The 54,939-nt window shown below is 66.1% G+C and carries 57 protein-coding genes and 2 tRNA genes; 15 read left to right on the top strand and 44 right to left on the bottom strand.

Annotated features, from left to right (window positions below):
• Window positions 1–75: 75 nt before the first annotated feature.
• On the top strand, window positions 76–1,581 hold the full coding sequence (locus RH857_RS03155; RefSeq protein WP_310536520.1) for an FAD-dependent oxidoreductase: 1,506 nt from the start codon (window positions 76–78) through the stop codon (window positions 1,579–1,581).
• Between the two features lie 120 nt (window positions 1,582–1,701).
• Here the strand turns inward: RH857_RS03155 and RH857_RS03150 are convergent, their stop codons facing one another.
• From RH857_RS03150 to dxr, 19 genes are all read right to left on the bottom strand, one after another.
• A complete protein-coding gene (locus RH857_RS03150) occupies window positions 1,702–3,933 on the bottom strand; it encodes a polyribonucleotide nucleotidyltransferase (protein ID WP_310536519.1) in 2,232 nt (743 codons plus the stop codon).
• 253 nt (window positions 3,934–4,186) lie between these two features.
• Entirely contained in the window at window positions 4,187–4,456 is a 270-nt protein-coding gene (rpsO, locus tag RH857_RS03145) for a 30S ribosomal protein S15 (RefSeq protein WP_310536518.1), read from the bottom strand.
• Between the two features lie 111 nt (window positions 4,457–4,567).
• On the bottom strand, window positions 4,568–5,464 hold the full coding sequence (locus tag RH857_RS03140; protein ID WP_310536517.1) for a class I SAM-dependent methyltransferase: 897 nt from the start codon (window positions 5,462–5,464) through the stop codon (window positions 4,568–4,570).
• Complete coding sequence (locus RH857_RS03135) at window positions 5,424–6,401, bottom strand: bifunctional riboflavin kinase/FAD synthetase (RefSeq protein ID WP_310536516.1); 978 nt, start codon at window positions 6,399–6,401, stop codon at window positions 5,424–5,426. Before RH857_RS03135 ends, RH857_RS03140 begins: the two co-directional genes overlap by 41 nt.
• Window positions 6,402–6,419: 18 nt before the next feature.
• Window positions 6,420–6,875, bottom strand: a complete 456-nt coding sequence (locus RH857_RS03130; protein ID WP_374761112.1) for a hypothetical protein — start codon at window positions 6,873–6,875, stop codon at window positions 6,420–6,422.
• Entirely contained in the window at window positions 6,857–7,222 is a 366-nt protein-coding gene (locus RH857_RS03125) for a hypothetical protein (protein ID WP_310536515.1), read from the bottom strand. Before RH857_RS03125 ends, RH857_RS03130 begins: the two co-directional genes overlap by 19 nt.
• A gap of 77 nt (window positions 7,223–7,299) precedes the next feature.
• Window positions 7,300–8,364, bottom strand: a complete 1,065-nt coding sequence (gene truB, locus RH857_RS03120; RefSeq protein ID WP_310536514.1) for a tRNA pseudouridine(55) synthase TruB — start codon at window positions 8,362–8,364, stop codon at window positions 7,300–7,302.
• Window positions 8,365–8,491: 127 nt separating this feature from the next.
• Window positions 8,492–8,923: a 30S ribosome-binding factor RbfA gene (gene rbfA / locus RH857_RS03115; RefSeq protein WP_310536513.1), complete on the bottom strand. Its 432-nt coding sequence runs from the start codon at window positions 8,921–8,923 to the stop codon at window positions 8,492–8,494.
• A gap of 141 nt (window positions 8,924–9,064) precedes the next feature.
• Complete coding sequence (infB, locus tag RH857_RS03110) at window positions 9,065–11,785, bottom strand: translation initiation factor IF-2 (protein ID WP_310536512.1); 2,721 nt, start codon at window positions 11,783–11,785, stop codon at window positions 9,065–9,067.
• 132 nt (window positions 11,786–11,917) lie between these two features.
• Complete coding sequence (locus RH857_RS03105; RefSeq protein ID WP_310536511.1) at window positions 11,918–12,220, bottom strand: YlxR family protein; 303 nt, start codon at window positions 12,218–12,220, stop codon at window positions 11,918–11,920.
• Window positions 12,221–12,265: 45 nt separating this feature from the next.
• A complete protein-coding gene (gene nusA, locus RH857_RS03100; RefSeq protein WP_310536510.1) occupies window positions 12,266–13,234 on the bottom strand; it encodes a transcription termination factor NusA in 969 nt (322 codons plus the stop codon).
• Between the two features lie 56 nt (window positions 13,235–13,290).
• Window positions 13,291–13,848, bottom strand: coding sequence for a ribosome maturation factor RimP (gene rimP / locus RH857_RS03095; RefSeq protein ID WP_310536509.1), 558 nt, complete (start codon window positions 13,846–13,848; stop codon window positions 13,291–13,293).
• Window positions 13,827–14,642, bottom strand: coding sequence for a TSUP family transporter (locus RH857_RS03090; RefSeq protein WP_310536508.1), 816 nt, complete (start codon window positions 14,640–14,642; stop codon window positions 13,827–13,829). Before RH857_RS03090 ends, rimP begins: the two co-directional genes overlap by 22 nt.
• Window positions 14,643–14,680: 38 nt before the next feature.
• Window positions 14,681–16,534 carry a proline--tRNA ligase gene (locus RH857_RS03085; RefSeq protein WP_310536507.1) on the bottom strand — a complete coding sequence of 618 codons (1,854 nt, stop codon included), beginning with the start codon at window positions 16,532–16,534 and terminating at the stop codon, window positions 14,681–14,683.
• 10 nt (window positions 16,535–16,544) lie between these two features.
• Window positions 16,545–17,534: a hypothetical protein gene (locus tag RH857_RS03080; RefSeq protein WP_310536506.1), complete on the bottom strand. Its 990-nt coding sequence runs from the start codon at window positions 17,532–17,534 to the stop codon at window positions 16,545–16,547.
• Between the two features lie 98 nt (window positions 17,535–17,632).
• Window positions 17,633–18,526, bottom strand: a complete 894-nt coding sequence (locus tag RH857_RS03075) for a GNAT family N-acetyltransferase (protein WP_310536505.1) — start codon at window positions 18,524–18,526, stop codon at window positions 17,633–17,635.
• Window positions 18,501–19,667, bottom strand: coding sequence for a flavodoxin-dependent (E)-4-hydroxy-3-methylbut-2-enyl-diphosphate synthase (ispG, locus tag RH857_RS03070; protein WP_310536504.1), 1,167 nt, complete (start codon window positions 19,665–19,667; stop codon window positions 18,501–18,503). The genes RH857_RS03075 and ispG overlap by 26 nt, the downstream gene beginning before the upstream one ends.
• A gap of 21 nt (window positions 19,668–19,688) precedes the next feature.
• Entirely contained in the window at window positions 19,689–21,230 is a 1,542-nt protein-coding gene (locus tag RH857_RS03065; RefSeq protein WP_310536503.1) for a M50 family metallopeptidase, read from the bottom strand.
• Window positions 21,227–22,429, bottom strand: a complete 1,203-nt coding sequence (gene dxr / locus RH857_RS03060; protein ID WP_310536502.1) for a 1-deoxy-D-xylulose-5-phosphate reductoisomerase — start codon at window positions 22,427–22,429, stop codon at window positions 21,227–21,229. The genes RH857_RS03065 and dxr overlap by 4 nt, the downstream gene beginning before the upstream one ends.
• 152 nt (window positions 22,430–22,581) lie before the next feature.
• Between dxr and RH857_RS03055 the strand changes: the two genes are divergently transcribed.
• The gene (locus tag RH857_RS03055) at window positions 22,582–23,052 is read left to right on the top strand and encodes a GNAT family N-acetyltransferase (protein ID WP_310536501.1); all 471 of its coding nucleotides are present in this window, start codon (window positions 22,582–22,584) and stop codon (window positions 23,050–23,052) included.
• A 94-nt stretch (window positions 23,053–23,146) separates the two neighbouring features.
• Here the strand turns inward: RH857_RS03055 and RH857_RS03050 are convergent, their stop codons facing one another.
• From RH857_RS03050 to RH857_RS03030, 5 genes are all read right to left on the bottom strand, one after another.
• Window positions 23,147–24,130 (bottom strand): hypothetical protein, encoded by a 984-nt coding sequence (locus RH857_RS03050; protein WP_310536500.1) that lies wholly within the window; start codon window positions 24,128–24,130, stop codon window positions 23,147–23,149.
• 427 nt (window positions 24,131–24,557) lie between these two features.
• Entirely contained in the window at window positions 24,558–26,054 is a 1,497-nt protein-coding gene (locus tag RH857_RS03045) for a sodium/solute symporter (protein ID WP_310536499.1), read from the bottom strand.
• A complete protein-coding gene (locus RH857_RS03040) occupies window positions 26,051–26,434 on the bottom strand; it encodes a hypothetical protein (protein ID WP_310536498.1) in 384 nt (127 codons plus the stop codon). The genes RH857_RS03045 and RH857_RS03040 overlap by 4 nt, the downstream gene beginning before the upstream one ends.
• Entirely contained in the window at window positions 26,431–27,159 is a 729-nt protein-coding gene (locus tag RH857_RS03035) for a LytR/AlgR family response regulator transcription factor (protein WP_310536497.1), read from the bottom strand. Before RH857_RS03035 ends, RH857_RS03040 begins: the two co-directional genes overlap by 4 nt.
• On the bottom strand, window positions 27,156–27,983 hold the full coding sequence (locus tag RH857_RS03030; protein ID WP_374761111.1) for a sensor histidine kinase: 828 nt from the start codon (window positions 27,981–27,983) through the stop codon (window positions 27,156–27,158). Before RH857_RS03030 ends, RH857_RS03035 begins: the two co-directional genes overlap by 4 nt.
• Window positions 27,984–28,176: 193 nt before the next feature.
• On the opposite strand from RH857_RS03030, the gene RH857_RS03025 reads away from it, so the two are divergent.
• Complete coding sequence (locus RH857_RS03025) at window positions 28,177–29,865, top strand: OFA family MFS transporter (RefSeq protein WP_374761110.1); 1,689 nt, start codon at window positions 28,177–28,179, stop codon at window positions 29,863–29,865.
• A 98-nt stretch (window positions 29,866–29,963) separates the two neighbouring features.
• On the opposite strand, the gene RH857_RS03020 is transcribed toward RH857_RS03025, so the two are convergent.
• From RH857_RS03020 to rpsB, 6 genes are all read right to left on the bottom strand, one after another.
• Window positions 29,964–30,524: a DivIVA domain-containing protein gene (locus tag RH857_RS03020; RefSeq protein WP_310536496.1), complete on the bottom strand. Its 561-nt coding sequence runs from the start codon at window positions 30,522–30,524 to the stop codon at window positions 29,964–29,966.
• A gap of 4 nt (window positions 30,525–30,528) precedes the next feature.
• The gene (locus RH857_RS03015) at window positions 30,529–31,437 is read right to left on the bottom strand and encodes a phosphatidate cytidylyltransferase (protein ID WP_310536495.1); all 909 of its coding nucleotides are present in this window, start codon (window positions 31,435–31,437) and stop codon (window positions 30,529–30,531) included.
• Between the two features lie 11 nt (window positions 31,438–31,448).
• Complete coding sequence (frr, locus tag RH857_RS03010) at window positions 31,449–32,006, bottom strand: ribosome recycling factor (RefSeq protein WP_310536494.1); 558 nt, start codon at window positions 32,004–32,006, stop codon at window positions 31,449–31,451.
• 106 nt (window positions 32,007–32,112) lie between these two features.
• Complete coding sequence (gene pyrH / locus RH857_RS03005) at window positions 32,113–32,832, bottom strand: UMP kinase (RefSeq protein ID WP_310536493.1); 720 nt, start codon at window positions 32,830–32,832, stop codon at window positions 32,113–32,115.
• Between the two features lie 141 nt (window positions 32,833–32,973).
• The gene (tsf, locus tag RH857_RS03000; RefSeq protein WP_310536492.1) at window positions 32,974–33,813 is read right to left on the bottom strand and encodes a translation elongation factor Ts; all 840 of its coding nucleotides are present in this window, start codon (window positions 33,811–33,813) and stop codon (window positions 32,974–32,976) included.
• 30 nt (window positions 33,814–33,843) lie between these two features.
• Window positions 33,844–34,677: a 30S ribosomal protein S2 gene (rpsB, locus tag RH857_RS02995; RefSeq protein ID WP_310536491.1), complete on the bottom strand. Its 834-nt coding sequence runs from the start codon at window positions 34,675–34,677 to the stop codon at window positions 33,844–33,846.
• A 492-nt stretch (window positions 34,678–35,169) separates the two neighbouring features.
• On the opposite strand from rpsB, the gene RH857_RS02990 reads away from it, so the two are divergent.
• From RH857_RS02990 to RH857_RS02980, 3 genes are all read left to right on the top strand, one after another.
• A complete protein-coding gene (locus tag RH857_RS02990; RefSeq protein ID WP_310536490.1) occupies window positions 35,170–35,805 on the top strand; it encodes a M23 family metallopeptidase in 636 nt (211 codons plus the stop codon).
• On the top strand, window positions 35,783–36,382 hold the full coding sequence (locus RH857_RS02985) for a maleylpyruvate isomerase family mycothiol-dependent enzyme (protein ID WP_310536533.1): 600 nt from the start codon (window positions 35,783–35,785) through the stop codon (window positions 36,380–36,382). Before RH857_RS02990 ends, RH857_RS02985 begins: the two co-directional genes overlap by 23 nt.
• A gap of 115 nt (window positions 36,383–36,497) precedes the next feature.
• On the top strand, window positions 36,498–36,677 hold the full coding sequence (locus tag RH857_RS02980) for a hypothetical protein (protein WP_310536489.1): 180 nt from the start codon (window positions 36,498–36,500) through the stop codon (window positions 36,675–36,677).
• Between the two features lie 131 nt (window positions 36,678–36,808).
• Here RH857_RS02980 and RH857_RS02975 read toward each other — a convergent pair whose 3' ends face one another.
• Window positions 36,809–37,288 carry an SRPBCC family protein gene (locus RH857_RS02975; RefSeq protein WP_374761109.1) on the bottom strand — a complete coding sequence of 160 codons (480 nt, stop codon included), beginning with the start codon at window positions 37,286–37,288 and terminating at the stop codon, window positions 36,809–36,811.
• A gap of 137 nt (window positions 37,289–37,425) precedes the next feature.
• Window positions 37,426–38,505, bottom strand: a complete 1,080-nt coding sequence (locus tag RH857_RS02970; RefSeq protein ID WP_310536488.1) for a glycosyltransferase family 4 protein — start codon at window positions 38,503–38,505, stop codon at window positions 37,426–37,428.
• A 56-nt stretch (window positions 38,506–38,561) separates the two neighbouring features.
• Between RH857_RS02970 and RH857_RS02965 the strand changes: the two genes are divergently transcribed.
• The 4 genes from RH857_RS02965 to RH857_RS02950 are packed head-to-tail and all read left to right on the top strand — an operon-like array spanning window position 38,562 to window position 41,727.
• Complete coding sequence (locus RH857_RS02965) at window positions 38,562–39,551, top strand: zinc-dependent alcohol dehydrogenase (protein WP_310536487.1); 990 nt, start codon at window positions 38,562–38,564, stop codon at window positions 39,549–39,551.
• A 21-nt stretch (window positions 39,552–39,572) separates the two neighbouring features.
• Window positions 39,573–39,992, top strand: a complete 420-nt coding sequence (locus RH857_RS02960) for a 6-pyruvoyl trahydropterin synthase family protein (protein WP_310536486.1) — start codon at window positions 39,573–39,575, stop codon at window positions 39,990–39,992.
• Window positions 39,992–41,110 (top strand): glycosyltransferase family 4 protein, encoded by a 1,119-nt coding sequence (locus RH857_RS02955; RefSeq protein WP_310536485.1) that lies wholly within the window; start codon window positions 39,992–39,994, stop codon window positions 41,108–41,110. Before RH857_RS02960 ends, RH857_RS02955 begins: the two co-directional genes overlap by 1 nt.
• Entirely contained in the window at window positions 41,110–41,727 is a 618-nt protein-coding gene (locus RH857_RS02950; protein ID WP_310536484.1) for a class I SAM-dependent methyltransferase, read from the top strand. The genes RH857_RS02955 and RH857_RS02950 overlap by 1 nt, the downstream gene beginning before the upstream one ends.
• Here RH857_RS02950 and RH857_RS02945 read toward each other — a convergent pair.
• The 4 genes from RH857_RS02945 to RH857_RS02930 all read right to left on the bottom strand — a co-directional run bounded on the left by RH857_RS02945 (window position 41,725) and on the right by RH857_RS02930 (window position 44,579).
• Window positions 41,725–41,798 (bottom strand) — tRNA-Met (locus tag RH857_RS02945). The genes RH857_RS02950 and RH857_RS02945 overlap by 3 nt on opposite strands.
• A 60-nt stretch (window positions 41,799–41,858) precedes the next feature.
• Complete coding sequence (locus tag RH857_RS02940) at window positions 41,859–43,058, bottom strand: glycosyltransferase (RefSeq protein WP_310536483.1); 1,200 nt, start codon at window positions 43,056–43,058, stop codon at window positions 41,859–41,861.
• A 12-nt stretch (window positions 43,059–43,070) separates the two neighbouring features.
• Window positions 43,071–43,739, bottom strand: a complete 669-nt coding sequence (locus RH857_RS02935; protein ID WP_310536482.1) for a CDP-alcohol phosphatidyltransferase family protein — start codon at window positions 43,737–43,739, stop codon at window positions 43,071–43,073.
• Between the two features lie 12 nt (window positions 43,740–43,751).
• Window positions 43,752–44,579 carry a phage holin family protein gene (locus RH857_RS02930; RefSeq protein WP_310536481.1) on the bottom strand — a complete coding sequence of 276 codons (828 nt, stop codon included), beginning with the start codon at window positions 44,577–44,579 and terminating at the stop codon, window positions 43,752–43,754.
• A 117-nt stretch (window positions 44,580–44,696) separates the two neighbouring features.
• Between RH857_RS02930 and RH857_RS02925 the strand changes: the two genes are divergently transcribed.
• The gene (locus RH857_RS02925; RefSeq protein WP_310536480.1) at window positions 44,697–45,146 is read left to right on the top strand and encodes a TM2 domain-containing protein; all 450 of its coding nucleotides are present in this window, start codon (window positions 44,697–44,699) and stop codon (window positions 45,144–45,146) included.
• A 26-nt stretch (window positions 45,147–45,172) separates the two neighbouring features.
• Here RH857_RS02925 and RH857_RS02920 read toward each other — a convergent pair whose 3' ends face one another.
• Window positions 45,173–46,039: a siderophore-interacting protein gene (locus tag RH857_RS02920; RefSeq protein ID WP_310536479.1), complete on the bottom strand. Its 867-nt coding sequence runs from the start codon at window positions 46,037–46,039 to the stop codon at window positions 45,173–45,175.
• 211 nt (window positions 46,040–46,250) lie between these two features.
• Here RH857_RS02920 and RH857_RS02915 point away from each other — a divergent pair, with 211 nt between their 5' ends.
• Window positions 46,251–46,766 (top strand): Hsp20/alpha crystallin family protein, encoded by a 516-nt coding sequence (locus RH857_RS02915; protein WP_310536478.1) that lies wholly within the window; start codon window positions 46,251–46,253, stop codon window positions 46,764–46,766.
• A 94-nt stretch (window positions 46,767–46,860) separates the two neighbouring features.
• Here the strand turns inward: RH857_RS02915 and purU are convergent, their stop codons facing one another.
• Both purU and RH857_RS02905 read right to left on the bottom strand, forming a co-directional pair.
• Window positions 46,861–47,736: a formyltetrahydrofolate deformylase gene (purU, locus tag RH857_RS02910; RefSeq protein ID WP_310536477.1), complete on the bottom strand. Its 876-nt coding sequence runs from the start codon at window positions 47,734–47,736 to the stop codon at window positions 46,861–46,863.
• Between the two features lie 69 nt (window positions 47,737–47,805).
• Window positions 47,806–47,877: transfer RNA gene (locus tag RH857_RS02905), tRNA-Asn, on the bottom strand.
• A gap of 124 nt (window positions 47,878–48,001) precedes the next feature.
• On the opposite strand from RH857_RS02905, the gene RH857_RS02900 reads away from it, so the two are divergent.
• Window positions 48,002–48,571 (top strand): LOG family protein, encoded by a 570-nt coding sequence (locus RH857_RS02900; RefSeq protein ID WP_310536476.1) that lies wholly within the window; start codon window positions 48,002–48,004, stop codon window positions 48,569–48,571.
• Window positions 48,572–48,711: 140 nt separating this feature from the next.
• On the opposite strand, the gene RH857_RS02895 is transcribed toward RH857_RS02900, so the two are convergent.
• The gene (locus RH857_RS02895) at window positions 48,712–49,422 is read right to left on the bottom strand and encodes an SDR family oxidoreductase (protein ID WP_310536475.1); all 711 of its coding nucleotides are present in this window, start codon (window positions 49,420–49,422) and stop codon (window positions 48,712–48,714) included.
• Window positions 49,423–49,463: 41 nt separating this feature from the next.
• Here RH857_RS02895 and RH857_RS02890 point away from each other — a divergent pair, with 41 nt between their 5' ends.
• Together RH857_RS02890 and menC are read left to right on the top strand one after the other, a co-directional pair.
• Window positions 49,464–50,237 carry a hypothetical protein gene (locus RH857_RS02890; RefSeq protein ID WP_310536474.1) on the top strand — a complete coding sequence of 258 codons (774 nt, stop codon included), beginning with the start codon at window positions 49,464–49,466 and terminating at the stop codon, window positions 50,235–50,237.
• Between the two features lie 11 nt (window positions 50,238–50,248).
• Complete coding sequence (gene menC, locus RH857_RS02885; protein WP_310536473.1) at window positions 50,249–51,382, top strand: o-succinylbenzoate synthase; 1,134 nt, start codon at window positions 50,249–50,251, stop codon at window positions 51,380–51,382.
• A gap of 23 nt (window positions 51,383–51,405) precedes the next feature.
• Here menC and RH857_RS02880 read toward each other — a convergent pair whose 3' ends face one another.
• The 4 genes from RH857_RS02880 to RH857_RS02865 all read right to left on the bottom strand — a co-directional run bounded on the left by RH857_RS02880 (window position 51,406) and on the right by RH857_RS02865 (window position 54,824).
• Complete coding sequence (locus RH857_RS02880) at window positions 51,406–52,287, bottom strand: amino acid ABC transporter permease (protein WP_310536472.1); 882 nt, start codon at window positions 52,285–52,287, stop codon at window positions 51,406–51,408.
• Window positions 52,284–52,958, bottom strand: coding sequence for an amino acid ABC transporter permease (locus RH857_RS02875; RefSeq protein WP_310536471.1), 675 nt, complete (start codon window positions 52,956–52,958; stop codon window positions 52,284–52,286). Before RH857_RS02875 ends, RH857_RS02880 begins: the two co-directional genes overlap by 4 nt.
• A gap of 112 nt (window positions 52,959–53,070) precedes the next feature.
• Window positions 53,071–53,952: a glutamate ABC transporter substrate-binding protein gene (locus tag RH857_RS02870; RefSeq protein WP_310536470.1), complete on the bottom strand. Its 882-nt coding sequence runs from the start codon at window positions 53,950–53,952 to the stop codon at window positions 53,071–53,073.
• 86 nt (window positions 53,953–54,038) lie between these two features.
• Window positions 54,039–54,824, bottom strand: coding sequence for an amino acid ABC transporter ATP-binding protein (locus RH857_RS02865; RefSeq protein ID WP_310536532.1), 786 nt, complete (start codon window positions 54,822–54,824; stop codon window positions 54,039–54,041).
• Window positions 54,825–54,939 lie beyond the last annotated feature (115 nt).

Below are 54,939 nucleotides of genomic sequence, written 5' to 3'. Positions count from 1 at the left end.
CGATTCGGGAACCGTTCAGGTCACCACCAGAGGATAAGGCAGGTCAGCACCTTGCACCCTAGGTAAGGACACACAGTGCGCTCCCTCTGGCTCGACACTCACCCCGTCAGACTCCCCGACCCCGATCCTTTTGTTCCTGGCGCCCACTACGACTCCGTAGTGGTGGGCGCGGGACTGACAGGACTGACCACCGCAGTTCTGCTCTCACGAGCAGGACACCGGGTGGCCGTGATGGAGGCCCTCAGCATCGGCGTAGTGGCCACGGGAAACACCACCGCCAAAGTCTCTCTGCTGCAGGGCACCACGCTCTCCAGCATCCGTTCTCACCAGGGCGATGATGTCCTGCGCGCCTATGTCGAGGGCAACCGGGAGGGCCAGGCATGGCTTCTCGGGTACATGGACGAACGCGGAATAGCGTACCAACGCCGGGCCTCCTACACCTATGCCGTCACGGAGAAGGGCCAGCAGTCTCTGCAAGAGGAGCTTGACGCGTGCCGCGCCGCCGGTCTCGACGTGTCATGGACCGATGAGACCGAGCTTCCCTTTGAGGTATCCGGCGCCCTGAGGCTGGCCGACCAGGCGCAGATTCATCCCATGCCGGTACTGGAGGCGCTGGCCACCGAACTCCGTGAACGCGGCGGAGTCATTGTCGAGGGCGTGCGGGTCACGGACGCCAGTTCCACTCAGCCCGTCTCGGTGGAGACCACCGCTGGGACGGTGGAAGCCGAGCACCTCATTCTTGCCACCGGAGCACCCATTCTCGACCGCGGCGGTTACTTCGCCAAGATGAAGGGCAACCGCTCCTACGCCATGACCTACCGCCTGCCCTCGGGCACCCGGGCCGGCGATGTGCTGCAGGGCATGTACCTCAGCGCAAACTCCCCGGGGCGGACCCTACGGACCGTACCCCTGGAGAACGAGGAACTCCTGCTGGTCGGAGGCAACGACCACGTCGTCGGTCGGGCCGAGTCCCACCAGGGCGCCATTGATGACCTGGAGGCATGGACTCAGAAGCACTTCCCCGGAGCCACCCGCACCCACGCCTGGGCGGCACAGGACTACCGCACGGCCCACTGCGCGCCGTTCATCGGTGCGCTCCCTCGCGGCGGCGGGAACATCTTCGTGGCCACCGGCTACAACAAATGGGGCATGACCAACGGCGTCGCCGCGGGACTGGCCCTCTCCAGCCAGATCCTCGGCGGCAACATGCCGTGGGCCCAGACGTTGGCTGAACGCTCCACGGGACTCACCGATGTGCTCACCGGGGTCAAGGACAATCTCGAAGTCGGTGCACATCTGGTCTCTGACTGGGTCAAGACCGAGCTGAAGGCACTGCCCGACACCGCTCCTGCCGAGGGCGAGGGCGTCGTCGGGCGCAGGAACGGTAAACCCGTCGCGGTCTCCACCGTGGAGGGCACCACCTGCGAGCTGTCTGCAGTGTGCCCGCATATGGGTGGAATCCTGACATGGAACGACGCCGAACGCTCCTGGGACTGCCCGCTCCACGCCTCGCGCTTCGCCTCCGACGGCACACTGCTCGAAGGACCGGCAGTGAACAATCTCCAGCCGGCGGATCAGTAGCCCCGGAACCCGCTCAGCCCGCCGGCCACTCACCGCCGGACACGAGAAAACCCCCGTCCCGAGGTGAACTCGGCGGCGGGGGTTTTCTCAGCGGCGCCCGGAATCAGGCGTCGCCCTGGATCAGGCGTCCTCGGAGGTGCTCTCCTCAGACTCCTCGACCACCGGGGCCAGGCTCAGCTTGCCGCGGTCATCGATCTTGGTGATCTCCACCTGGACCTTCTGGCCCACGCCCAGAACATCCTCGACGTCGTCGACCCGCTTGCCCTCATTGAGCTTGCGCAGCTCGGAGATGTGCAGCAGACCGTCCTTGCCAGGGGTCAGGGACACGAAGGCGCCGAAGGTGGTCAGCTTCACCACGGTGCCGAGGTAGCGCTCACCGACCTCGGGGACCTGCGGGTTGGCGATGGCGTTGATGGCCGAGCGCGCAGCCTCAGCGGACTCCCCGTCGGTGGCGCCGATCAGCACGGTGCCGTCATCCTCGATCGAAATGTCGGTGCCGGTGTCCTCCTGGATCTGGTTGATCATCTTGCCCTTGGGGCCGATGACCTCACCGATCTTGTCCACGGGCACCTTCACAGCGATGATGCGCGGCGCGGTGGGGGCCATCTCATCGGGCGCATCGATGGCGGCGTTGAGCACGCTCAGGATGTGCAGACGAGCCTCGCGAGCCTGCTTCAGCGCTGCGGTGAGCACCGAAGCGGGGATGCCGTCCAGCTTGGTGTCCAGCTGGATCGCGGTGACGAACTCGGAGGTGCCGGCGACCTTGAAGTCCATGTCGCCGAAGGCATCCTCAGCGCCCAGGATGTCGGTCAGCGCGGCGTAGCGGGTCTCGCCGTCGACCTCGTCAGAGACCAGGCCCATGGCGATGCCGGCCACGGGAGCCTTCAGCGGCACACCTGCGTTGAGCAGGGACAGCGTGGAGGCGCAGACCGAGCCCATGGAGGTGGAGCCGTTGGAGCCCAGGGCCTCAGAGACCTGGCGGATCGCGTAGGGGAACTCCTCACGGCTGGGCAGCACCGGTACCAGGGCGCGCTCGGCGAGTGCGCCGTGGCCGATCTCGCGGCGCTTCGGGGAGCCCACGCGGCCGGTCTCACCGGTGGAGTAGGGCGGGAAGTTGTAGTTGTGCATGTAGCGCTTGGTGGTCTCCGGCGACAGGCTGTCGATGGTCTGCTCCATCTTCAGCATGTTGAGCGTGGTGACACCCATGATCTGGGTCTCGCCGCGCTCGAAGATCGCGGAGCCGTGCACGCGCGGCAGGACCTCGACCTCAGCGGTCAGCTGACGGATGTCGGTCAGACCGCGGCCGTCGATGCGGACCTGGTCGCGCAGGATGCGCTGGCGGATGACCTGCTTGGTGACCGAGCCCAGAGCCTTGGAGACTTCGCCGCCGCGGCCCTCGAACTCCTTGCCCTCGCCGGCGAGCTCCTCGACCAGCTCAGCCTTCAGCTCAGCATCTGCTGCCTCGCGGGTCTGCTTGTCGGCGATCTGGTAGATGTTCGACAGGCGCTCCTCGGCCTTGGCCTTCACGGCTGCCAGGACGTCGTCCTCGTAGTCGGTGAAGATCGGCACCTCCACGGGCTCCTTGCCGGCACGCTCGGCCAGGGAGGCCTGGGCCTCGCACAGCACCTTGATGAACGGCTTGGCAGCCTCGAGGCCCTCGGCCACGATCTCCTCGGTGGGGGCGGTCTTGCCCTGCTCCTTGATGAGCTTCCAGGAGTCGTCAGTGGCCTCGGCCTCGACCATCATCACGGCGATGTCATCGCCGACGATGCGGCCGGCAACCACCATGTCGAACACGGCGGTCTGCAGCTGGGAGTGCTTGGGGAAGGCCACCCACTGGGCGCCCTGTCCGTCGTCGATCAGGGCCACACGCACGCCGCCGATGGGGCCGGAGAACGGCAGACCGGAGAGCTGCGTGGACATGGAGGCGGCGTTGATGGCCACCACGTCGTAGAGATCGTCGGGGTTGATGGAGAGCACGGTCTCCACGACCTGGACCTCGTTGCGGATGCCCTTCATGAAGGCGGGGCGCAGCGGGCGGTCGATCAGGCGTGCGGCCAGGATCGCGTCAGTGGTGGGGCGCCCCTCGCGGCGGAAGAAGCTGCCGGGGATGCGGCCGGCGGCGTACATCCGCTCCTCGATGTCCACGGTCAGCGGGAAGAAGTCGAAGCCCTCGCGGGGAGACTTGCCCACAGTGGTGGCGGACAGAAGGGTGGTCTCCTCATCGAAGGTGACCAGGGTGGAGCCGGCAGCCTGCTTGGCGAGGCGGCCGGTCTCGAAGCGAATGGTAGAAGTGCCGAAGCGACCGTTGTCGATCACGGCTTCGGCGTAGTGAACCTCAGGTCCCTGCATGGAAAAGGGATTCCTCTCATGTTTGATTGCAGTGCAGCGCACATGAGAGCGGTGTTGCCATGCATGACGGTCTTCGATCGAAGCCCACGGGAGGTCGCGGTTCTCGCGCTCCCGGAGGCCACTACCGAGGACCAGACACACAATGTCGGTGCTCTCAGCGCACTATTCCTAGTCTGACATACAAAACGGGCGACCCCTAAGAGCAGGAGCCGCCCGTTTCATGCTTGGTGTCGGCGTTTGACCGCCGAGCTTTTTATCGGCGGATGCCGAGACGCTTGATCAGCGCACGGTAACGCTCGATGTCCTTGGACTCGAGGTACTTCAGCAGACGGCGACGACGACCGACCAGGATCATCAGACCGCGGCGGGTGTGGTGATCGTGCTTGTGCACCTTCAGGTGCTCAGTCAGGTCGGTGATACGACGGGTCAGCACTGCCACCTGGACCTCGGGCGAACCGGTGTCGCCCTCATGGGTGGCGTACTCCTCGATGATCTGCTGCTTAACAGCGGGATCCAAAGCCATGGAAAAGCTCCTTATTTTTGTACCGCGAACAGATCCGGTCTTACCCGGTGCCAGCCACCGCGGACTGCAGCATGGCAACCCGTCTATGTTACAGGAGCGCGCCGGGCGCGGCTAGCCCGGTGAGACCCCGCCCCTCGAGAAGCCGCTGGTGTGCAGCGCGGTGAGGTATGGCAGCGACAGTTCCTCGCCTTCTCGGTGCCCCAGATGCTCATACAGGTACCACTGGAGATTATCCCGACGCCTGGCCCGGTCCTTCTCCGGGGCTGAGAGCCAGGAGCTCAGCGTGGTGGCCAGTCGCAGGATCTCCTCGGGCGTGATGCTGCGTGCGTGGGTGAAGACGCTGGAGACGACCGGGCTGAATGATCTGGGGGTAACGGAGCCGGGGGCGGAGGAGCCGGCGTCGAACTGGGGCTGCCACTGCGGCCGGTAGACATCCCCGGCCCGCATGATCCGGGTCAGCCGGTGGACCCAGGGGTGGGAAGTGTCGAGGTAATTGGCGATCACCGCAACGGTGGCACCCGGGCGCAGAATCCGCAGCAGCTCCTGCTGGGTCTGCTGCGGGTCGAACCAGTGCCAGGACTGGGAGGCGACGACGACGTCGGCGCAGGAGGCCGGCAGGCCCGTCTGCTCGGCGGTGGCCCGATGCAGCCGCAGCCGCGGATCCTGTGTCTCGCCCAGAATCTCCAGCATGGGCCCGCTAGGTTCCACCGCGTGGAGGACTCCCCCGTGCAGGCGAGGGTGGGTGAGTAAGTCGCGTGTGAGGATTCCGCTGCCCGCTCCCAGCTCCACGACAGTGGGGTACTCACCGGAGGTGCTGAGCAGCCTGTCGACGGCGTCCTGGGGGTAGCGGGGGCGCAGCGCGTCGTATTCGCGGGCCTGGGCGAGGTCCTGAGCGTCGGAGAATGCGGAGCCCAGGCGGCGTCGTCGTGCCTCATCGGTCAGCAGCGGCTGACCGGCCGGGCGGGGTTTAGGCCTGTTCGGAGGCGGCGAGGATTCGGCGGGTCTCATCGACGTCCTGCTGCATCTGAGCCACAAGCTTCTCCACGCCCTCGTAGGCGATCATGCCGCGCAGGTGCGAGAGGAACTCAACGCGTACGTACTGGCCGTAGAGGTCGAAGTCCTCGACCTGCTCATGCGGGCGGTCGATCACGTGTGATTCCACCACGCGTTCGACACCGTCGAAGGTGGGGTTGGAACCCACGGAGATGGCGGCAGGCCAGCGCCGGCCGTGGGCGTCGACCAGGTATCCGGCGTAGACGCCGTCGGCGGGGATCATTCCCTCGGACTCGGCGGAGAGGTTGGCGGTGGGGAATCCCAGTTCGCGGCCGCGCGCGGCGCCGTGGACCACCTCTCCCATCACCGCATGCGGACGGCCCAGCATATGGAGGACCGCGTCCACGTCTCCGTGCTGCAGCGCGGTGCGAATGGCGGTGGAGGAACAGCGCGCTCCGGTGATGCCGCTGATCTCGTAGTCTGCGACGCCGACCACCTCGAAGCCGTGCTGCTCCCCGAGCTGGACCATGGTGCTGAAGTCCCCGGAGTTCTCACGTCCGAAGCGCAGGTCGTGTCCGACCACGACGGCGCGGGCTCCCAGGCCCTGAACCAGCCAGGTGCGGGTGAACTCCTCGGGGGTCAGAACATAGAACTCAGGGGTGTAGTCGACCACCAGTACGGCGTCGACACCGGTCGCCTCGATGCGGGCGAGCTTCTCGGCGGTGCCTGTCAGGAGCTCCGGAGCGCTCTCCGGGCGGTGGACCAGGGCGGGGTGGGGATCGAACGTGATGACCACGGCGGTGCTGCCGGTGCGATGGGCGTGCTCCACCAACTGCTGCAGCACGTGCTGGTGCCCCAGATGCACGCCGTCGAAGTTGCCAATGGTGACGGCGGTGGCGCCGAGGTCTGCGGGGAGCTCGCCCAAGCCGTGATAAATCTGCACGTCTGACATCCTACGGGTCGGCTCGCCTCAGGCTTCTCGGCCCGGTCGGTGACGCAACAGCCAGAAGAGACCGATGAACGGCAGGATGAGGGGGATGTAGCCGTAGCCTTCCCCGAAGTGGCTCCACACCGTGGCGCGGTTGAAGAGCTCAGGATCCAGATAGGTCCACAGCCCCACGCCCAGCACTCCGGCCATCTCGATCAGCACGGCCACCAGGGCCACGGCCCACGCCACGGGTGTGGTGCGAGCCAGGGCCAGCGTGGCGAGGATGTAGACCGCCGCGGCGAAGGCGCTCAGCAGATAGGACACCGGCGAGGTGCTGAAGTCGGTGAGGATCTGATAGAGCGCCCGGGCGAAGGAAGAGACCGCAAAGACACCATAGGCGGTGATGATGAGCATCCCCACGCCGCGGTTGCGGGGCGTCTTCTCCGGAGGGCGGTTCTCGTCCACGGCGTCGGTGTCAGTCACAGTGTGGTTCCCCACCAGATCTCCTCCAGGCGGTAGAGCATGACGAATACGACCAGTCCCACGAAGCTCATCACCAGGTTGGACCAGCGGGTCTTGTCGATGACGGCCCAGATGAACACGCCTACCGGCAGAATGAGCGCGGTGAGGATGTAGCCCCAGAACTCCCAGGCCTCTCCCGTGACGGTGGCGCCGGTGGCCTGGCGGATGCCGGCGTAGACCGCGTAGACGATGAGGTATAGCTCGACTGCGGCCAGGCTGATGATGCTGGAGTCAGCCGGGTGATTGCGCAGTGCCGTCATGATCCAGCAGATGAGGGTGGAGAGACCGCAGATCGCCGTGCCGACGATGAACATCGCGGTCATCACACGCTCACTTCCTGCCAGGGGTGAATTAGGGCCGCAGAGATTCTACTCCTGCCCGCGGCCTGCGGCGGACCGGCCTAGTCTGCGGCGAAGACGAGTTCGGGTTTCGCCTGCAGCGCGGCGGGCCCTGCGACGGCGGCCTTGGCCGCGTCCGGGGAGGAGGAGGCCCCCGGCTTGGCGGGGATGTCCCGCAGCAGGGCAATCAGTTCCCCGTCAGGGCCGAACGCCGCCGTCAGCCCCTCACGCCGAGGCGTCACCTCTGCCGGGGAGGGCGTGGTGGCCGCCACTGGCTCGAAGGTCGAGGGCTGGATCACCTCGGCCCCGGCGGACGCGGTGATGCGTCGGCCGTGGCGCAGGTGTTCAGCCTCCTCGGCTGAGACCCTGCGCGCGGGAAACAGCTGTGCGGCCGCCTCGGCCAATCCGATATAGCCGAAGTCCCCGTCCTCATTGACCCCGCCCAGCTGCTCCAGGGTCATGGTCTGGTCGATGCTGTAGGGCCCCACGGCGGTACGGCGCAGCGCGGTGAGATGACCGGCGGTGTCCAGGGCCTCCCCCAGATCACGGGCCAGGGCACGGACGTAAGTACCTGAGGAGACCCGCACTTCGATATCGAGGTCCACGATCTTGCCGTCGTCGACCCGTCGAATCTCCAGCACGTCGAAACGGTGGACGGTCACCGGGCGCGCGTGCAGTTCGACGTTCTCACCGCTGCGGGCACGGTCGTAGGCGCGTCTGCCGTCCACCTTGACCGCACTGACGGTGGAGGGAACCTGCTGAATCTCTCCGGTGAGTTCGGCGACCGCAGCGGCGATGCGCTCCTCGGTGACCGCATTGGCGAAGCGTGTGGCAAGGACTTCACCTTCGGCGTCGTCGGTGGTGGTGGACTGCCCCAGCCGCACGGTGGCGGTGTAGGTCTTGCCCACACCCACAATGTGGGTCAGCAGGCGGGTGGCGCGGTTGATGCCCACCACCAGCACCCCGGTGGCCATGGGGTCCAGAGTCCCGGCGTGGCCCACTTTGCGGGTGCCCGCGAGTTTGCGGATACGCCCGACGACGTCATGGCTGGTCCAGCCGGCTGGCTTGTCCACCAGGACAAGTCCGGAGCCGACCTCCAGCTCTTCAGGCTTCTGCTTCTTGCCCATGATGCTCAGCCCTTCCGGACAGTGCTCGTGTGTACGTGCTGGAACGTACGGTGATGGAAAGTGGCGGCATTCTGCCCCGTAAAGGGTCCCAGGAACCGACAAAATCCATCAGCGAACGAGCGGCGGATCAGTTCTCCCCCTCGGCGTCGGAGCGGTAGGGGGACTCGGTCACGGGCTCGGCACCTTCGCGCAGGGCGCGGACCTGCTCATCCTGCTCGCGCGCTTTGCGCAGCAGGTCCTCCATGTGGGCTGCGGATTCCGGAATCTCGTCAGCGACGAATTCCAGGGTGGGTGTCAGCCGGATGCTCAGCTGGCGCCCCATCTCATGGCGCAGCGTGCCCTGATGAGAGGTGAGCACCTCTTCGGCCCCGCGCTTGGTGTCCTCGTCGTTGGCGAGGACGGTGTAGTAAACCGTGGCGTGCTGCAGGTCGTTGGTGACACGGGCGTCGGTGATGGTGATCAGTTCTGCCCGCTCATCCTTGACGCGGCGGCGCAGCGCCTCAGCGATGATCACCTTGATGCGTGCGGCAAGACGTGCCGCGCGTGCTGGATCTGCCATGGTGCACTCCTTTCAGAAGTCTGCTCTAAGCCTATCGAAGGCCAGAAACACGTTCGGTGGCGCAATTCGACGCTGTCCTCAGACCCGAACCGGGCCGAACTGCGGTCAAACTGCGCCACCGAATGCGCGTGGGGGGGGGAACTAGGTACGCGGGATCTCGCGCATCTCCCAGGTCTCGATGATGTCGCCTTCGCGGATGTCGTTGAAGGAGCCCAGACCGATACCACACTCGAAGCCGTCGCGGACCTCGGTCGCGTCGTCCTTGAAGCGACGCAGCGACTCGATGGTGAGGTTCTCGCCCACCACGTTGCCGTCGCGCACCAGGCGCGCCTTGGCATTGCGGCGGATGACGCCGGAGCGGACGATCGAGCCGGCGATGTTGCCGAACTTGGAGGAGCGGAAGACCTCGCGGATCTCCGCCGAGCCCAGCTCGACCTCCTCGTACTCCGGCTTGAGCATGCCCTTCAGCGCAGCCTCGATGTCATCGATGGCGGCGTAGATGACCGAGTAGAAGCGCATGTCCACGCCTTCACGCTCAGCCAGCTCCGTGACGCGCTCGGCCGGGCGGACGTTGAAGCCGATGATGACGGCGTTGTCCACGGTGGCCAGGTTGACGTCGTTCTGGGTGATGGCACCCACGCCGCGGTGAATGACGCGCAGCTGAACTTCGTCGCCCACATCGATCTTGAGCAGGGCGTCCTCCAGAGCTTCCACCGCACCGGAGACGTCGCCCTTGAGGATGAGGTTGAGGGTGTCGATCTTGCCCTCGGCCACAGCCTGGTCGAAGTCCTCCAGCGTGATGCGCTTGCGGCGCTTGGCCAGCAGCGCGTTGCGCTCGGCGGCCTCGCGCTTCTCGGCGATCTGGCGGGCGGTGCGGTCATCCGGCGTAACCAGGAAGCTGTCACCGGCGCGGGGCACGGTGGACAGACCCAGCACCTGGACCGGGCGGGAGGGCTCGGCCTGCTCCACGGTCTCGCCGTTCTCGTCGAACATGGCGCGCACACGGCCGAAGGCGGTGCCCGCCACCATGTTGTCGCCGACCTTCAGCGTGCCGGACTGGACCAGGACGGTGGCCACGGGGCCGCGTCCCTTGTCCAGGTTGGCCTCGATGGCCACGCCGCGGGCTTCCTTGTCGGGGTTGGCCCGCAGCTCCAGAGCAGCGTCGGAGGTCAGCAGCACGGCCTCGAGCAGCGCATCGATGTTGACGTTGTTGCGCGCGGAGACGTCCACGAACATGGTGTCGCCGCCGTACTCCTCGGGGATCAGCTCGTACTCGGTGAGCTGGCCGCGGATCTTGTCAGGCTGCGCGCCGTCCTTATCGATCTTGTTGACCGCGACGACGACGGGGACGCCGGCCGCCTTGGCATGGTTGAGCGCCTCGACGGTCTGCGGCATGACGCCGTCATCGGCTGCCACCACGAGCACGGCGATGTCGGTGACCTTGGCACCGCGGGCACGCATGGCGGTGAACGCCTCGTGACCGGGGGTATCGATGAAGGTCAGCGCACGCTCTTCGCCCTCGTGCGGGACATGCACCTGGTAGGCACCGATGTGCTGGGTGATGCCGCCGTGCTCGCCGGAGGTCACATCCGAATTCCGGATGGCGTCCAGCAGGCGGGTCTTACCGTGATCGACGTGACCCATGACGGTCACGACCGGGGCACGGGGAGCCAGATCCTCGTCGGACTCAGCAGCCTCTTCATCCTCCAGGTTGATGGAGAAGGACTCCAGCAGTTCGCGGTCCTCGTCCTCGGGCGAGACGATCTGGACGTCGTAGCCCAGCTCCTCACCCAGCAGTCCGAAGGTCTCCTCGTCGAGGGACTGGTTGGCCGTGGCCATCTCACCGAGCTTCATCAGCACGGTGATCAGCGCTGCCGGCTCTGCGCCGATCTTCTCGGCGAAGTCACCCAGCGAGGAGCCGCGGCGCAGGCGCACCACAGTGCTGCCGTCGCCCTTGGGAACACGCACGCCGCCGATCTCGCGGGTGTGCTTCTGCTCCAGCTCCTGACGCTTCGCGCGCTTGGACTTGCGCGCCTTGGACTTGGAGCCTCCGCGGCCGAAGGCACCTGCGGCGCCTCCGCGACCACGACCGCCACCGGGGCGGCCGCCGCGCGGCGGTCCACCAGCGGTGCCGCCAGGGCCTCCGCCGGGACCGCGGCCCGGAGTCGGTGCCGGGGCCTGGCCGGGCATCATCGAGGGCTTGGGGCCGCCGCCCGGACGCGGGCCGGGGCGTCCTGCTGCACCACCGGGACGGGGTGCCCCGGGACGCGGAGCCCCACCGGCACCTGGACGGGGACCGCCGCCGGAACGGTCGCTGGAGCGCATGCCCTGCTGAGGAGCGAACGGGTTGTTGCCCGGACGCGGACCACCGGGACGGGGACCACCCGGACGCGGTCCGCCAGGGCGGGGTGCCTGAGACTGCTGAGAGACGCCGAAGGGGTTATTGCCCGGACGGGGACCCGAGGGCTTGACTCCCGGCTTGGGAGCCGGGGGCTTCGGTGCCGCGTCCTGCGCCGGCTTCGGAGCAGGCTCAGCAGGCTTAGGAGCCTCCGCGGCGGGCTTCGGAGCGGGAGCCGGCGCGGGCTTGGCCTCCGGGGCAGGAGTCTGCGCCTGGGGCTTCTCCTCAGCCTGGGGAGCCTTGGGGGCAGGCTTCGGCGCCGGCTTGGGAGCCGGTCGGCGCTCGGGCTTGGAGTCGGCCTTATCGGCCTGCGGGAACGCTGCCCGCAGCTTCTTGGCGACGGGGGGTTCCACGGTGGAGGACGGCGATTTCACGAATTCGCCCATGTCCTGAAGTTTTGTCAGTGCTTCTTTAGAAGTAATGCCGAGCTCTTTTGCGAGCTCGTGTACGCGGGCCTTGGCCACTTCTCTCCTTGTCTGGCCCACGCGATGCCCCGCCGAAATCAGCGGGGCTGATGTCAGCGGTTCATCGGATCAGGCCGTTAAATGTGCTTGATTCCGTGACGGAGTTGCCGAAAGTGCTCATAACTCAGGCGCTCATCCGTCGGCACTCATCGGGTGTTCATCTCTTTCCAACCCGCTTTCATCTGGTGAACAGTGGACTGCGAGCTCCTCAAAGCTCAACGATGTGGTGCGGACCGGTCTGCGGAATGCCCTGTTGAAAGCCTTCCGCTTCACGGCGGCCTCGAAGCACTCGCGCTGCGGATGCAGCCACGCTCCCCGACCGGGCATCCGGCGGGCGGCGTCGAGACGAACCTCGTCGCCCTCAAGGGCGACGCGCACCACGTATCCCTGGTCGGCACGCCGGCGGCAGCCGATGCATGTCCTCACAGGAACCATACGAGTCTACCAGTCTGTGCTAGATCCACTGGTGCCCGCAGCGCCTCAGGCACTAGCCTCCGGCACGATGTCGATGCGCCAGCCGGTCAGCTTCGCCGCCAGACGGGCGTTCTGGCCCTCTTTGCCGATGGCCAGTGAGAGCTGGTAGTCCGGCACCACCGCGCGGGCGGAGCGTGTGGCCTCGTCCAGTACGGTGACGGAACTCACCTTCGCCGGGGACAGGGCATTGGCGATGAACTGTCCCGGATCATCGGAGTGATCAATGATGTCGATCTTCTCGTCATTGAGCTCGGTCATCACCGCACGCACGCGCGAGCCCATGGCACCGATGCAGGCGCCCTTGGCGTTAATGCCCGGCTGGTGGGCCCGGACGGCGATCTTGGTGCGGTGTCCGGCCTCGCGGGCGATCGAGGTGATCTCCACGGTCCCGTCAGCGATCTCGGGAACCTCGTGCTCGAAGAGCTTGCGCACCAGGCCGGGGTGGGATCGGGAGAGCGTGATGGAGGGACCCTTGAAGCCCCGGTGGACATCCACCACGAAGGCGCGCAGTCGAGACCCGTGGACGTATTCCTCCCCGGGGGCGTGCTCCTGGGGAGGCAGAACGCCCTCCACACCTCCCAGGTCCACCTGGATCATGTGGGGATTGCGGCCCTGCTGGACGATGCCCGAGATGAGCTCGCCTTCCTTGCCCTTGAATTCGCCCAGAACGTTCTCGTCCTCAGCATCGCGGATGCGCTGCATGATGACCTGGCGGGCCGTGGAGGCCGCCACGCGGCCGAAGTTCTTGGGGGTGTCATCGAACTCGCCGATCACCGTGCCGTCCTCATCGAGCTCCTTGGCCCAGATGGTGACGTGTCCGGTACTCTGATCAACCTCGGCCCGAGCGTTCTGAATGGCTCCAGGCGATTTGTAGTAGGCGAGGATCAGCGCCTGTTCAATAGCTGGCATGAGCCTTTCGAGGGGAATGTCCCGCTCTTGGACGAGCATGCGCAGGGCGCTCATATCGATATCCACTTGTGCCTCCGACTCCGGCGTCTCACGTTCAAGCTGTGCACCATCATGACGATGAGTTAGGAAAACTCTACCTGCACTCGAGCTCGGCTGATGTCATCGAACCGGACGTGGGTCTGCGGACCGGTCTTGGCGGGCATGCCCTTTTTGGGGGCCGGTGTGATCTCGGTGACGATGATGCCGTCGTCGTCGACCTCGATCAGCCGCGCCGTGATGGCGGGCTCTCCCTGACGGTCAAGCTCGAGCAGACGCCCCGTGTTCCGCCGGAAGTGGCGGGGTTCTGTCAGCGGTCGTGTGGCACCGGGGGTGGAGACCTCGAGGTCATAGGAGACGACGTCGACCAGGGGGTTCTCGTCCTTGGAGCGGCTCTCTGCAGCGTCCAGGACGGTGCCCAGCGCCTCGGCCAGTGCGGCGACCTTATCGAGGTCCACCTGCTCCGTGCCGGACTCATAGTCCACGGTGACGCGCAGCACGGTGTCGGGGCCGCTGGGCTTGAGCACGAGCTCCTCTAAGTAGAGCCCGTGGGCGGTGACGGTCGGTTCCAGCAGCTGCGCCAGGGCGGCGGTGGTCTCGTCGGGGAATCGCTGGTCGGAGCTTACGCGCGGTGCAATAGCCATGGTCCCCATTCTGCCAGCACGTCATAGCCGAGCTTGAGCACCAGGGTGAAGACCACGATGAGAAAGACGATACGGATGAAGCGCGAGCCGCGGGAGATCGCCATGCGGGCGCCCACATAGCCTCCGCACATGTTCGCAGCGCCCAGCAGCAGCCCCAGGACCACCATGACGTGCCCGGCCGGAGCAAAGTAGAGCAGGGCTCCCAGGTTCGTGGCGGCATTGACGATCTTGGCCTGGGCCGAGGAGTTCAGAAAGTTGTAGCCCAGCACCGTGACCATGGCGATGATGAGGAAGGTTCCGGTGCCCGGGCCCAGCACGCCGTCGTAGAACCCGATGATCAGGCCGATGGCGACCGCCCGGCTCAGGTGGCTGAGGCCGGCGTGACGGAGCTTCTCCAGCTGGCCCACATCCGGCTTGCATGCGGTGAAGACACCCACGCCGATCAGGGCCAGCAGGATCAGGGGCAGGATAACCGGTTCCGGGAGCCAGGCCGCAACGACAGCCCCGCCGTAGCTGGCCAGCAGGGCAGCGAAGGCCATGGGAAGAGCGCTGCCCAGCCGGGGCCGGACCCGGCGCGCATAAGTGATCGCCGAGGTGGTGGTGCCGAAGATTGAGCCCAGCTTGTTCGTCGCCAGGGCCTGCACCGGAGTAATGCCGGGAACCATCAGCAGCACCGGCAGCTGCAGCAGCCCTCCCCCGCCGACGACGGCATCGACCCAGCCCGCGCAGAAGCCCGCCAGGAGGAGCAGCGCCAGAATGGCGACGCTGACCCCTCCGACCTCATAGGAGAGCACGTCCGTCAGCGCCGTGAGGAGCGGCGCTGCGGTCTCACTCAGCGCAGGGACCTGACGCGCTCGGCCACGGTGCTCACGGCCTCCTGAAGAGCCACGTCCTGAGCCTCACCGCTGCGGCGGTCCTTCAGCTCCACGTTGCCATCTTTCAGGCCGCGGCCCAGCACCAGGATCGTGGGAACACCCAGCAGTTCAGCGTCGCCGAACTTCACTCCGGGGGACACTTTGGGGCGGTCATCGTAGATCACGCTGATGCCCTGGTCCTCGAGCTCGCCGACCAGCTTCTCCGCGGTCTCGAAGACCTCTGCACCCTTGCCGGTGGCCACCACGTGCACATCCGCCGGGGCGATGGAGCCGGGCCAGATGAGGCCCTTCTCGTCGTGATGGGATTCGGCGACCGCCGCCAGCGCGCGGGTCACGCCGATGCCGTAGGAGCCCATGGTGACCGTGGCGAGCTTGCCGTTCTCGTCCAGCACCTGCAGGCCCAGGGCCTCCGCGTAGCGGCGTCCCAGCATGAAGATGTGCCCCATCTCGATGCCGCGGCGGGTGGACAGCGGCCCGGAACCGTCGGGTGCGGGGTCACCGTCACGGACGACGACGGACTCGATGGTGTCGTCCCAGGTGAAGTCACGTCCGGCAACCAGCCCGAACACGTGCTGGTCGGGCTCGTTGGCGCCGGTAATCCAGCTGGTGCCGGGCACCACGCGCGGGTCCACGAAGTAGGGAATCCCGGTGAGGGAGGGATTCTCCTCATCGGCGCCGAGCTGACGGTCCTCGAGGCTCAGGCCGGGGCCGATGTAGCCGCGCACCAGCCCGGGGCGGCCGTTGATCTCGGCGTACTTGGCGAAGTCGGTGGATTCGGCCGCCTCAACGGCGACCTCTCCGGCGATGCCGAGCTTGGCCCCGATGGTCGCCTCGGCACGCTTAAGGTCCACGTCCCGGTCTCCGGGGACGCCGATGATCGCCATCTTCCGCTCCCCCTCCGGGGTGACCACCACGACGACGACGTTCTTCAGGGTGTCGGCAGCGGTCCATTCACGGGGCTCCCCCGTCTCCGGGTCCGTGCGGGGGTGAACCGAGTTGGCGGCGTCGACCAGGGTGGCGATGGTGTCGGTGCCGGGGGTGTGGTGGACCTGCGCCGGGGGCAGGTGGGTGAAGTCCACAGGCTCCGGCGCCGGCGTCGTCACAGCCTCCACGTTGGCCCGGTACCCCCCGGGGGACTCCACAAAGGTGTCTTCGCCGACGGCGCTGGGGTGGAGGAACTCCTCCGAGGCGGAGCCGCCCATGGCCCCGGAGACGGCGTTGACGGGAACCACCGGAAGGTCCAGGCGCTCGAAGATCCGCAGGTAGGCCTCGCGGTGGGCGTCGTAGGCCGCCTGCTGATCCTCGTCCCTCAGGCAGAAGGAGTAGGAGTCCTTCATGATGAACTCGCGACCGCGCAGCAGACCCGCACGGGGACGCGCCTCGTCGCGGTACTTGTTCTGGATCTGGTAGATCGACAGCGGCAGGTCCTTATAGCTGCTGTAGAGGTCCTTCACCAGCAGGGTGAAGACCTCCTCATGCGTGGGGGCCAGCAGGTAGTCAGCATCCTTGCGATCCTTGAGGCGGAAGATGCCGTCGCCGTACTCCTCCCAGCGGCCGGTGGCCTCATAGGGCTCCTTGGGCAGCAGCGCGGGGAAATGGACCTCCTGGGCGCCGATGCGGTTCATCTCCTCACGCACGATCTGCTCAACCTTGCGCAACACCGTCAGGCCCAGCGGGAGCCAGGTGTAGATGCCGGGGGCGGCGCGGCGGATGTAGCCGGCACGGACCAGCAGCTGGTGGCTGGCCACTTCGGCGTCGGCGGGGTTGTCCCGCAGAGTGCGCAGGAAGAGCTGGGAGAGGCGAATCGTCATAGGAACGAGTCTAATCGGCGCTGGGAGCCTCGGCCTCGGCGTCGCTGACAGTGTCGGCTTCGGACTGTTCGGCATCGGACTCAGCCGACCCCTCCTCAGAGCTCTCGGACTCCTCCGCGTCCTCTGCAGTCTCTGGGTCCTCTGTGGTCCCTGAGTCCTCTGAGCCGTCGTCGTCGGAGGATTCCTCCTCATCCTCCTCCGGTTCGGGCTCGGGGGCCTCGATGGTCTCCCCCGTGAGCTCGGAGAGGATCGTGGCGGCTTCAGCCTCCAGGACGACGACGGCGGCTTCAGCCTCGTCCTCCCCCAGGGCCGCCTCCTGCTCCTGGCTGACGCTGACCACGTGGGAGTCGTAGCGCAGCACCACCACCAGCGCGCGTTCGCTGGTCTCCCCCGTCGTGGTGGTCCGCTGCAGCGCCAGAGCGTCCTGTGCCCCGGAGCGGACCTCGACCCGCTCTAAGTCGGTACTGGATTCGGCCGCCCCCTCCTCGGAGGCGCCGGGGCGAGTCACCGTGTAGCTGCTGCAGCTTCCCAGAGCGCTGCTGTGCAGCTCCACGTAGCCGGCGGCTGCCTCGGCGTTCTGGAAGGTGTAGACGGTGAGTTCCTGCGGCTCCTCGGTGTGGGCCATCAGCGCGCCGTCGGGCACCGGGAGGGCGGCCGAGACCACCGTCTGCTTGCAGCTGGCGGGATCCACCTGGAGCTTGTGCAGTTCGCGCTGGAGGTCACGCAGGTCTGCCCAGTAGTTGTCCGTGTCGGTGGTGGAAGAGGCGCCGTGCTCCTCGAGCACCTCGCGCATCCGGTCGTGGCTGAGCTGGCTGCCGGAAGGTGCCGGAGCGGCGGGGTCAGCCTGCGGGGTGCCGTTGACCGGGCCCCCGCCCAGCTCTTGAGCGGGTGCCTCCGGTTCGGCGTCGCAGGAGCTGAGCATGAGGGCTGCGACGAAGGCCGCGGTGGTCAGCGCCAGAGTGCGGGAGCTGAGCCGGCTGCGGTAGGGGAAAGATGGCATCAGCACCAGTATGCCGCCGCGTCCGGACATAGCGGGGCTTGCCTCGCCGGCACGCTGCGAATCGCTGCCTGGGCCACCGGCCACGCGCTGCCGAAGGCTCAGAAGAGGATGGTGGCGAAAGTCCCGGTCGTCTCGAAACCCACCCGGTGATAGGTCCGCAGGGCCGGGGTGTTGTAGTCGTTGACGTAGAGGCTCACGGTAGGGGCCAGGCGCAGGCCATGCTCGACGACGGCCGCCATTCCCCCCGCTGCCAAGCCCTGGCCGCGCCAGGCGGGGTTCACCCAGACGCCCTGGACCTGGACGACGTCGTCGCTGAGGGCACCGAACTCGGCCTTGAAGACGATGTGTCCACTCTCCTCGTCAACCTTAATGAGGGAGCGGCCGTTCTCGATGAGCCAGCGAATGCGATCCCGGTACTGGGTCACGCCCTGGGCGTAGGGAGAGAACCCGAGCTCTTCGGTGAACATGGCGGCGCAGGCCTTCTCCACGCTGCGCAGCTCCTCCGGACGGGAGAGGCGAACTCCCGCCAGCGGCTCGACTTCGGAGGGCCCGGTGATGGCCATGAGCGGCTGGTGCGGCCGGATATCTCGGTGGTTGTCCCACCCTGTGGTCTCATACAGGGCAAGCACCGCCTCGGCGGGACCGAAGATGGAGGAGACCCGCCGCCTGAGCGAACGGGCCGCTTCTCCGAAGAGACGGGCGTGTTCGGCGCTCGCCCCGATGGGCATGATGTTGGTGCCCAGCCAGCAGGCCGCGGCGAGCCCCGGACCCTCGTCGACTCCGAGGATTAGGGCTCCCTGCCGCCCCCGGCCCGGAGCGGCTGTGCTGCGCGAGGAGACGGCGTCCCCAGCGGCCACGTGAGCCACCGGGTCGCTGGCCAGCAGACGCCGGAGGGCAGGGGTGTCCCCGTGGCCGAGGATCCGGGCCGCACCGTCGGTGGCGCGATGGACCCGGGCGGCGGCCGTACTAGCTGACGGAGACCACAGGGGCACCGGCCGCAGCGTCCTCTCCGGAGTCGAGGTCCATCTGCTCCGCCAAGCGGTTGGCCTCTTCGATCAGGGTCTCCACGATCTGATCCTCGGGAACGGTCTTGATGACCTCACCCTTGACGAAGATCTGGCCCTTGCCGTTGCCGGAGGCCACGCCGAGGTCGGCGTCGCGAGCTTCACCGGGTCCGTTGACGACGCAGCCCATCACGGCCACGCGCAGCGGAACCTCCATGCCCTCCAGACCGGCGGTGACCTCATCAGCCAGTGTGTAGACGTCCACCTGGGCACGTCCGCAGGAGGGGCAGGAGACGATCTCGAGCTTGCGGGGGCGCAGGTTCAGCGACTCCAGAATCTGATTGCCGACCTTGACCTCCTCCGCCGGCGGGGCGGAGAGGCTCACGCGGATGGTGTCGCCAATGCCCTGAGACAGCAGCGCACCGAAGGCGGTGGCGGACTTGATGGTGCCCTGGAAGGCGGGACCTGCCTCGGTCACACCAAGGTGAAGGGGCCAGTCGCCGCGCTCGGCGAGCATCTCGTAGGCCCGCACCATGACCACGGGGTCGGAGTGCTTCACGGAGATCTTGAAGTCGTGGAAGTCGTGCTCCTCGAAGAGGCTGGCTTCCCACACTGCCGACTCCACCAGAGCTTCCGGGGTGGCTTTGCCGTACTTGGCCATCAGGCGCTTGTCCAGGGACCCGGCGTTGACGCCGATGCGGATGGAGACGCCGGCGTCCTTGGCGGCCTTGGCGATCTCGCCGACCTTGTCATCGAACTGGCGGATGTTGCCGGGATTCACGCGGACCGCACCGCAGCCGGCCTCAATGGCGGCGAAGACGTACTTCGGCTGGAAGTGGATATCGGCGATCACCGGGATCTGGGACTTCTTCGCGATGATCGGCAGTGCCTGGGCGTCTTTGTCGGTGGGGCAGGCTACGCGGACAATATCGCAGCCCGACGCCGTCAGCTCGGCGATCTGCTGCAGGGTCGCGTTGATGTCATGCGTCTTGGTGGTGGTCATCGACTGCACCGAAATGGGGTGGTCACTGCCGACGCCGACGGAACCGACCTGGAAGTTGCGGGTCTTGCGCCGAGGGGCGAGGACCGGCGGGGGTGCACTGGGCATGCCGAGATTGATGGCAGTCATGGCATCAATCGTAGCGCCGAGCTACTCAAACAGTCGTATCGGATTCACGATGTCTGCATAGATCAGTAGGGCTCCCATGCCCAGCAGCATGGCGAAGACCACATAGGTCAGAGGAAGCAGCTTGGAAATGTCGAACGGACCCGGGTCCGGTCGGCCCAGCAGCTTAGCCAGACGGCGGCGCAGCGACTCATAGAGCGCTCCGGCCACATGCCCGCCGTCCAGAGGGAGCAACGGGATGAGGTTGAACACCATCAGGGCAACGTTGACCCCTGCCACCAGGGACATCAGCACCGCAAAGCGAGACTCCCACGGGATGGTCTCCTGGGAGGAGATCTCCCCCGCGATCCGGCCTACACCCACCACGGACATGGGACCATCAGGGTCGCGCTCGGCGTCGGTGAAGGTGGTAACCGCCACGTCGTAGAGCCGTACCGGAAGCGTCACCACGATCCCAGCGACGGCCTTGGTCTGCTCCCAGACCATGGGGCCGGCCTCCCAGGGAGCCTTGCGGGTCAGCTCCGAATCGGCGCCCATCCCGATGAAGCCCACCGGTTCGGTGATGATGCTCCCGTCCTCGGCCACCTCCGGCCGGTTGAAGCTGTCCAGCACAGGGCGTTCGTGCTCGATGGGGGTCAGGGTAGTGCTGTGGCGCTCCCCGTTGCGCTCATACACCAGGGAGGAGGACTGACCGGCCGATTCACGGATCATTCCCGTCAGCTGCTCCCAGTCCTGGACCTCCTGTCCGCGGAACTCCACGATCTCGTCCCCGGGACGCAGCCCCGCCTCGTACGCCGGGCCGGCGGGGTCCTGATCGGTGCACTCTTCACGTCCGGCCTGAGCGTCCTGGACACTGACCACACACTCATAGACCTCGGTGACGCGCGGCACCGCTTCATTCACACCGTGCAGCGAGACGGTGCCGGCGGTCAGCAGCAGGGCGATGAGACCGTTCATCGCCGGGCCGCCCAGCATGACGATGATCTTCTTCCACACCGCCAGTCGGTAGAACATGCGCTGCTCGTCCCCCGGCCGCAGCTCTTCCGCGGCCACCTCCCGGGCCTCATTCGACATCTGCTGGAAGATGCCGGTGGCGTGGGAGGTCACCGTGCGCGTGCCGTCGCCCTGAGTGGGACGGTGCTGGTCGTCGGACTGCTGCGGGGTGGACTGCCCACTGGTGGCGCGGGCGGTGAAGGGCGCCGTCGGGTGCGGCGTGCCGTACTGGGCACCCAGCTCCCGCAGGTAGGGGTCGCTGGGGCCCTCGTCGGGGGATGAGCCAGCGCCGTCGTCGTCGGGCTCCTCCCCCTCCAGGCGGCGGCGCTCATCGGGCTCGGGGTACATGCCGATCATCGCCACATAGCCGCCCAGGGGCAGGGCCTTGACCCCGTACTCGGTCTCCCCCTTGCGCGTGGACCACAGCGTGGGGCCGAAGCCGATCATGTACTGCGTGACCCGGACCTTGAAGAGCTTGGCCGGCAGCAGGTGCCCGACCTCATGCAGAGCGATGGAGAGGATGATGCCCAGGGCAACGATGAGCACACCCGCGGCGATCAGCAGGGCGGTCATGCGCGCACCTCACTCGCTGCACGGATGAGCTCCTCGGCTCGGGTTCGGGCCCAGCGCTCAGCCTCAAGCACGGCCTCCAGGGTCAGGCCACTGCCTGGGGTCTGGTGCTGGGGGGCGTAGTCCTGCAGAGCTCCGTCCACGGTCTGCAGGATCTCGAGGAAACCGAGACGACCCTCGTGGAAGGCCTCGACGGCCTGCTCATTGGCCGCGTTGTAGACGGCCATGTGCGTGCCGGAGGCGGCGGCGGCCTGCTTGGCCAGCCGCACGGCACCGAAGACCTGCTCGTCGAGGGGCTCAAAGCTCCAGCTGACGGCTTGGGCGAAGTCGCAAGGCTGGGTCGCTTCCGGGACACGCTCGGGGTGCCCCAGCGCCAGGGCGATCGGAAGCCGCATGTCTGGCGGCGAGGCCTGGGCAAGGATGGAGCCGTCCACGTACTGCACCATGGAGTGCACCACGGACTGGGGATGCACGACGACGTCGATCCGCTCCAGCGGGATGGAGAACAGCAGGTGGGCTTCAATGACCTCCAGGGCCTTGTTGACCATCGTGGCCGAGTTTGTGGTCACCACGCGCCCCATGTTCCACGTGGGGTGGGCCAGAGCCTGGGCCGGGGTAACCTCCGCCAGCTCTGCGGCGCTGCGACCCCGGAACGGGCCGCCCGACGCCGTGAGGATCAGCCTGGCGATCTCCTCCTTGGTCCCGGAGGTCATGGCTTGCCAGAGGGCGGAGTGTTCAGAGTCCACCGGCAGGATCAGCCCGGACTCCACAGCCCCGCGCAGCAGTTCGCCGCCGACGATCAGGGATTCCTTATTGGCCAGCGCCACGGTGGTGCCCCGCTCCACGGCTGCCAGGGTGGGCTTCAGGCCGATGGAACCGGTCATGCCGTTGAGCACCATGTCCACCTCGAGGGCGGCGATCTCCGCTGCGGCGTCGGGGCCCAGGTGAACCTCCAGCTCACGGGAGTCCAGGCCCACTGAGCTCAGGTGCTCAGAGAGTGCGGAGCCGGCGTCGTGCTGGGCAAGGCCCAGGTGGGACGCTCCCGTGGCGGCGGCCTGCTGTGCCAGCAGGGCGGCGTTGGACCCTGCCGCCAGGGCCACCACTCGAAAGCGGTCGGGATGGGCCGCCACAATCTGCAGGGCCTGCGTGCCGATGGAGCCGGTGGAACCCAGGATCGCCAGGGTGCGGGGGCTTGAGGACATAGTGCCCATTATCCAGCTCAGGAGGGACAGGACCGAAAACGCAGAGTCGGGTTCCACCACGCGAGGACGGTGAGGGGCCAGGAAAGTACACGCGGTACGCTGGGGGGACAGCTTTGCAGAATCTCGGCCACAAGCTGAGTAGAAGGAGCCACATGAACATCACGCTGCGGGACGTTGAAGCCGGTGACCTCGATCAGTTCTTCCTGTTTCAGCAGGATGCCGACGCCGCCCACATGGCAGGCTTCGCCCCCACCAACCCCTCCGACCGCAGCATCTTCGACCACCACTGGGGCGAGATTCTCAACGACGAAAACTCTCTGGTGCGCACCATCGACGTGGACGGCCAGCCTGCCGGCTCCATTGCGGTGTTCCGCGACGAAGACTGCCACGAGATCATGTTCTGGACCGACAAGCAGTTCTGGGGCCAGGGCATCACCACCACCGCTATGGACCAGTTCCTCAAGGAGTTCCAGTCCCGCCCGCTGCGCGCTCGCGTCGTGGTGGACAACCTCGGTTCCCTGAGGATTCTCGAGACCCGCGGGTTCAAAGAGGTCGGCGAGGAGCAGGTCTTCTCGAACGCCCGCGCCGAGGTCGTCACCGAGAAGATCCTCCAGCTGAACTGACCCTCCCCCTCCGTTCGGTGATGGATTGTGACGCCATTCCCGGCCTTGCGCCGGGGAAAACAGCGTCAGAATCCATCACCGAATAAAGACCTGCTCAGCCCGAATAGCCGCGTGCGCGCAGTGCAGCCAGGACCTTCAGCACAGCGGCCCTGCCCCGGTTGCGCATATGGTCTCTGGTGATCCTGACCTCAGTCCAACCCAGCTGCTCGGTGACCTCTTGGCGCCGCACATCCTGAAGCACCCGCTCCGGCGCTGAGTGGACGTCGACGCCCTCATACTGGACGGCCACCTTCCACTGTCGAAACACCAGATCCGGGCGGATCAAGAGCCTTCCGGAAGGGTCGCTGATCAGGACGTTCACCTCCGGTTCGGGAAGGCCTGCCTCGTGCAGTCGGTACCGCAGGCGCGACTCCGGACGCGAGTCCACCGCATCGCTGGCCAGGGCCAGCGCTGCTCGTGCCGTTCGAATCCCGTTGGCCCGTCCCCGCGCCGAGACTGCGGCTTCCAGGTCCTCGCGGTGTGCCAGCGGCGAGCGCCTGCCGGGCCGTCGGATCCGCCTACTCAGCACCTGGTCAGCCAGCACCACGGCTTCCTCGACGGAGGTCTGCAGGGCAAGGTCGCACCACGCCCATGCCGCGGACACGACGACGACGCCGCCCACCTGCTGCAGGAACTCCGCGGGGATAGCCCCGCGGTGGGCCACCACAAGACCAGGACGCTGCACCGGAGCACGGCCCGGCGGTGAGGTCACGTGGTACGGCGGCTCCAACGGCCGATCCCAGAAGCCCCAGATGGCTGCGGCGCTCTGATGGGACACTGCCCGGTTTCCCTTCGCGGTGAGCACTTGGAGGATCGCTTGGGAACCAGAAACCTCTGGCTGCTTGTCCTCGATCGGTTCTGACGTCGGTGCTGTGCCGCAGTACATTCCCCATGCCACGCGAGTCGCAGTTCTGTTGGCGACTGCATGGCGCAGGTCCCTCAGGGCGAGGCCTGCAGACAGAATCTCGGCGGCGGTCTGTCCCTTTGCGGGCACGGATCTGGGAAGCCGTCGTCGTCGGTCCCTGTACTCATGGGCCATGTCACCACTTCACAGCCGTTGCATTCCGCCCTCGATCTCACAGGACCCTCAGGTGAACCACTCGGGCGGGCCGACTTGCTAAACGGCCCCTGGGGAAAACTCCGTAGTCCCGCGCTGCAGCCGGGTACTCCTTCAGGCCGATCCGCCACGCCCTGCTGCCGGCCCACCCGTACGGTGATGGAATGTGACGTCATTTAGGGCTCCGAAGCGGGTGAACTACCGAGAAAATCCATCACCGAAGGAGCGGACGCGAGCGGACCGAGCGTGCGGGCCGGGCACGCGGCGCGGAGTCGATGAGCCGGAGAAGAGCGGCTCAGACGGGCCGGGCGCGCGGCGCGGAGCGGGCGAGGATGAGGCGAACCGACCGGACGGGGTAGCGCAAAGCAGCCGGGCGGACGGGGTAGCGCACCACCTCGCGCGAGACCGGTCAGGGGTTCTCGGGAAGGTGCAGCCGGGCCAGCACGCGCTCGGTGTTTGCCGGGGGCTTCCCCGTCCCCAGACGACTGACCAGCACCGTGACAGCAAACGCCAGCGGTACGCACCACGGCGCCGGGTACTGGAGCAGCACTAGGGCACCGTCAGCCTGCACGGTCGCCTCCCCGCCCGGAGTGCGGGAACCCAGCACCAGCGCCAATCCCAGTGAACCCAGCGAGGCGGCTGCCCCCGTGACCATGCCGGCTACCGCACCCTGAGCCGTGATCTTCGACCACCAGATGCCCAGCAGCAGCAGCGGCGCCAAGGAAGAGGCCGTGAAGGTGAACACCATAGCCACCGCCCCGGCCAGGGGCACGTGAGTGGTCGCCGTCGCCAGCGCCAGAGGCAACGCCCCGGCAAGCACTGCCCCGATGCGGAATCCCCGGACCGTGCCGCCGAAGAACTCCTGGGACAGCACACCAGAGACCGAGACCACCAGGCCTGAGGTGGTGGACAGGAAGGCGGCAAAGGCGCCGCCGGCCACCACGGCGGTCAGCACATCCGCCCCGGCCCCGGCGAACACCGCTCCGGGGAGCTGCAGCAGCGCACTGTCCGGAGAGCCGAGATCCGCCTCCTGAGTCAGCACCCCGCGGGCGATGACCCCCAGCGCCACCGGCAGCACGTAGAACCCGGTCAGCAGCACCAACAGCAGAAACGTGGTGCGGCGGGCCGCGTCGCCGTCGGGGTTGGTGTAGAACCGCACCAACACGTGCGGCAGACCGATGGTGCCCAGCATCAGCGCCAGGATCAGCGAGACCGTGCGGTAGAACTCTGTGGCAGCCCCGGCGGTCTCCTCCTGCCAGACTGCGCTGAAGTCAGGCCGCTGCCCGTTGGCGAGCGTGCCCGGCTCGAGCAGGCCCAGCTGCAGCAAGATGAACACCAGCGGTACCAGCAGGGCACAGAACTTGATCCAGTACTGCACCGCCTGGGCGATGGTCACCGACCGCATTCCACCGGGCATCACCGTGGCCATAACCACCAGCACCACGATCACGGGCCCGGCCCACGGGGGCAGTCCCGCCGCGGTGGAGGCGACCAGGGCGGCTCCGTGCAGCTGGGGAATGATGTAGAGCCATCCGGTGAGCACCACGAGCATCACGGTGAGGACCCGCAACCGGGATGAGGAGAACCGCAGGGAGACGAAGTCCGGAACCGTATATGCCCCGGAGCGGCGCAGCGGCCCCGTCATGAACAGCAGCATGGTCAGGCAGCCGGCGGTGTAACCCAGCGGATACCACAGCCCATAGCTTCCCTCGGCGACGATCAGCCCGGCCACCCCCAGGAAGCTGGCCGCCGAGATGTACTCCCCGGCCAGGGCGGACGCGTTCATCCGCGGGGATACTCGGCGTGAGGCAACGTAGAAGTCCCTGGTGGAGCGGGCTACCCGCAGCCCGAACAGGCTCACCAGCACCGTCACCAGGCACACGACGACGACGGCAGCGACGGTCACAGCTTGCTCCCGCCCCGGACCCGCCGGTGATAGGCGCGGTCATACCGCAGGATGCGGCGCAGGTAGAAGCCCCCGGCGGCAAGAATCACCGGGTAGAGCACCAGTCCGGGCAGTGCCCAGTGCAGCGGCCCCTCCCCCGGCACCGCCACCATCGCCACGTAGATGAGCACCGCCAGCCCGAAGAAGCCGGAGGCGATGGTAGCGGCGAGGCGCAGCTTCGCGGAGATCAGCTCCTGCACCCCTGCATCCTGTGCGGCTGTCCCGGCACTGTCGCGCAGGTGTCCGCGCCGGGGATCCAGCAGTGCTTCCTCTGCGGTGGGCGCGATCTGCGGCCCCACCACTCGCTGCCGCGCCGGGAACGCCTCGTCCTGTGTGGTCATCGGCCCACCGAAGCGAGTCGGTCCCGGACCTGGGGCATCAGGCGGCGGCTGACGTCCAGATCCTCCCCTGCAACCCTGATGCTCATGCGGCCGGATCGCTGCTGAACCCGCTCTACGTGGTGGAGGCTCACGAGGTGGGAGCGATGGATGCGGACGAACCCATGCGGACCCCACTGCTCCTCGAGATCGGAAAGCGCGGCCCGCAGCAGAAAGGAGCCGCGGTCGGTGTGCAGACGGGCATAATCGCCCTGGGCCTCGGCCCGTCGGATGGCTGGCAGCTCCAGGAGGACGGTGGAGTCGCCGCGGCTTACGGGAATGCGCGGGGGCGCGGGGGCTGAACCGCCGGGCTCCGGTGTCAGCGCCTCAGATGCGCGGGTCAGTGCCTCGCGGAGACGGGAGGCCCGGACCGGCTTGAGAAGGTAGTCACGAGCTGCGAGCTCGAAGGCCTCCACGGCGGGCTGCGCATCGGCAGTGATGAAGATGATCTGCGGTGCAGGCTGGCCCTCCACGGCCTTCTCCGTGAGCTGGCGCGCCAGCTCCATCCCGCTCTGGCCGGGCATGTGGATGTCCAGGAGCACGACGTCGATCGGCTGGGTACTGAGGATGTGCTTAGCCTGGGCCGCGTTGTGGGCGCTGTGGACGCTCTCTGCCAGCGGCTCGGACTCCAGCAACCACTGCATCTGGGTCACCGCGGGCTTCTCGTCGTCGACGACCAGGATTCTCATGTGTTCTCCCCTGTGCTGGAGCCGAACGCGCCGGGTTGGAACTTGGGCACACGCATGCTGACCCGCATACCGGCCCCCTCGGCGGTGTCTATCTGCAAACCGTTGGCCCCGCCGTAGGCCTGCCGCAGGCGCAGGTCCACGTTGCGCAGCCCGATGTGGGAGCTGCCCTCCTCTCCCGCGAGGACCCTGCGGATCTGCTCAGGGTCCGCCCCGGGGCCATCGTCCTCCACGCTGATCACAGCGTGGGTGCCCTCGTCGTGGCCACTGAGCCTCACCCGCGCCTGCCCGGTCGCAGAGTCCATGCCGTGCCGGACGGCGTTCTCGACCAGGGGCTGCACCGCCAGGAACGGCAGTCGCAGGCTGAGCACTTCCGGGGCGATCTCCAGACGCACCTGAACCCGGTCCTCGAACCGGGCCTGCTCCAGCAGCACGTACCGCTCCACGGCGGCCAGTTCCTCCTCCAGCGTGGTGAAGTCGCCCTCGGCTCGCAGGCTGTAGCGGGTGAAGTCGGCGAAGTCGACCACCAGTTCCCGGGCACGCACCGGGTCGGCGGGAATGGTCGCGGCGATCGCGTTGAGGCTGTTGTAGATGAAGTGCGGAGAGATCTGGCTGCGCAGGGTTCGCAGCTCGGCCTCCACCAGCTGGCGACGTGTCTGTTCGGCGAGGGCCCGGTAGTCCACCGGCTCAGCAGTGACTGGTTCGACGACGGGAGCGTCCTCCGCCGGCTGAGTCGGGCGGCCCCGGGTCGCCACGAAGAGGACCAGGGCGGTGAGGACGGCGATGATGACCACCAAGATCACCGTCGTCGCGCTCGCCTGCTCCATACCCCTAAGTGTAGGGACTCCCCTGGAGGCCGGACGTCTGAGGCAGATTCACGGCACTGACCGCTGGGCGCAGGAACAGTGCCGCTCGTCGTATCTGGACGGCCCTTGGTTCAACCCTCATGCCATCGTGTGTGCTGAGTCACAACGAAGTGACACTTTGTTCTGTGCCCCATGACTTCAAGAAAGGCAGCTGATGACTGGCTCATCCACCGCCACAGCGGTAGAGAACCGGCAGCCGAAGGCTAGCCCGGTGATTGCCGATACTCGCGCCCCCTCCTACCACAGGATTAAGGCTGGCCCCGGGTTCAACCGGTGGCTGATTCCGCCGGCTGCCCTGGCGATCCACATGTGCATTGGGCAGGTCTACGGCACCTCCGTCTACCAGTCCCGACTGGCCGGACACTTCTCCGACGACCCGCTGGTGGGCATCTTCGGCCGGCTCCTGGGCCCCATCTTCGGCGGTGAGAGCGCGGCTCAGACCGCCGTGGCGTTCTTCGCGTTCTCTCTGTCGATTGTGCTGATGGGCCTCTCGGCCGCCCTGTTCGGCAAGTGGGTCGACTACCGCGGACCGCGGATGGCCATGTTCGCCTCCACCACCTTCTGGATCACCGGCTTCCTGGTCGGTTCCGTGGGCATCTTCACCCAGCAGCTGTGGCTGGTGGGACTCGGCTACGGCGTGATCGGCGGCATCGGTCTGGGCATCGGTTACATCGCTCCGGTCTCCACCCTGATGAAGTGGTTCCCGGACCGACCGGGCCTGGGAACCGGCATGGCCATCATGGGCTTCGGCGTCGGCGCCATGATCGCCGCCCCGTTCTCCAACATGATGCTGGGCTTCTTCGACGGGCGCGGCATCGGCCAGGGCACCTCCGTGGGCTACCTCTTCCTGACCCTGGCGGTGATCTACACCCCGATGATGCTCTTCGCCGCGTGGATCGTGCGTGTTCCCGCAGACGGATGGAAGCCGGAGGGCTTCGACCCGTCGAAGAAAAAGGCCGCCAAGATGGTCTCAGCGGGCAATGTCACCGCCAACAACGCCCTGAAGACCCCTCAGTTCTGGCTGCTGTGGGTGGTGTTGTTCGTCAACGTCACCGCCGCGGTGGGCCTGCTTCCCCAGGCAGCCAACCTTGTGCAGGACTTCTTCCGCGATTCGGCAACGGGTGAGACCTTCGCCTCACCGGAGGTCGCTGCCGTTGCGGCCGCCGGGTTCGTGGGCTACCTCTCGCTGACCAACACTCTGGGCCGTTTCGTGTGGGCCTCGACCTCGGACAAGATCGGCCGCAAGCCGATGTACATGATCTACCTGGGTCTGGGTGCGGCGCTCTACCTGTCGCTGGCCACCTTCGGCAACTCCAGCATGGCCGCGTTCATTCTGCTGGCCGGCATCATTCTGTCCTTCTACGGCGGCGGATTCGCCACGATCCCCGCCTACCTGCGGGACCTCTTCGGCACCCTGCAGGTCGGGGCCATCCACGGCCGCCTGCTGACCGCCTGGTCGGCTGCGGGCATCGCCGGCCCCGCCATCGTGAACATCACCCTGGACTCCTCCGGTGGGTCCCCGGGTGTGGACCTCACGGCTGCGGACTACCGGCCCGCGCTCTACATCATGGCCTGCCTGCTGGTGGTCGGCTTCGTGGCGAACCTCATGGTCAGCCCGGTCCACAAGAAGTGGCATGAGGAGTCCAAGGCTCCGGCCTCCGCAGAGGGAGGCAACGGCTCCGAGACGGCTGCCCAGCAGCAGGCGAAGACCAGGGCCGCGGCCCTGAAGCCGGCCGGCCGACCGATCGTTCCGATCCCGGCAGCCTGGGCCATCGTCGCGATCCCGATGCTCTTCGGCCTGACCTACACCTTCCTCAACGCGGTGCGTCTGTTCTCCAGCTGATTCCCGCTCCAGCGGGGCAGCACCGCTGAAAATGACGATGGGCCCGTCCCCCACTGGGGGCGGGCCCATCGTCGTCACGACGTAAGAGAGAGAGACGTTCAGCCGACGCTGGCCATGATCTCCGTCATGCGGTCCAGGAAGGCATCCACCTGCGCCTCGTCGTAGCCGTGGGCGCCAGTAGAAGCAGTGAAGGTAATGGTGCGGATCTCGTCCACGCTCATGGGGTTCTCTCCGTCGAGGTACTGCTCCAGCTGTCGGCACAGCTCATCGACCTGCTCCTTCTGGTAACCGATAGCGCTGGACTGTGCAGGCTCACGGAAGCGGCGGCCGTCGGGACGCTCCAGACGGCGGCGCAGGGGCTCGGCCCGCTCGGCCAGCAGCTCGTACCAGGCATCTTCGCCATGCTGCTCGATATAGCGGTCCCGTTCGGCACCGGCAAAGGCATCCTCCAGGCGGTCCAGGGCGGCGTCAACCTCTGCGGGGTCGTACCCTCCGGGGCCCATGGAGAAGCTGGCATCGCGGATCTCGGACAGCGGCATACCGCGGCCGGAGTCGTAGGCCTCGCGGGCCCGTGCCATGAATTCGTCGACTTCACCGCGGTGATAGCCCTGCTCCTGCTCTGGCAGCAGAGTAAACAGTGGAGTGGTAGTGGTCGCCATGGTCTTAGCCTAAAGGAAGAGAGGCGGAATCAGAGGTAAGCGCCACGATCACAAAAAAGGCCGTGGGCATGGCGAAGACCAGGGAGTCCAAACGGTCCATGAGCCCTCCGTGGCCGGGCAGCACCTGGGACATGTCCTTCAGGCTGAGTTCCCGCTTGACCATGGACTCGCTGAAGTCCCCGGCGGTCGCCGCGATGACAACGGTGACGGCCAGGATGCCGCCGATGTAGACAGGCTCGTCGAAGATCAGCCATGAGGTCAGTACGCCCACGAGCACGGCGCCGGTCATGGAGCCAGCGAAGCCTTCCCAGGACTTCTTGGGACTGACCTTGGGCGCCATCGGATGTTTGCCGAAGAGCACTCCGGCGATATAGCCGCACGTGTCATTGGCCACCACCAGAAGTACGACGACGGCAAGGCGCCAGTTGCCGCCGTCGATGGCCAGCAGCAGCACGGCGAAGGAGATCAGGTACGGCACCCAGCAGGCAACGAAGATCGAGGCCATCAGCGAGCGGCTCGGATCCGGCACACGCGTCAGCGCCGCGCCGATGAGGATCGCGGTGCAGGTCACCATCAGCGCCAGGGTGAGCGCCTCAACGCCTCCGTAGTAGGCGGAGGCGGGCATCGCCGCGGCACCGAGGTACAGCGGGATCTTGGGAATCCGGAGCCTGTCGCCGGTCTCGGTGACCCTGCTCTCCAGCGCCCGAGCCACTTCCCAGACACCCACGCACAGCAGCACGGTCCAGACTGCGATGAGCAGCTCTTCGAAGAAGAAGATGCCCACCACCGCCGGTACCAGGAGCACGACGCCGGTGGTGATGGCGGCGGGCAGATCCCGCCCCGCCTTGGGCGTGCGCACCGGCTTCGCCAGCGGCGGGACGGTCTCTGGGCTGTGCGGGCTGGGGTGGCTCATGGGAACGAGGCTCAGACCTCGAGGAGCTCGGCTTCCTTGCGCTTGGTCATCTCATCGATGCGCTCAACGTACTTCTTGGTCAGCGACTCCAGCTCCTTGGTGCCGCGCTCGCCCTCGTCTTCACCGACTTCGCCGTCCTTGACGGCCTTTTCGATGGCATCCTTCGCCTTGCGACGGGCGTTGCGAACGGAGACCTTGTGGTCCTCTCCCTTGCCCTTGACGAGCTTGACGTACTCCTTGCGGCGCTCCTCGGTCAGCTCCGGCATGGTAATGCGGATCTGCTTGCCGTCGTTGGAGGGGTTGGCGCCGATCTCTGAGTCTGAGAGGGCCTTTTCGATTTCGCGCATGGCGGAGACGTCGTAAGGAGTGATGAGGATGGTGCGGGCGTCGGGAGTGGCGAACGACGCCAGCTGCTGCAGCGGGGTCGGAGAGCCGTAGTAGTCCACGAGCACCTTGGAGTACAGGGAGGGGTTGGCACGGCCGGTGCGCACGGTCGCGAAGTCCTCAGAGGTGGCCTCCACGGTTCGCTGCATCTGCTCTTCTGCTTCGAGCAGGGTCTCATCAATCACGGTGTCTCCTTGGGGTTCTTCTTCGACGTCTGTGGTGAAGTCTACTTGGCGTCGTCGCGCCGGGCGCTCAGCGGAGCCGCTTCAGGTGCGTTTCCGGCCCAGGCGGTCAGGGGGTGACCAGGGTGCCGATTTCCTCGCCCAGCAGTGCACGGGTGACGTTGCCCTCTCCCTCCATGCCGAAGACGCGCATGTTGAGGTTGTTGTCATTGCACATGGTCATGGCGGTCTGGTCCATCACACGGATGTCCCGGCGCAGCGCGTCGCCGTAGGTCAGGTGGTCCAGCTTCTGGGCGGTGGGGTCCTGGCGGGGATCGGCGGTGTAGACGCCGTCGACGCCGGACTTGGCCATCAGCACCATGTCTGCCCCGACTTCCAGAGCGCGCTGGGCGCAGACGGTGTCGGTGGAGAAGTAGGGCATGCCGGCTCCGGCGCCGAAGATCACCACGCGGCCCTTCTCCATGTGGCGGATGGCGCGCAGGGGAATGTAGGGCTCAGCGACCTGTGCCATGTGGATGGCGGTCTGCACGCGGGTGGGCTGTTCGGCTTGCTCCAGGAAGTCCTGCAGGGCCAGGCAGTTCATCACGGTGCCCAGCATGCCCATGTAGTCAGCGCGAGCGCGGTCCATACCGGCCTTGGAGAGCTCAGCACCGCGGAAGAAGTTTCCGCCTCCGACGACGACGGACACCTCGACCTGGTCTCGCACGGCGGCGATCTGATCGGCGATCCCCCGGACCGTGGCCGGGTCCACGCCCACGGAGCCGCCTCCGAACACCTCGCCGGAGAGCTTGAGCAGGACGCGACGGCGAGAAGGGGCGTTCTCAGACATGGGACTCCTTGTGGTGAGAGGAAGCGGGGCTGGTGCGGGGAAGGGAGAGGGGCACAGAAAAAGGGGGTGACCATCACTGTTGGATGGCCACCCCCTTGATCAGCGTTCAAGCGTTGGAGGACAGTCTAACGAACTTGGCCCTCAGTTGCCGACGCGGAAGCGCGCGAAGCCGACGGCGTTGGTGCCGGCAGCCTCCAGGACCTTGGCCACGGTCTGCTTGGGATCCTTGGCGAAGGGCTGGTCAACGAGTACGTGCTCCTTGAAGAACGCGTTGGTACGACCCTCGATGATCTTGGGCATAGCCTGCTCCGGCTTGCCCTCGGCCTTCGCGGTCTCCTCGGCGATGCGACGCTCGTTCTCGACGGTCTCGGCCGGCACCTCATCGCGGGTGAGGTAGGTCGGCACGATGGCGGCGGCGTGAACAGCCACGTCGTGAGCGGCGGTCTTGGCCGCGTCGGAGTCGGCGTCAACGGCCACCAGCACACCCACCTGGGCGGGCAGATCCTTGGAGGTCTTGTGCAGGTAGGCGTCGACGTAGCCGCCGGTCACCTTGGCGATGCGACGCACAACGACCTTCTCGCCCAGGACAGCGGCCTCTTCGGTCACGTAGTCCTCAAGCTTCTTGCCCTCGACGTCGGCGGCCAGCAGGGCCTCCAGGGAGTCCACCTCAGCGGCGACGGCGACCTCGAGGACCTTCTCTGCCAGAGCCACGAACTTGTCGGACTTGGCGACGAAGTCGGTCTCAGCGTTGACCTCCACCAGGTAACCGGTGGTTCCGCCCACGACCTTGGCAGTCACCAGGCCCTCAGCTGCGGAGCGGCCCTCGCGCTTGGCAGCGCCCTTGAGCCCCTTGATACGGATGGCCTCGATGGCCTTATCCATGTCACCGTTGGCCTCATCGAGAGCCTTCTTCACATCCATCATGCCTGCGCCGGTGCGCTCACGCAGGGCCTTGATGTCTGCAGCGGTGTAGTTCGCCATGAGTTTCGCGTTCCTCTCGTAAAAGGGTGATCAGGCTTCGGTGGTCTCAGTGGCTTCGGCGGCGGGAGCCTCAGCCTCGGCCTTGCCGGCCTGCTCTGCGGCGTGCTGCTCCAGCAGCTCGCGCTCCCACTCGGCCATCGGCTCGGCTGCGCCGGAGCCGCCGCCGCGCTTCTCCTCGCGGGCGATGATGCCGTCGGCAACAGCGTCAGCAATCACGCGGGTCAGCAGGTCCACGGAGCGGATGGCGTCGTCGTTGCCCGGGATGGGGTAGTTGACGTCGTCGGGGTCGCAGTTGGTGTCGAGGATGGCGACAACCGGGATGCCCAGCTTCTTGGCCTCGTCCACAGCCAGGTGCTCCTTGTTGGTGTCAACAACCCAGAGGGCAGACGGAGTCTTGTTCAGGTTGCGGATACCGCCGAGGTTGGCCTGCAGCTTCTCCAGCTCGCGCTTGAGCAGCAGCAGCTCCTTCTTGGTGTGGCCGGAGCCGGCGACGTCGTCGAAGTCGATCTCTTCCAGCTCCTTCATCCGCTGCACGCGCTTGGAGACGGTCTGGAAGTTGGTGAGCATACCGCCGAGCCAGCGGTGATTCACGTAGGGCTGACCCACGCGGGTGGCCTGCTCAGCGATGGCCTCCTGAGCCTGCTTCTTGGTACCGACGAACAGGATGGAGCCGCCGTGGGCCACAGTCTGCTTGACGAACTCGTAGGCGCGGTCGATGTAGCTCAGCGACTGCTGCAGGTCAACGATGTAGATGCCGTTGCGCTCGGTGAAGATGTAGCGCTTCATCTTGGGGTTCCAGCGGCGGGTCTGGTGGCCGAAGTGCACACCGGAGTCGAGCAGCTGGCGCATGGTGACGACAGGCATGATGTCCTCTCTTGGCCGGGCTTGAAGAACCTTAGATCTCTAAGGCAGCACCGGCGTTGTTTTCTCGGTTACGGGTTGTGAAGACCGCTAAGGTCTCCGCGTTCTCCGGCTCTCCCGGAGTCCTGGCTGCGAAGCGGCGGGTGCCCCGTTCCCGGACATACGCTGTCCCTGGGGTACTCACGCGGAGTCAGCACCTGGATCAGCGGGGTATGGACCGATGGGAACGTCCTGCTGTTTCCATGATGAGAACATCCTGGGGACGGGCAGGGATTCGCAGCGCGTAGTCAGTCTGCGTGGGCGCACGGCAGTGCGCACAGTTCAACTGCTGTGCCCCAGTCTAGCCGCATGGGGAGGAATTCCCCAACCGATGCGTAGCGGATCCGCCGGGCGAGGTTTTCCCCACCAAAGCGACGTGTGATTCGCCGCGCCGTCTGCCCTCTCGGCCGGGCATGCGGGAGAGCGCCAGCGACGACGCCGGCCCACTCTGGTGCTATGCCCTCTTCCAGCATCTCCTCCGCCAGTCCCCCTCCCCAGGTTCTGCTACCGGCTTCCGGGCGTCCCGTCCTCTGGTGGCCGCGGAGCCGGGGACTTCTGATTGCCGTAGGAGCGCTGATGATGCTGCTGGGCCTGCCGCCCACGGCGCCGGCCGCCGCAGGAGACGTCAGCGTCGCTGGGTACCTCCCCAGCGACTGGGAGCGACCCGTCAGCGGCGAGGTGCTGCGCGAGTTCGAAGCCCCGCCGGCTCCCTGGGCGGCGGGACACCGAGGAGCGGATCTGGCCGTTCCCGGTGGCGAGGAGATCCGCGCGCCGGCGCACGGTGTCGTGAGCTTCTCCGGGCGAGTGGTCAACCGGCAGGTGCTGTCCATCGAGCACGGTTCGGGGCTGGTGAGCTCCTTTGAGCCGGTGGACTCGGAGTTGAAGGTTGGGGATGCGGTGAGCCGGGGCGAGGTCCTGGCGGAGCTGGGCGTCTATGAGGACGGCTCCACCCACTGCGAGGGACAGCCCTGTGTGCACTGGGGCGTCCGCCTCCACGGCGAATACATCAACCCGCTGCTCCTCCTGGGCGAGCTCGAACCCTCGGTCCTGCTTCCTCTCCCGTTCGCTCCTGCGGTCATGGACTATCACTGAGCTGGCCGATCATCTGGGCAGCGTCCACGTATGGGCAGCCAGTAAATGTACCGACCAACCCCCTGAACCCAGCCAGGACGTAGAACTCATCACTATGGCCGAACGCTATGCCGTTCGAGCAGACCTGCTGCTCAGCACGCTGCGAGAGGTCGCCCCGTATCGGGAATGCACCATGCTGACGGGTAGAGGCCGCGTCAGCTTCTGGCACCGGCGCCAGGCACATGAGACGCTGATCCACCTGTGGGATCTGCGCAGCGCCCTGGGTAAACCGGAGCCCGATATTGATACAGCGGTGTGGGGCGACTGCATCGATGAGGTCGTCAACGTCATGTATCCGCGGCAGGTCACCCAAGGCCGCGCAACAGTGCCAGATGCTCAATTGCAGCTTCAGGCAAGGGATCTGGGCCGGTCCTGGCAGCTAGGAAGGCCTACTCCGCAAGCGCACTCTGCGGAGGTGATAGGCACCGCTTCCGCCCTGGCCTTGATGCTCTGGGGGCGCGCGGACCAGGAATCAGTCATGGTCGAAGGCGATGCGTCAGTCCTGGAAACTTTCCTGGCCGAAGCGCTGACCCCGTGAAGCACCAACCTATTCAGCTTTGAGCGGTTTCCTTGCGTGAGCCTAGCGGCGGTCTCCCTGGGCGGCGCGACACCGCGGAGCGGCTCTGGCCCCTCCGGGTGGCGGATTGCTCCGCGTGCCGGCAGACGGCCGCGGCGAGATCATCGCGCACCTGAGCGTCTACGAGGATGGCAGCACTCGCTGCGACCAGCCCTGCGTGCAGCGGGGTGTGCACGTCTACGGCGACTACATCAAACCGCTGCTTCTCCTCGGCGAGCTCGAACCCTCGGGGCTTCTGCCGCTGGACCCACGCTGAGCGAAAAACGCACGGGGCGGTATCCGGCACAGCTGGACCCCGGCGGATGGGCCGCCGGGGTCCAGCTACAGAACAGGCACGGTACCGAACAGAGGCACTGGGGATGCCTGCTGGGCGGTCAGCCTGTCACGTCACAGGGAGGTGCCTGAGCCGCCTCCCTGGCCGATCTCGCCTCGCCACGCACCGGTGGCGTAGCCCTCGGACTCAATGAGCTCCTTGAACCGCTCAAGATCCTTCTCTGCGCGATTGTCCACGACATTGAGCTTGTCCCCGGCCTTTTCCACCCATCCCTCAGGGTCGTACTCCAGCACCAGGTGCACCTCGGTGCTCTCCGGGCCTGCCGCGTTGAACGTCACGACTCCCGAGTTCTGGGCACCCTCGGTCGTCGTCCAGGCAATCTTCTGGTCGGGAACCTGCTCGAGGATCTCGGCCTTCCATTCCCGGCGGACGCCGCCGATCTCAGCGACCCATTCCAATCGCTTGTCGTCCAGCTGGCGAACGGATGAGACACCACCCATGAAATGCGGGAAGTCCTCGAACTGGGTCCACTGGTTATAGGCGGTGGACAGCGGAACTTCTACGACGATGCTCTTCTCGACCTTGGTCGTCATGACATCTCCTCCTTTGGGGATCGTCCGTCACCGCGGTGATAGGAGCCGCGATGCCAGCGACTCTACAGACGCGCCAGGGGTCCTAACAGAGGGCTGCGCTGAACATCCGCTGGGAGTTTCCAGTGCTCGAGGCGCCTCTAACGAGTCGTCATCACCGACTCGGCGAGCGCCACCAGACGCTGGGCCGAGTCCTGCCACGTATAGGTCTGGCTCTGACGCCGGGCGGCCCGGCTCGCTGAGCGGAACACCTGCGGGTCCTCCAGCCGCCGTACCGCTGCCGCCATCTGCTCGGGACTGCGGACCGCCTGGGCACCGGCATCGCGAACCGCTGCCGCCGTGATCTCCCGGAAGATCGGCAGGTCGGAGACGATCACGGGAGTGCCGTGACTCATTGCCTCCACAACGGGCAGGCCATAACCCTCTGCCCGGGACAGAGTCACCAGGGCAGTGGCAGAGCGCAGCAGCTGCTGATAGTCCTCCTCCGGAATACCGTTGTGGAAGACCAGTTGACGCGGACGGTCTGCCAGTCCGCTGAGCTGGGCTCGCCGGGCGGGAGTAATGGGTGAGCACAGATGCAGCCGGTAGTCCGGCAGCAGGTTCAGGCCCGCGATCACTGCCTCGACATTCTTGTACTCCATGAACGAGCCCATATAGACCAGCTCTTTACGGGCCCCCTCCCCCGGCTCCCGCGCCTGGTCAACCGGCTGCGGAGCGTTGGGGATGACGTGAACCGGACGCCGGGTCAGCCGATGCTCGGCAATGAGCCCCCGGGTGGTCTCTGAGACGGTCGCGATGGCGTCGGCCCTGTTCAGGGCGAAGCGCTGCGGCGCATACGAGGTGTGATAGAGCCGCCACCCCAGCCGCACGGGTGCCGGAAGGTCCCGTGGGGGCGTCGGGTGCTCGTAGTAAATCAGGTCGTGGAGCGTGAGGATCAGGGGGTAGGCCCTTCCTGTGCTGCCCATCGTCTGCATGGGAGAGAAGACGACGTCTGGCCGGAGACCATTGACCTGCCGGGCCACGAAAGGTTCGCGCGCGGAGGTCGGCGAGGAGATGGTGACCGACGGCAGTTCCGGCAGCAGGTTCAGCTGCCGGGGATCGTGGATGAGCATGGTGATCTCCGCAAGCTCAGCAGCGGCCTCCACCAGCGAGGCGGTGTAGCGGGAGATCCCGTCATGCACCTGGGTCCGGACGTAGCGGCAGTCCACGAAGAGTCTCACACGCCCATTGTTCCAGCTTTCAGGTTGTATCCGGACTGACTTGGGAGGATCGGCGGGTGGAGAGAGCACAGGAGTATTGGACGCAGGCCCCGTGGCAGGGCACCCTGCGCAGCACTGAGGCGCCGAGCCCGGGCGATGGTGAGATTCTCATCCGCACCGAGGTCTCAGGGATCTCCCGGGGTACCGAGACTCTGGTGCACCGGGGCGAGGTTCCGGACCGGATTGCAGAGCTGATGCGTGCCCCGTTTCAGCTCGGGAGCCTGCCGGCACCCGTCTCCCACGGTTATCTGAACGTGGGCGAGGTGCTCGAGGGTCCAGAGTCCCTGCGCGGCCGCAGAGTCTTCACGCTGGCGGGACACCGCAGCCACATCGTGGTCCCCGAGGAGGCCGCGCACCCCGTTCCCGACAACTGTCCCTCCTCTCGGGCGCTGCTGGCCGGACTGGCGGAGGTGGCGCTGAACGGCATCTGGGAAGCCCAGATCTCACTGGCCGAGCGGGTCGCCGTCGTCGGGGGTGGTCTTGTGGGACTGTGCACCGCACTGCTGGTGTCGCAGCTGAGCCCGCAGCGCGTAGAGGTTCTTGAAGTTGATGAGCGGCGCCGCGCTTTCATCTCCGCCCTGGGTCTGACGGCAGTGGCTCCTGAGGACGCCTCGTCGGACCACGACGTGGTGATTCACACCTCCGCCACGGAGGCGGGGCTGAGCCGAGCCCTGGAGATCACCGGCGACGACGGCACTCTTGTGGAGCTTTCCTGGTACGGCGAGCGCGCCCCGCAGGTGCCCTTGGGCGCGGACTTTCACGCAAGACGGCTTCGGATCATCGGCAGCCAGGTGGGCGAAGTCGCCGCACCCAAGCGCCTGCGCCGAAGCCGGGCGGAGCGCCTCTCCACCGCGCTGGGGCTGCTCGATGAGCGGTTCGACCAACTCATCACCGGCTCCAGCCCACTCGATGAGCTTCCCCGCGTCATGGACGACTTCGCCCTGGGCGCGGACTGGACCCGCAGTGAGATGCTGCATGTAGTGACTTACGGCGAACGAGACGACTGAGACCTAAAGGAGCGTACGACCATGATTGAAACCACCCCGGTGTTCCGACTCAGTGTGGATGACCACGTGATGATCGCGCATTCGCTGAAGGACCCGTTCTTCGGCCCTGCCCAGCGGCTGCACGGGGCGACGCTGGCCATCACCGCGACCTTCGAACGCCAGGGATTGGACGAACACGGGGTGGTGATGGACATCGGGATGGCCACGGAGATGCTCTCTGAGGTCCTCGACCCCCTGCGCTATCAGAACCTCGATGAGCACCCGGACTTCCTCAACAAGCTCAGCACTACCGAAGTCGTCTGCCAGCACATCGCCCTGCGTCTGGCGGAGGCGCTTCCGGAGGATCACCAGCTGCGAGCTCTGGAAGTGGCAGCCGAGGAGCATCCGCGGGCCCGAGCCTCGGCCCGCATCGAACTGGAGTGGGGCACCGCGTCCGCGTGATGCTGTGGATCGAGCCTGACCTGGGCACCGTCAGCGGAGGGCTGCGGTACAACCAGCAGGTCCGGGCCGCGCTGAACCGGATGGGCGTGAAGACTTCCGTGATCGCGTTGCCTCCGCAGGACGGCGCGGCTGCCCTCGATGTGGAGGGGGTCCGGTCTGCTCGCCTCGCTCACGGAGTCGATACTGCCGGATCGGGGCTGGTGGTGGTGGACGGTCTCCTGGGCTCGGCCCACCCTGAACTGTTCGACGGCGCTTCCCCTGCCGCGGACGTTCTCTTGGTCCATCTTCCGGCAGCCGCGGCTCAGGAAGCTGAGGGTCTCGGTGACCCCGAGGTGGTGTCTCGGGAGAGGTGGGCAGTCCTGAACGCGCCGCATGTTGTGGCGGTCAGCAGCTGGGGAGCCGATGAGCTGCGTCGACGCTACCGCCGACAGGACGTTCACGTGGCAGTACCTGGAGTGCACAGGGACTCAGGACTCCCGGACTCAGGGCAGCGGGACTCAGGGCTCCCGGACCCAGGGCAGCGGGCCTCGACGGACCGGCCCTCGAGCCACAGGGACAGCCCGGCCTCGTCCTATGCACCAGGCCCAGGCAGCGTCGTGCGGCTCACTACGGTGGCAGCACTGAACCCGCTGAAGAACCACAGACTGCTGATCGACGCCTTGGAGCCGCTGCTCGACTACGAGTGGACTTGGGTCCTGGCGGGCCCCGGGGCCGAGACGCCATGGGGCGTCCAGGTTCTGAAGGAAGCGAGGGAGCGGCTTCCCGGGCGGGTTGAGTACCGCGGGGTGCTCAACCCCGGCGAGGTCACCGCACTGTGGGGGCAGACCGATCTTCTCTTGTTGCCCTCACTGGTGGAGACCTACGGGATGGTGGTCACCGAAGCCTGCGCGCAGGGAGTCCCGGCCGTGGTCTCCGAGGGAACCGGCGCCCAGGAGGCAGCGGCCGACGCCGGTCTGGTCGCGGATCCCCGCTCCCCCGCGGAATGGTCGGAGACGCTGCGCAGGTACTTCGAGGACCCTGAACTGCGGAACTCCTTAGCCGAGAAGGCAGCGAGACGTCGTCAGACTCTGCCGGAGTGGGAAGAGACCGCGCAGGTCTTCTTGGGCCTGGGCGAATGATGGCATCCTCACCGGGCCAGGTCTCCGCCGCCTACGGTGCGCGCGCTGCTGAGTACATTGCGGCGCTGGGCTCGTTGGATGCTATGGCCTACAAAGATGTGGAGACGATCACCGACTGGGCTGACGGTCTCGAAGGCTTGGTCCTTGACGCCGGTTGCGGTCCAGGCCACTGGACAAAGCTGCTCCAGAGCAGAGGGGTGTCCGTCCGCGGAATTGACATGGTGCCTGCTTTCATCAGGCACGCCTCACGCCGTTACCCGGACGTCTCATTTCAGCTCGGGACGCTGGAGTCCCTGCCTGCAGCTGCTGAGTCCTTAGGCGGGATCCTCGCCTGGTACTCCATAATTCACACAGAACCGCAGGAGGTGCCCGGCCTCCTGGAGGGCTTCTTCCGGTCCCTGCGTCCTGGCGGGTCCGTGCTTCTCGGTGTGTTTGAGGGTCCAGACCTGAGACCCTTTGACCACGCGGTGGCCCCGGCTTATACCTGGCCTGTCCCTGAGATCCGGCATGCGCTGCTCGGGGCGGGCTTCCGCGTATCGCGCACTGTCACCAGGCAGGACCAAGGGAGCCGTCCCCATGCGGCGCTCATTGCTGAGCGCCCTGCCGTCACACTGTAGGGAGTACGGGACTTGAACCCGTGACCCAAGGATTATGAGTCCTCTGCTCTAACCAACTGAGCTAACTCCCCCTGCGCGGGCCCGGCGTCACACGCCGAACCACGCTGGTCCATAGTAGCTGAGGGCAGCCCTCAGGACTCCTCGAACTGATCTGTGTAGACCCAGTCTGCGCCTTGGTACAAGGCTTCGTAGGCAGCCATGGTTTTGGCAATCGCATGCTGATTGGCCTTCTCCCGGCTTGCACGGCCCATGGTGGCGCGCTCGGAGGCAGTGAGCTGGAAGATCTGTTCCAGACGCCGGGCCAGATCCTCGGCGTTGAACGGCTCGAAGAGATAACCGTTCTCCCCTTCAGAGACCAGATGGGGAAGCGCCAACGCGTCAGCGAGCACCACAGGCTTCCCGGCACTCATGGCCTCCAGCGAGACCAAGGACTGCAGCTCAGCGGTGCCCGGTTGGCAAAAGACGTCTGCCGCGATGTAGGCCCGCCGCAGTTCCACGTCTCCTACGTGGCCGCGCATACTGACTCGATCATCCAACCCCAGCTCCGTGATGAGCTCGCGGAGTCGGTCACGCTGTTCACCGTCACCGACGATCTCCAGACCAATGTCCAAGGACGGGTCGGTGAGAGCGATGGCACGGATCAGGACGTCGACGTTCTTCTCAACCGCCAGGCGGCCCACGAAGAGGACCGTGGGGCGGGAATGCCGGGCGATGTCCTCCCCCGAGCGTGGAGCGTAGTAGTCCACATCGATGCCGTTGGACAGAGGCAGCACACGGTCGAATCCGGCCTTGTCCTTCATCGTCTCCGCAGCCAGTGGCGTGGGCGTGGTGACCACCGACGCCTTGCCCATCAGTCTCCCCATATCTCGCCACGAGTTGCGCGAGACGATGCGCTTGAACCACCGGGGGAAGGGCAGAAACGGATCGAGGTTCTCCGGCATGAAATGGTTGGTGGCGATGGTCCGCACACGATGCTTCTCCGCCGCGAGGATTGCCGCTTTGCCGATCATGTAATGGCACTGAACATGCACCACGTCCGGCTCAAGCTCCGCGACCAGGCGGTTCATCGAGGGTTCGATCATCCATGGCAGGCAAAGCCTGTAGTACTCATGCGTCGGAGCCTTGAAGGAACGGAAGCGGTGGATAGTCGCCTCCGGGCGCTGCTCCACCGTATCCGGTCCCGGACCGGGCCGGGCCGCAGCGATATGCACCTCGTGCCCGCGGGCGCTCATATGGCGAGCCAGACGGTAACCGAAAACGGCAGCTCCGTTGACGTCGGGCGGGTAGGTATCAGCGGCGATGAGGATTTTCAGCGTCTCAGCTGTACTCACGTGTGATGGACCTCAGGCGTTCTCGAGGGCGGGCTGCGCCCAGCGCTTCCTGTCCCAGGGGTTGATGCCCTGGGTGCGCAGGCGCCGGAACTTGGCGTGGGCTTGGAAGAAGTAGTCGAGGGAGGCGATCACATGCATGATGCCTCCAGCGATCAGCAGAGACTCGGCCACCAGCGGGAAGAGCCCGGCCAGCAGCTCGGCAAAATCCTCCAGCTGGGCCAGCAGCAGTAGCGGCAGCGCCACCATGAGGCACGCGGTGCGGATCTTGCCCATGCCCGAGACCGGCAGCTGAGGCGACCCCGCGAACAGCACCGCGGAGTTGAGGAACAGCAGAAAGTCCGGAAGCAGAATCAGCCATAGCAGCCAACTGGGGGCTACCTCGAAGTACACCAAGGCTGCCGTGACGATGACCATAGCCAGACGATCTGCCAGCGGATCCAGCCAGCGTCCCACAGTGCTCAGCTGGTTGAAGAACCGCGCGACGAACCCGTCGATCCAGTCCGTCGCGCCAAGGACGACGAGGACCCAGAACGCCTCCCAGTACGAACCTTCGCTGACGAACCAGACGAAGACCGGCACCAGGAGGAAGCGCAGGATGGTGATGACATTCGGAACAGTCCAGAACGTCGTCTTGACGGTGTACTCGAAACCCTCCCGGGTTCCGGCACCTATGAGTCTCACGGCGGCGTACGTCTATTTCTTGATCAGCTCACGCAGGAAGACCGCTCCGGCCGCGGCGGAGCCAGCCGCCACGCTCAAGGGCTTCCAGCGTGCAGAGACGAACTCTTTGGCCTTTGCGGCCGGATCATCCTGGGACGAGGCTGCCCCTGCCGGGGTGGGCTGTGCGGTCTGGGGTGCATCGTCCAGCGGCGAGGTTGCCAGATCGTCGTCGGCGACCTTGCGCTTGGGCAACCGAGAGGTGAGCTGGTCCTGGAGACCGGCGATGTGGTCGCGGCGCAGCGCCGTGCGACGCAGCAGCTCACGATAAGTGGGCTGGGTGGGCTGGCCCGCGCCAGGCTTCTTCTTGTCCTCGGCGGCGCGGCGCTTGGCCTCTTCCTTCGCCTTGCGCTTCTGCTCGTCCGCACGGTCCAGGGATCGCGGATCGAAGTCGGTGCCTTCGCGTGCAACTCCGAGGTCCATACGCAGACCGCGGATGGCGTCTTCCGGGACCAGGGGCATTGCCTTCTTGAACTTGGCTACGCCGATGAGTGCGAAGATCACCGCAATCAGCAGGAAGATGCCGGCCACGATCAGCGCGGCGGCCCAGAGCTCGAAGATGAGAGCGAAGGCGGCGATGGCGGCGACGATGAGCGCCACCACCAGGAAGGTCACGAAGACCAGTCCCACCACCATAAGACCGGCGGCGATGCCGGCGGCGATGCCCTTGGCCTTCATCTGGCCGATGGCCAGCTGGATTTCGTCGGTGATCTGCTTCGGACCCAGCCGAAGCACGACCTTGATGAGGTCGAACAGCGACGTGCGTGGGGCCGTGCCCTTGTGCGCGGTGCCAGTCTTGGCCAAGACTACGCCTCCATCATTCGAATCTGCTGACCGATTACGTCCAAACTATCACCCTCGACCTGGACGAAGCCCGGGCACCCCCGGTCAGCGTGCAGACTGCCCACCTACAATGAGGGCATGGCCGGTGACTATGACCTCGACGAGCTCTACGCCAATACCTATACCGAGCAGGACCGGCTCGCCTTCGAGACACAGCCAATTTCGGAGAAGAAGTTCCTCATCGCCTGGACTCTCGCCCTCTTTCTGGGCCCCATCGGCGCGCAGCGGTACTACCTGGGCCTACTGCCTACCGCGCTACTGAAGACCGCCCTGTTCTGTGCCGGACTGGTCCTACTCGCCGTCGAGCTGACCAGTGCAGGACTTGCACTCCTGGGGATCGTGGGCGCCTGGACGATCATTGACCTGTTCCTGCTGCTCTCAGGCACCATGCGTGACCGCAAAGATCACCGGCTGGACGGCTATACCAAGTACGGGGGGATCTGCGCCGCTATCACGGTCCTCGCGCTGGTCGGCATGGTCGTCGTCGCCATGATCGTGGGCACGAGTGCGGGCGTGACCGGAGGCTGAGAGGACCAGGCCACCCGCAACGAGTCCTATTCGGGATCGATCTTGCCCACGGAGGTTCTCTTCTCCGCTTGAAACTGGTCTTCTCTGCGCCCATAGGCCCAGTACGCGGAGAGGGACATCCCCTTGCGGTCCAGCCCCCGCTCCTGCACGAGGAGTCTGCGTACGGCCTTCATCTGCTCCCGCTCACCGTGGATGAAGACTTGCACATCGCCTGCGGGAATCTGCACCTCACTCAGCGCGGTCGCCAGGAGGGTGCTCTCAGGGCTGAACGGGGCACCTCGGTGCAACCAGCGCACCTCGACGCCTGGGGGCGCGGAGAACGGCACCTCCTCAGCGGCGTCCTGCACCTCGAGCAGGACCAGCCCCCGTGCGCTGTCGCTCATTGATTCACAGGCAGCGGCAATGGCAGGCAGTGCCGCCTCGTCTCCGGCGATGAGGTGCCACTGAGCATCCTCGCGGGGCGAGTATCCCGCGCCGGGCCCAAAGAAGCTGATGAGATCCCCGGGCTGGGCACGAGCCGCCCACGGGCCCGCCAGGCCCTCCTCACCATGGATCACGAAGTCCACCCAGATCTCCCCGCGGGCGTGGTCCACGTGGCGAATCGTGTAGGTGCGGGTCACGGGCATCTGATCCATGGGGAGGCGCTCACGCAGAGCGTCCATATCGTAGGGACGCTCAAGCTCCAAGGCCGGATCTGCGAAGAGAAGCTTGATGTACTGATCCGTCGCGTCCTTGAACTCCAGGCCACTGAACCCCTCTCCCCCGAGCACCAGACGCACCATGTGCGGGCTGAGGCTCTCGCGACGCACGACCTTCAGGAGGTGCTGCACGCGGGGCTTGCGAGGCGCGGAGGTTGGCGTAGCGCCGGAGGGCGCGGAGACGGCGTCAGGCATAGCCTTACACTACAGGAAGGTGCGCCTTAGTTAGCAAGGCGTCCACAACGCAAGACTTGTATGACTCAATTTGCTGACGCCGCCCCCAAAAAAAGTGAGCGAAGTCCGCTCAAGTTTGGAATACAAGACGCCTCCAGACCGTTGAGGGAGGTGACAGCACACGGGTGCTGTTGCCGTTGTAAGCAATGAGTGAAGAAGGAGCTGATTGCTGATGATCAACCCCACCCTGACCCGCTTGGATCCGTTCTCCCTGATTGACGACGTGCTCCGCCAGGTGCGTGCCCCGTTGGCCGACGACGCACAGCGCCGCGCCGGCTTTGTCCCCGCCATCGATGCGCACCGGGAAGGCGAGGATCTGGTGCTCGCCGCCGATCTGCCCGGCCTGGACCCTGACAACGACGTCTCCGTTGAGCTCAGCGGCGGCGGGCGGACCCTCACCGTTTCCGGCGAGCGGAAGATGCGCCGCGAGGCCGAGGGTATGCGTGAGGTGCGCTACGGCTCATTCTCCCGCACCGTGACGCTTCCCGAGGCGGTGAGCCAGGACGCCATCAGCGCCGATTACGACGCCGGAGTCCTCACCGTTCGCGTGGCGGGCGTCTACGCCGAGGAGAAGCCTCACCGCATCTCCATCACCTCGGGAGCGCAGAAGGCGGAAGTGACCGCCAGCGAGCAGAAGAACACCGGACACGAGCACCTCGAGCAAAAGGACGAGGCAGCCAGCGCCTAGTCCGGCGCATTAGCCCGCCCGTGGCCCTCAAGCTCACGGGCGGGCTTTCTGCTGCCAGAACCCGGCATGCCGGTACCGCATCAGCGGCGGCAGCTCAGAACACGATGGTGGAGTTCCCGTGCCGCAGCACTCGATCCTCGCAGTGCCACTTCACCGCACGAGAGAGGACACCGCGCTCCACGTCGGCACCGTAGCGCGTTAGCTGAGCGACGTCGTCGGCGTGGGAGACACGAATCACGTCCTGCTCGATGATTGGGCCTTCGTCCAGATCCTCGGTGACGTAGTGCGCCGTCGCGCCGATGAGCTTCACACCCCGGTCCTTAGCCTTCTGATAGGGGCCGGCGCCGATGAAGGCTGGCAGGAAGCTGTGGTGGATGTTGATCACCGGAGCCCCGACCTGCTCGAGGAAGCCGCTGGAGAGAATCTGCATATAGCGAGCCAGCACAACGAGGTCGACGTTGCCCTGCAGGAGTTCCAGGTGCTTGGCCTCTGCCGCTGCCTTATCGCCGTTGATCACCGGCACGTGGAAGTAGGGGATGCCGAAAGCGCGCACATCATCGGCCAGGTCGGGATGGTTGGAGATCACCATGGTGATGTCCATGGGAATCTCGCCTCGACGGTGGCGCCAGAGAAGGTCCAGCAGGCAGTGATCGGTCTTGGAGGCGAAGATCGCGACTCGCTTGGGACGGCTCACCTCGGTCAGCGACCATTCCATGCCGAACGCGTCGGCAAGCTTCTTCTCAATGGCCTGCTCAACGCGAGGCCTCGCCGCAGCCAGCCCGGGGAGATGGAAGACCGTGCGCTGGAAGAAGCGTCCGCCCTCCACACCAGTGGAGTACTGGTCCAGACTGATGATGTTTCCGCCCAGCTCGGCAATGGTCTGCGTGACCGCGGCGACGATGCCGGGCTGGTCCGGGCAGGAGATGATCAGGCGGGCAATATCGGCGGAAGCGGTGGAGGAAACAGTCACGGTGACTCATCCTAACGAAAGACAGAAGAGGCCCCTGCCGAACGGCAGAGGCCTCTTCATTTTCTTCAGCTCCCCCGGTTGGACTCGAACCAACAACCGCTCGATTAACAGTCGAGTGCTCTGCCATTGAGCTACGGAGGAATGCGACTGAAAGAGTCTAGCAGGAGGATTCCCCGCGTGTGAAATCGGGAGGCCGGACGCCGTCGCCGTACCTGATCTGGCGGGCCAGACCGGGCGAGCTTCCCCCACTCGTAGGATGGTGACCGTGACGAATCTGACGCAGCTGAGCATCTTCACCGGCGGAGCCTCCGGGCATGATCTGACCTACCAGCGTGAGGTGCGGCGCTTCGGGGCAGCGGTAGCCCAGGCCGGGATCGGCATCGTCTACGGCGGCGGCAAGGTGGGCCTGATGGGGCAGGTCGCCGACGCGGCGCTGGAGGCGGGAGGCGAGGTCACCGGCATCATCCCGGAGGTCCTGACTGAGCGTGAGGTCGCGCACCAGGGGCTCACCCATCTGGAGGTGGTGCCGGATATGCACACTCGCAAGGCTCGACTGGGCGAACTCGGCGATGCCTTCGTCACCCTCCCCGGAGGCATGGGAACCCTGGAGGAGCTTTTTGAGGTCTGGACCTGGCAGTACCTGGGGATCTACGCCAAGCCCGTAGCGCTGTACAACACCAAAGGATTCTGGAACCCGCTGCTGAAGATGATCGACCATCAGGTGGCCGAGGGCTTCATCGCCGGTTGGCGCCGCGACGCGCTGGTCATTGCGGACACCCCTGAGGACCTGCTGGATCAGCTGCGGGCCTGGGAGCCTCCGGCCCAGGACCCTTAGAGATCTCTTCCGTTCGGTGATGGATTCCGCCGCTAGTTTCCCTCGAAAGAGCCGAAAACGAGGTAGAAATCCATCACCGAACGAACAGTTCCTCAGCTCAGAGCCGGGCCCGGGGCCGCTAGCGGCCGGTTCAGTCCGCCTCAGCGCTTCTGAGCCACCGGGCGGATGGAGAGCTCCTCAACGGTGGAGGCCGGGTCCATGTCCACAGCGAGGCGGACGGTACGCGCGATGGACTCAGGGCTGACGTAGACGCTGCCGTCATAGGTCTCGGCGCCCATCTGCTGCTGCAGCTGCACCTGCATGTCCGTATCCACCCGCCCAGGGTGAATGGAGGTGACGCGCACCTGTCCGCGCTCCTCCTCCCGAAGGGCGTCGGTGAAGGCACGCAGGGCGAACTTGGTCCCTGAGTACATCGCGGAGTTGATCCGGGAGACATATCCTGAGCCCGAGTTCACAGCAATCACCTGCCCCCGGGCTTCGCGCAGCAGCGGAAGGGTCAGCCGCGTGAGCTCAGCAACGGCGAAGAGGTTCACGGTGAACATCTCCTGCCACTCGTTCGGCTGAGCATCGGCGACCGGGCGCAGCCACGCGACCCCGGCGTTGTGGACCAAGACGTCTAGGCGCTGCAGCTGCAGCTGCTCCAGCGCGGCGGGGATGGCGGGAATGTCACGCAGATCCACCACCAGCGGTGTCGCACTGGGCAGGGACTGCGCCGCGGCTTCAACACGCTCGGGCGAGGTGCCGGCCACAATGATGTGATGGTCTCGGCCGAGGTCCTCGGCGATCGCTCGACCGATGCCGCGGGAGGCGCCGGTCACCAGGGCTGTGGGTTTATCGGTGGGAATACTCACTCTTCCAGACTAGTGACTCCTGCCTTGAGTAACCTAGACCCATGATGAGGCCCTCTGCTGCGAATCGCCCCGCGGCCCGGCTGGAGCTCTCCAGCGGGCTAGTGGTCCGCGAGCTGGTCAATTACGGGGAGTTCAAGCAGGCCTGTCAGCTCTACCGCGGAGTCTTCGGCTACACCGGTGAGGACGAGAGCCTGAATCCCCGCCTGCTGGCTTCCCTGAGCGGGAACTCCGGCTCGGTGGTCGGGGCCGTGGACGTCTCCGGGACAGTGCTGGCCTTCGCCTTCGGATGGACGGCGGTGGACCCGACTCCGGATGATCCCCACACCTATCACTGGTCCCAGGCGGCCGTTGTCAGCTCCGTGCTGCAGGGGCAGGGAGTAGGCCGTTCCCTCAAACAGGTCCAGGCCTCACTGGCCGCCGCCAACGGCGCGCAGCGCATGCGCTGGACCTACGACCCGCTGCTGGCTCGCAACGCGCACTTCAACCTGGACGTCTTGGGTGCCCGGGGTCGCTGGTTCACCCCGGACGCCCAAGGCCTGCCCGGCACCGACCGCATCACGGTGGAATGGCGCTTCGCCGACCCCGTCTCTCAGGACCCACCGCTCTCCCCTCCTTCCCCGGGTGTCGCCGTGGGAGAGATCTCCCGCGAAGGTGACGTCGTCGCACTGGGGGTTCCGGCGGCCAAGCCCGCGGACCCTGATCTGGCCGCCTCGCTCCGCCAGAGCGTGCGTTCCCTCTTTGACGAAGGCTTTGAGGCAGTCTCCTGCCGCCGGGCCGACGCCCATTCCGCCGTCTACACCTTTGAGAAGCCCTAGGAAGAGGCACCATGCGCATTGTTGAGGCCGTGCTCCACGACGTCGAGCTTCCCCTGGTTCATTCCTTCGAAACCAGTTCCCACCGCAAGTCCTCGCTGCGGCACCTTCTGGTGGAGCTCATCGACGACGACGGCGCCGTGGGCTGGGGTGAGATCGCTTCCCCGGCGGGCCCCTACTATGCACCAGAGACCACGACGACGGCGTGGCACGTGGCCACTGAATTCCTGCTGCCGGCCGTGCTCGGCGCCCAGTGGGAGCACCCCGATGAAGTCTCCGCGCTCTTTTCGAAGGTCCGGGGGCACTTCTTCGCGAAGGCCGGAGTCGACATGGCCGCGTGGACGCTGCATTCCCTGAAGTCGGGGGTGCCACTGGGCCGGGCGCTGGGCGGAACTCGGGACTCCGTGGTGGCTGGCGTCTCGTTGGGCATCGAACCCAGCATCGATGAACTCCTGACGCAGGTGCAGAAGCATGTCGACGCTGGATACCCGCGCGTGAAGCTGAAGATCGCACCGATCTCTGGCGCCGGAACGCCGTGGGATGTGGAGCCAGTCCGGGCTGTTCGTCAGGCCTATCCCGAGCTCGACGTCCATGTGGACGCTAACGGTGCCTACCCAGGGGATGTCGCGGCCTTCGATGTCTTCCGCACGCTGGACGAGTACGGCCTGACCATGATCGAACAGCCGTTCGCTCCACGGAACCTGCTGGACTCCGCCCGGCTGCAAGCTCAGCTGCAGACCCCGGTGTGCCTGGACGAATCGGTCGAGACCCTGGATGATCTGCGCACGGCGATCGCGCTGCAGGCCGGCGGGGTGCTGAACATCAAGGTGTCACGCATGGGAGGCCTGACCGCTGCCCGTGAGGCTCATGCTCTGGCGCAGGAGGCCGGCTGGCCCGTGTGGTGCGGCGGTATGCATGAGTTCGGCATCGGACGGTTGGCGAATGTGGCGATCTCCTCGCTGCCCGGGTTCACCCTGCCCTCGGATGTCTCGGCCAGTGCCAAGTACTACGCCGAGGACATCGTCGACCCCGAGGTGACCGCCGAGGCTGGAGTGGTGCAGGTGCCCACTGCGCCCGGGCTGGGCGCGCAGGTGCGTGCTGAGCTCATTGCCCAGCACGCGACCCGCAGCCAGCGGATCAGCGCCTGAGGATACCCGCAGATCGGGCGAGGTTATTTGCCGACGGCGGCCTGGACCACTCCGGGGTTCTCCACCGAGGTTTCGCCCGAGGTTCGGGAACTCAGCCGGGAGGCTAGCTTCTGCGCGAGCCAGGTCAGCGCGAAGTTGAGCAGGATGAAGATCACCGCGGCCACCGTGAGTGCCTGCAGGATGTTGCCGTAGCCGGCACCAAGCTGGTTGGCGTAGCGCAGCAGCTCAGAGAAGCCGATGATGTAACCCAGCGCCGAGTCCTTCAGGATGATCACGAACTGGCTCAGCAGAGAAGGCATCATCGCCACCAGGGCCTGGGGAATCTCCACCAGACGCAGGGACTTCCCTTCGGTCATACCGATGGCATAGGCCGCCTCGCGCTGCCCCTTGGGCAGGCCGCGCACGCCGGAGCGCACCAGCTCTGCGATCACCGATCCGTTGTAGAGGGTCAGGCCGATGATCACTGCCCAGTAGGGCGCGTCCCTGGGGTCCATCCCTGTCTGGGGCACCACGATGCGGGAGAGCATCATGTAGAAGAAGACCATGAGCACCAGCACGGGCACCGCGCGGAAGAACTCCACCACGATGCCGGCCAGCCACCGGACGGGTGCCAGCGGCACCAGGCGCAGGAACCCGAAGACCAAACCGAAGACGGTGGCTGTGACCACCGAGATTGCCGCCGCCTGCAGGGTGAACTGCAGTCCCAGCAGCAGATAGTGCTGCCAAGCCGTGGCGTTGACGGCGTTGAGCCAGCGCTCCGGTGCCAGCTGGCCCTGGTCGTGCAGGCGCCAGAGGACGACCGCGAGCAGGGCCAGCACCACAAGGACGGCCACGATGTTGGCGATGCGGATCCGTGCCTTGGCTTTGGGACCCAGCGCGTCGAAGAGAACTGTCTGTGCGCTCATCGTGCCACCGCCAGTTTGTTGGAGAGATAGGTGGTCAGCAGACCGATCGGGATGACGATGATGCAGAAGCCCAGCGCCACGGTCAGGAAGATGTAGATCATGAGGTTCGGGTTGAACTCCATCATGGAGCGCATCACGGCAGAGATTTCAGTGACTGATGCGGCCGCGGCCACCGTGGTGTTCTTGGTCAGGGAGATGACCGTGTTGCCAATGGGGGTGATGGCCCCGCGCAGCGCCTGCGGGAAGATGACCAGGCGCGCAGCCGGCAGGAAGCTCAGCCCGATGGATCGGGCGGCCTCGGCCTGCCCCACCGGCACGGTGTTGACACCGGAGCGGATAGCCTCGCAGAAGAACGGTGCGTGGTAAAGGGTCAGACCTGCCACGGCGAAGAGGAAGAAGTTGCGGCCGAAGTCCTCGGAAAAGTTGATGTGCAGCTGTCCCCACACCACCAATACGCCCATCACCATGATGACCGTCAGGGGCGTATTGCGGACCACATTGACATAGGCGGCCCCGATCCACTGCAGCGAGGGGACCGGGGAGATCCGGAAGAGCGCCAGCACGGCGCCGATAATGAACGCCAGCACGCAGGAGAGTACGGCCAGGCGGATGTTCATCCAGAAACTTTCGAAGACCGGATAGTCCTCGATCAGGCTCAGCAAGCCTTCCATCAGGTCAGTGCCTCTCGTTGATGCCGGAAGCGGCGGGGTCCGTGACAGGAGGGTGGGCCCGAAGCGCAGTCAGCGCCCCGAGCCCACTCCCCCGCTACTGGGTGTTGGCAGATCAGCTGCAGGTCTCGAGCTCGATGTTGGAGTTGAGCTCTTCGCTAGCGGTGTACTCCACGCCCTCAGTGTTGGCGGCCAGCAGCTCATCGATGGTGCCGTCGTCGAGCAGCGACTGAACGGCCTCGTTGATTTCCTCGCAGAACTCACCGGACTCCGGGGGCAAGCCGATGCCGTAGCGCTCCTCGGAGAAGGGGTTGCCGACCACGCGGAACTGTCCGGCGAACTGATCGGCTGCGGCCAGACCGGCGAGGATGATGTCGTCAGTGGTGACGGCGTCAACCTGACCGGACTCGAGGTAGGTCAGGCACTCGGCGTAGCCGGACTGCTCGACCAGGTTGATACCCTCGCCGTACATCTCACGCACGTTCTCTGCGGGCGTGGAGCCGGTCACGGAGCAGAGGTTGCGGCCGTCGAGGTCCTCAGGACCCTCGATCTCGGTCTCATCTTCGCGCACCAGGATGTCCTGACCGGCCACGAAGTAGGGGCCGGCGAAGTCCACGCGCTCCTTGCGCTCATCGGTGATCGAGTAGGTTGCGAAGATCATGTCGGCCTGGCCGGACTCCAGCAGGTCCTCGCGCTGCGGGGTGGGAGCTTCGATCCACTCGATGTCTTCCTCGGCGTAGCCCAGCTCACCGAGCACGGCGATGGCCACGTCTACGTCGAATCCTTCGGGTGCTTCGTTGCCCTCGCGGAAACCCAGACCCGGCTGGTCGTACTTAATGCCGACGGTGATGGTGTCGCCGCCGGACTCGCCACCGTTGGTGTCCGTGCCGGCGTCAGTCCCGTTGTCGGAGTCCTCTACGTCGGAGGGTGAGCAGGCGGTCAGACCGAGTCCTGCGATAGCAGCGAAGGCCAGAGCCTTGCGGATGGGGTGCGACATTGTTTCTCTCCTTGGTGTTGGGCGAGTGAATAACAGCTGGACGCTGTTGGGGGAAAGCTGTGACCTGCCGCTGTCCTCGGGCAGAGTCAGTGCGCGAGGATCTTGCCGAGGAAGTCCTTGGCGCGGTCAGTGGCGGGGTTCGTGAAGAAGCTCTCGGGCGTGGTGTCCTCGAGGATCTTGCCGTCCGCCATGAACACCAGTCGGTCCCCGGCTTTGCGGGCGAAGCCCATCTCGTGGGTCACCACCACCATGGTCATACCCTCCTTGGCCAGGCCGATCATGACGTCAAGCACCTCCTGGACCATCTCCGGGTCCAGGGCTGAGGTGGGTTCGTCGAAGAGCAGCACCTTAGGCTTCATCGCCAGGGCGCGGGCGATCGCCACGCGCTGCTGCTGGCCACCCGAGAGCTGGGCCGGCATCTTCTTGGCCTGGTGGGCCACGCCCACACGGTCCAGCAGCTCCATGGCCTGCTTCTCGGCCTCTGCCTTCTTCAGGCCACGGACTTTGATGGGGCCGAGCGTGACGTTCTCAAGGATCGACTTGTGGGCAAAGAGGTTGAAGGACTGAAAGACCATCCCCACGTCCGCGCGGAGTCGGGCCAGTGGCTTGCCCTCCAGCGGAAGCGGCTCGCCATCGATCTCGATGTACCCGCCGTCGTCGTCGATGGTCTCAAGCCGGTTGATGGTGCGGCAGAGCGTGGACTTGCCCGAACCGGAGGGGCCAATCACGATGGCTACCTGGCCCTGCGGAATGTCGAGGTTGATGTCAGTCAGGGCTTGGAAGGAGCCGAAGTGCTTGTTGACTGCTTTCAGGCGCACAAGTGGCTTCTGGCCCTGGTGCCCTTCAGCGGCGGCTGCCCCGTCTGAGGGCATACCAACCGAGGCTGCGGTGGGATTCATGCATGTCAGCCTAGGCCCGAGGGGCCCCCTTGTCAGTAGCGTTTTCGCAGAAATTAACGCGATGCGCGGTTTTGTTTACATGCCTGTA

It is taken from the genome of Nesterenkonia flava (genome assembly GCF_031432335.1).
In the GTDB taxonomy this organism is placed as follows: domain Bacteria; phylum Actinomycetota; class Actinomycetes; order Actinomycetales; family Micrococcaceae; genus Nesterenkonia; species Nesterenkonia flava.
The sequence above is the reverse complement of the archived record's forward strand: the minus strand, read 5'-3'. Positions and strand labels throughout refer to the sequence as shown.

What these genes read in the sequence shown, in the direction of transcription:
- RH857_RS02865 (WP_310536532.1), bottom strand. Translation starts at nt 54,824, where the DNA reads ATGCCCTCAGACGGGGCAGCCGCCGCTGAAGGGCACCAGGGCCAGAAG.
- RH857_RS03050 (WP_310536500.1), bottom strand. Translation starts at nt 24,130, where the DNA reads ATGGCCCATGAGTACAGGGACCGACGACGACGGCTTCCCAGATCCGTG.
- RH857_RS02990 (WP_310536490.1), top strand. Translation starts at nt 35,170, where the DNA reads ATGCCCTCTTCCAGCATCTCCTCCGCCAGTCCCCCTCCCCAGGTTCTG.
- RH857_RS03055 (WP_310536501.1), top strand. Translation starts at nt 22,582, where the DNA reads ATGAACATCACGCTGCGGGACGTTGAAGCCGGTGACCTCGATCAGTTC.
- RH857_RS02975 (WP_374761109.1), bottom strand. Translation starts at nt 37,288, where the DNA reads ATGACGACCAAGGTCGAGAAGAGCATCGTCGTAGAAGTTCCGCTGTCC.
- RH857_RS02960 (WP_310536486.1), top strand. Translation starts at nt 39,573, where the DNA reads ATGATTGAAACCACCCCGGTGTTCCGACTCAGTGTGGATGACCACGTG.
- RH857_RS02880 (WP_310536472.1), bottom strand. Translation starts at nt 52,287, where the DNA reads ATGAGCGCACAGACAGTTCTCTTCGACGCGCTGGGTCCCAAAGCCAAG.
- rimP (WP_310536509.1), bottom strand. Translation starts at nt 13,848, where the DNA reads ATGGCTATTGCACCGCGCGTAAGCTCCGACCAGCGATTCCCCGACGAG.
- RH857_RS02870 (WP_310536470.1), bottom strand. Translation starts at nt 53,952, where the DNA reads ATGTCGCACCCCATCCGCAAGGCTCTGGCCTTCGCTGCTATCGCAGGA.
- RH857_RS03150 (WP_310536519.1), bottom strand. Translation starts at nt 3,933, where the DNA reads ATGCAGGGACCTGAGGTTCACTACGCCGAAGCCGTGATCGACAACGGT.
- RH857_RS02950 (WP_310536484.1), top strand. Translation starts at nt 41,110, where the DNA reads ATGGCATCCTCACCGGGCCAGGTCTCCGCCGCCTACGGTGCGCGCGCT.
- RH857_RS03025 (WP_374761110.1), top strand. Translation starts at nt 28,177, where the DNA reads ATGACTGGCTCATCCACCGCCACAGCGGTAGAGAACCGGCAGCCGAAG.
- RH857_RS03085 (WP_310536507.1), bottom strand. Translation starts at nt 16,534, where the DNA reads ATGACGATTCGCCTCTCCCAGCTCTTCCTGCGCACTCTGCGGGACAAC.
- dxr (WP_310536502.1), bottom strand. Translation starts at nt 22,429, where the DNA reads ATGTCCTCAAGCCCCCGCACCCTGGCGATCCTGGGTTCCACCGGCTCC.
- RH857_RS03030 (WP_374761111.1), bottom strand. Translation starts at nt 27,983, where the DNA reads ATGGAGCAGGCGAGCGCGACGACGGTGATCTTGGTGGTCATCATCGCC.
- menC (WP_310536473.1), top strand. Translation starts at nt 50,249, where the DNA reads ATGCGCATTGTTGAGGCCGTGCTCCACGACGTCGAGCTTCCCCTGGTT.
- RH857_RS03020 (WP_310536496.1), bottom strand. Translation starts at nt 30,524, where the DNA reads ATGGCGACCACTACCACTCCACTGTTTACTCTGCTGCCAGAGCAGGAG.
- RH857_RS03080 (WP_310536506.1), bottom strand. Translation starts at nt 17,534, where the DNA reads ATGCCATCTTTCCCCTACCGCAGCCGGCTCAGCTCCCGCACTCTGGCG.
- rpsB (WP_310536491.1), bottom strand. Translation starts at nt 34,677, where the DNA reads ATGCCTGTCGTCACCATGCGCCAGCTGCTCGACTCCGGTGTGCACTTC.
- RH857_RS02955 (WP_310536485.1), top strand. Translation starts at nt 39,992, where the DNA reads ATGCTGTGGATCGAGCCTGACCTGGGCACCGTCAGCGGAGGGCTGCGG.
- rpsO (WP_310536518.1), bottom strand. Translation starts at nt 4,456, where the DNA reads ATGGCTTTGGATCCCGCTGTTAAGCAGCAGATCATCGAGGAGTACGCC.
- RH857_RS02920 (WP_310536479.1), bottom strand. Translation starts at nt 46,039, where the DNA reads ATGCCTGACGCCGTCTCCGCGCCCTCCGGCGCTACGCCAACCTCCGCG.
- truB (WP_310536514.1), bottom strand. Translation starts at nt 8,364, where the DNA reads ATGGGCAAGAAGCAGAAGCCTGAAGAGCTGGAGGTCGGCTCCGGACTT.
- pyrH (WP_310536493.1), bottom strand. Translation starts at nt 32,832, where the DNA reads ATGTCTGAGAACGCCCCTTCTCGCCGTCGCGTCCTGCTCAAGCTCTCC.
- RH857_RS02925 (WP_310536480.1), top strand. Translation starts at nt 44,697, where the DNA reads ATGGCCGGTGACTATGACCTCGACGAGCTCTACGCCAATACCTATACC.
- ispG (WP_310536504.1), bottom strand. Translation starts at nt 19,667, where the DNA reads ATGACTGCCATCAATCTCGGCATGCCCAGTGCACCCCCGCCGGTCCTC.
- RH857_RS03015 (WP_310536495.1), bottom strand. Translation starts at nt 31,437, where the DNA reads ATGAGCCACCCCAGCCCGCACAGCCCAGAGACCGTCCCGCCGCTGGCG.
- RH857_RS02890 (WP_310536474.1), top strand. Translation starts at nt 49,464, where the DNA reads ATGATGAGGCCCTCTGCTGCGAATCGCCCCGCGGCCCGGCTGGAGCTC.
- RH857_RS02915 (WP_310536478.1), top strand. Translation starts at nt 46,251, where the DNA reads ATGATCAACCCCACCCTGACCCGCTTGGATCCGTTCTCCCTGATTGAC.
- RH857_RS03040 (WP_310536498.1), bottom strand. Translation starts at nt 26,434, where the DNA reads ATGACCACACAGGACGAGGCGTTCCCGGCGCGGCAGCGAGTGGTGGGG.
- RH857_RS03135 (WP_310536516.1), bottom strand. Translation starts at nt 6,401, where the DNA reads ATGTCAGACGTGCAGATTTATCACGGCTTGGGCGAGCTCCCCGCAGAC.
- rbfA (WP_310536513.1), bottom strand. Translation starts at nt 8,923, where the DNA reads ATGGCAGATCCAGCACGCGCGGCACGTCTTGCCGCACGCATCAAGGTG.
- RH857_RS02875 (WP_310536471.1), bottom strand. Translation starts at nt 52,958, where the DNA reads ATGGAAGGCTTGCTGAGCCTGATCGAGGACTATCCGGTCTTCGAAAGT.
- RH857_RS03065 (WP_310536503.1), bottom strand. Translation starts at nt 21,230, where the DNA reads ATGACCGCCCTGCTGATCGCCGCGGGTGTGCTCATCGTTGCCCTGGGC.
- RH857_RS03105 (WP_310536511.1), bottom strand. Translation starts at nt 12,220, where the DNA reads ATGGTTCCTGTGAGGACATGCATCGGCTGCCGCCGGCGTGCCGACCAG.
- RH857_RS03125 (WP_310536515.1), bottom strand. Translation starts at nt 7,222, where the DNA reads ATGACCGCGATGTTCATCGTCGGCACGGCGATCTGCGGTCTCTCCACC.
- RH857_RS03035 (WP_310536497.1), bottom strand. Translation starts at nt 27,159, where the DNA reads ATGAGAATCCTGGTCGTCGACGACGAGAAGCCCGCGGTGACCCAGATG.
- RH857_RS03140 (WP_310536517.1), bottom strand. Translation starts at nt 5,464, where the DNA reads ATGAGACCCGCCGAATCCTCGCCGCCTCCGAACAGGCCTAAACCCCGC.
- tsf (WP_310536492.1), bottom strand. Translation starts at nt 33,813, where the DNA reads ATGGCGAACTACACCGCTGCAGACATCAAGGCCCTGCGTGAGCGCACC.